The sequence below is a fragment of the Nocardioides agariphilus genome (genome assembly GCF_015352445.1).
Lineage (GTDB): Bacteria > Actinomycetota > Actinomycetes > Propionibacteriales > Nocardioidaceae > Nocardioides > Nocardioides agariphilus.
On sequence record NZ_JADKPO010000004.1, the window covers coordinates 112988 to 169094 of the forward strand.

General features: G+C 70.5%; 53 protein-coding genes and 2 tRNA genes (2 of these 55 cut by a window edge). 20 read left to right on the forward strand and 35 right to left on the reverse strand.

The window, feature by feature from the left end; all coding sequences use genetic code 11:
* The 4 genes from ISU10_RS04505 to ISU10_RS04520 form a co-directional block, all read left to right on the forward strand.
* Positions 1-334, forward strand: partial view of an AAA family ATPase gene (locus ISU10_RS04505; protein WP_194695174.1) — the end only. 2255 nt of this gene lie to the left of the window's left edge; only the last 334 of its 2589 coding nucleotides appear in the window; its start codon lies off the left edge, out of view; its stop codon occupies positions 332-334.
* A 139-nt stretch (positions 335-473) separates the two neighbouring features.
* On the forward strand, positions 474-1676 hold the full coding sequence (locus ISU10_RS04510; RefSeq protein WP_194695175.1) for an NAD(P)/FAD-dependent oxidoreductase: 1203 nt from the start codon (positions 474-476) through the stop codon (positions 1674-1676).
* 31 nt (positions 1677-1707) lie between these two features.
* Positions 1708-2286 (forward strand): OsmC family protein, encoded by a 579-nt coding sequence (locus ISU10_RS04515; RefSeq protein ID WP_194695176.1) that lies wholly within the window; start codon positions 1708-1710, stop codon positions 2284-2286.
* Complete coding sequence (locus tag ISU10_RS04520) at positions 2283-2852, forward strand: carboxymuconolactone decarboxylase family protein (protein ID WP_194695177.1); 570 nt, start codon at positions 2283-2285, stop codon at positions 2850-2852. The genes ISU10_RS04515 and ISU10_RS04520 overlap by 4 nt, the downstream gene beginning before the upstream one ends.
* Before the next feature lie 56 nt (positions 2853-2908).
* Here ISU10_RS04520 and ISU10_RS04525 read toward each other — a convergent pair whose 3' ends face one another.
* From ISU10_RS04525 to ISU10_RS04545, 5 genes are all read right to left on the reverse strand, one after another.
* The gene (locus ISU10_RS04525; protein WP_194695178.1) at positions 2909-3400 is read right to left on the reverse strand and encodes a dihydrofolate reductase; all 492 of its coding nucleotides are present in this window, start codon (positions 3398-3400) and stop codon (positions 2909-2911) included.
* On the reverse strand, positions 3390-4196 hold the full coding sequence (locus ISU10_RS04530; RefSeq protein ID WP_194695179.1) for a thymidylate synthase: 807 nt from the start codon (positions 4194-4196) through the stop codon (positions 3390-3392). Before ISU10_RS04530 ends, ISU10_RS04525 begins: the two co-directional genes overlap by 11 nt.
* Positions 4197-4205: 9 nt before the next feature.
* Positions 4206-5033, reverse strand: a complete 828-nt coding sequence (locus tag ISU10_RS04535) for a PhzF family phenazine biosynthesis protein (protein ID WP_194695180.1) — start codon at positions 5031-5033, stop codon at positions 4206-4208.
* Positions 5030-6598 carry a SigE family RNA polymerase sigma factor gene (locus ISU10_RS04540; RefSeq protein WP_194695181.1) on the reverse strand — a complete coding sequence of 523 codons (1569 nt, stop codon included), beginning with the start codon at positions 6596-6598 and terminating at the stop codon, positions 5030-5032. The genes ISU10_RS04535 and ISU10_RS04540 overlap by 4 nt, the downstream gene beginning before the upstream one ends.
* A gap of 95 nt (positions 6599-6693) precedes the next feature.
* Positions 6694-8118: a SigE family RNA polymerase sigma factor gene (locus ISU10_RS04545; RefSeq protein WP_194695182.1), complete on the reverse strand. Its 1425-nt coding sequence runs from the start codon at positions 8116-8118 to the stop codon at positions 6694-6696.
* 46 nt (positions 8119-8164) lie between these two features.
* Here ISU10_RS04545 and ISU10_RS04550 point away from each other — a divergent pair, with 46 nt between their 5' ends.
* Positions 8165-8929, forward strand: a complete 765-nt coding sequence (locus tag ISU10_RS04550; RefSeq protein ID WP_194695183.1) for a class I SAM-dependent methyltransferase — start codon at positions 8165-8167, stop codon at positions 8927-8929.
* On the opposite strand, the gene ISU10_RS04555 is transcribed toward ISU10_RS04550, so the two are convergent.
* A complete protein-coding gene (locus ISU10_RS04555; RefSeq protein ID WP_194695184.1) occupies positions 8930-9190 on the reverse strand; it encodes a hypothetical protein in 261 nt (86 codons plus the stop codon).
* Entirely contained in the window at positions 9187-10350 is a 1164-nt protein-coding gene (gene gcvT, locus ISU10_RS04560; protein ID WP_194695185.1) for a glycine cleavage system aminomethyltransferase GcvT, read from the reverse strand. The genes ISU10_RS04555 and gcvT overlap by 4 nt, the downstream gene beginning before the upstream one ends.
* A gap of 63 nt (positions 10351-10413) precedes the next feature.
* Here gcvT and ISU10_RS04565 point away from each other — a divergent pair, with 63 nt between their 5' ends.
* The gene (locus ISU10_RS04565) at positions 10414-11916 is read left to right on the forward strand and encodes a leucyl aminopeptidase (protein WP_194695186.1); all 1503 of its coding nucleotides are present in this window, start codon (positions 10414-10416) and stop codon (positions 11914-11916) included.
* 31 nt (positions 11917-11947) lie between these two features.
* On the opposite strand, the gene ISU10_RS04570 is transcribed toward ISU10_RS04565, so the two are convergent.
* Positions 11948-12316 carry a hypothetical protein gene (locus tag ISU10_RS04570; RefSeq protein ID WP_228499517.1) on the reverse strand — a complete coding sequence of 123 codons (369 nt, stop codon included), beginning with the start codon at positions 12314-12316 and terminating at the stop codon, positions 11948-11950.
* Positions 12317-12466: 150 nt separating this feature from the next.
* Here ISU10_RS04570 and lpdA point away from each other — a divergent pair, with 150 nt between their 5' ends.
* The 4 genes from lpdA to ISU10_RS04590 are packed head-to-tail and all read left to right on the forward strand — an operon-like array spanning position 12467 to position 17487.
* Positions 12467-13837, forward strand: a complete 1371-nt coding sequence (lpdA, locus tag ISU10_RS04575; RefSeq protein WP_194695187.1) for a dihydrolipoyl dehydrogenase — start codon at positions 12467-12469, stop codon at positions 13835-13837.
* A 34-nt stretch (positions 13838-13871) separates the two neighbouring features.
* Positions 13872-15737 carry a 2-oxo acid dehydrogenase subunit E2 gene (locus ISU10_RS04580; protein WP_194695188.1) on the forward strand — a complete coding sequence of 622 codons (1866 nt, stop codon included), beginning with the start codon at positions 13872-13874 and terminating at the stop codon, positions 15735-15737.
* The gene (locus tag ISU10_RS04585; RefSeq protein ID WP_194695189.1) at positions 15737-16630 is read left to right on the forward strand and encodes a TIGR01777 family oxidoreductase; all 894 of its coding nucleotides are present in this window, start codon (positions 15737-15739) and stop codon (positions 16628-16630) included. The genes ISU10_RS04580 and ISU10_RS04585 overlap by 1 nt, the downstream gene beginning before the upstream one ends.
* Positions 16627-17487, forward strand: a complete 861-nt coding sequence (locus ISU10_RS04590) for a GNAT family N-acetyltransferase (protein WP_194695190.1) — start codon at positions 16627-16629, stop codon at positions 17485-17487. The genes ISU10_RS04585 and ISU10_RS04590 overlap by 4 nt, the downstream gene beginning before the upstream one ends.
* Here the strand turns inward: ISU10_RS04590 and ISU10_RS04595 are convergent.
* Positions 17472-17981 (reverse strand): hypothetical protein, encoded by a 510-nt coding sequence (locus tag ISU10_RS04595; RefSeq protein WP_194695191.1) that lies wholly within the window; start codon positions 17979-17981, stop codon positions 17472-17474. The two genes, ISU10_RS04590 and ISU10_RS04595, sit on opposite strands and share 16 nt — an antisense overlap.
* On the opposite strand from ISU10_RS04595, the gene lipB reads away from it, so the two are divergent.
* From lipB to ISU10_RS04610, 3 genes are all read left to right on the forward strand, one after another.
* Entirely contained in the window at positions 17980-18777 is a 798-nt protein-coding gene (gene lipB / locus ISU10_RS04600; protein ID WP_194695192.1) for a lipoyl(octanoyl) transferase LipB, read from the forward strand. The genes ISU10_RS04595 and lipB overlap by 2 nt on opposite strands.
* A 77-nt stretch (positions 18778-18854) precedes the next feature.
* Positions 18855-19757, forward strand: a complete 903-nt coding sequence (gene lipA, locus ISU10_RS04605; RefSeq protein WP_194695251.1) for a lipoyl synthase — start codon at positions 18855-18857, stop codon at positions 19755-19757.
* 36 nt (positions 19758-19793) lie between these two features.
* Positions 19794-20501: a DUF4191 domain-containing protein gene (locus ISU10_RS04610; RefSeq protein WP_194695193.1), complete on the forward strand. Its 708-nt coding sequence runs from the start codon at positions 19794-19796 to the stop codon at positions 20499-20501.
* 3 nt (positions 20502-20504) lie between these two features.
* Here ISU10_RS04610 and ISU10_RS23760 read toward each other — a convergent pair whose 3' ends face one another.
* The 4 genes from ISU10_RS23760 to ISU10_RS04630 all read right to left on the reverse strand — a co-directional run bounded on the left by ISU10_RS23760 (position 20505) and on the right by ISU10_RS04630 (position 27160).
* Positions 20505-22130 (reverse strand): helix-turn-helix transcriptional regulator, encoded by a 1626-nt coding sequence (locus ISU10_RS23760; RefSeq protein ID WP_194695194.1) that lies wholly within the window; start codon positions 22128-22130, stop codon positions 20505-20507.
* 57 nt (positions 22131-22187) lie between these two features.
* Complete coding sequence (locus ISU10_RS04620; protein WP_194695195.1) at positions 22188-23282, reverse strand: flavin-containing monooxygenase; 1095 nt, start codon at positions 23280-23282, stop codon at positions 22188-22190.
* Between the two features lie 191 nt (positions 23283-23473).
* On the reverse strand, positions 23474-24775 hold the full coding sequence (locus ISU10_RS04625; RefSeq protein WP_194695196.1) for an HNH endonuclease signature motif containing protein: 1302 nt from the start codon (positions 24773-24775) through the stop codon (positions 23474-23476).
* A gap of 468 nt (positions 24776-25243) precedes the next feature.
* A complete protein-coding gene (locus tag ISU10_RS04630; protein WP_194695252.1) occupies positions 25244-27160 on the reverse strand; it encodes a TIGR03960 family B12-binding radical SAM protein in 1917 nt (638 codons plus the stop codon).
* Between the two features lie 115 nt (positions 27161-27275).
* Here ISU10_RS04630 and ISU10_RS04635 point away from each other — a divergent pair, with 115 nt between their 5' ends.
* Together ISU10_RS04635 and ISU10_RS04640 are read left to right on the forward strand one after the other, a co-directional pair.
* Positions 27276-28487, forward strand: a complete 1212-nt coding sequence (locus tag ISU10_RS04635; RefSeq protein WP_194695197.1) for an amidohydrolase family protein — start codon at positions 27276-27278, stop codon at positions 28485-28487.
* Between the two features lie 67 nt (positions 28488-28554).
* Positions 28555-29688, forward strand: coding sequence for a calcium:cation antiporter (locus ISU10_RS04640; protein WP_194695198.1), 1134 nt, complete (start codon positions 28555-28557; stop codon positions 29686-29688).
* Between the two features lie 13 nt (positions 29689-29701).
* On the opposite strand, the gene rodA is transcribed toward ISU10_RS04640, so the two are convergent.
* The 10 genes from rodA to ISU10_RS04690 all read right to left on the reverse strand — a co-directional run bounded on the left by rodA (position 29702) and on the right by ISU10_RS04690 (position 39374).
* Positions 29702-30862 (reverse strand): rod shape-determining protein RodA, encoded by a 1161-nt coding sequence (gene rodA, locus ISU10_RS04645; protein WP_194695199.1) that lies wholly within the window; start codon positions 30860-30862, stop codon positions 29702-29704.
* Positions 30862-32994: a penicillin-binding protein 2 gene (mrdA, locus tag ISU10_RS04650; protein WP_194695200.1), complete on the reverse strand. Its 2133-nt coding sequence runs from the start codon at positions 32992-32994 to the stop codon at positions 30862-30864. The genes rodA and mrdA overlap by 1 nt, the downstream gene beginning before the upstream one ends.
* Positions 32994-33545: a rod shape-determining protein MreD gene (gene mreD, locus ISU10_RS04655; RefSeq protein WP_228499520.1), complete on the reverse strand. Its 552-nt coding sequence runs from the start codon at positions 33543-33545 to the stop codon at positions 32994-32996. The genes mrdA and mreD overlap by 1 nt, the downstream gene beginning before the upstream one ends.
* Positions 33545-34441, reverse strand: coding sequence for a rod shape-determining protein MreC (mreC, locus tag ISU10_RS04660; RefSeq protein ID WP_194695201.1), 897 nt, complete (start codon positions 34439-34441; stop codon positions 33545-33547). The genes mreD and mreC overlap by 1 nt, the downstream gene beginning before the upstream one ends.
* Positions 34441-35505, reverse strand: coding sequence for a rod shape-determining protein (locus tag ISU10_RS04665; protein WP_194695202.1), 1065 nt, complete (start codon positions 35503-35505; stop codon positions 34441-34443). Before ISU10_RS04665 ends, mreC begins: the two co-directional genes overlap by 1 nt.
* Before the next feature lie 131 nt (positions 35506-35636).
* Positions 35637-36047, reverse strand: a complete 411-nt coding sequence (gene ndk, locus ISU10_RS04670; RefSeq protein WP_194695203.1) for a nucleoside-diphosphate kinase — start codon at positions 36045-36047, stop codon at positions 35637-35639.
* Between the two features lie 10 nt (positions 36048-36057).
* Positions 36058-36738, reverse strand: coding sequence for a pyridoxamine 5'-phosphate oxidase family protein (locus ISU10_RS04675; protein ID WP_194695204.1), 681 nt, complete (start codon positions 36736-36738; stop codon positions 36058-36060).
* A gap of 8 nt (positions 36739-36746) precedes the next feature.
* A complete protein-coding gene (locus ISU10_RS04680) occupies positions 36747-37115 on the reverse strand; it encodes a DUF4233 domain-containing protein (RefSeq protein WP_194695205.1) in 369 nt (122 codons plus the stop codon).
* Entirely contained in the window at positions 37112-38383 is a 1272-nt protein-coding gene (locus ISU10_RS04685; protein ID WP_194695254.1) for a bifunctional folylpolyglutamate synthase/dihydrofolate synthase, read from the reverse strand. Before ISU10_RS04685 ends, ISU10_RS04680 begins: the two co-directional genes overlap by 4 nt.
* Before the next feature lie 100 nt (positions 38384-38483).
* Positions 38484-39374: a GNAT family N-acetyltransferase gene (locus ISU10_RS04690; protein WP_194695206.1), complete on the reverse strand. Its 891-nt coding sequence runs from the start codon at positions 39372-39374 to the stop codon at positions 38484-38486.
* A 56-nt stretch (positions 39375-39430) separates the two neighbouring features.
* On the opposite strand from ISU10_RS04690, the gene valS reads away from it, so the two are divergent.
* From valS to ISU10_RS04705, 3 genes are all read left to right on the forward strand, one after another.
* A complete protein-coding gene (gene valS, locus ISU10_RS04695; RefSeq protein WP_194695207.1) occupies positions 39431-42043 on the forward strand; it encodes a valine--tRNA ligase in 2613 nt (870 codons plus the stop codon).
* A gap of 95 nt (positions 42044-42138) precedes the next feature.
* Positions 42139-42879 carry a hypothetical protein gene (locus ISU10_RS04700; RefSeq protein WP_194695208.1) on the forward strand — a complete coding sequence of 247 codons (741 nt, stop codon included), beginning with the start codon at positions 42139-42141 and terminating at the stop codon, positions 42877-42879.
* A gap of 218 nt (positions 42880-43097) precedes the next feature.
* The gene (locus ISU10_RS04705) at positions 43098-44024 is read left to right on the forward strand and encodes a putative endonuclease domain-containing protein (RefSeq protein WP_194695209.1); all 927 of its coding nucleotides are present in this window, start codon (positions 43098-43100) and stop codon (positions 44022-44024) included.
* Positions 44025-44096: 72 nt separating this feature from the next.
* Here ISU10_RS04705 and clpX read toward each other — a convergent pair whose 3' ends face one another.
* From clpX to ISU10_RS04730, 5 genes are all read right to left on the reverse strand, one after another.
* On the reverse strand, positions 44097-45380 hold the full coding sequence (gene clpX, locus ISU10_RS04710; RefSeq protein WP_194695210.1) for an ATP-dependent Clp protease ATP-binding subunit ClpX: 1284 nt from the start codon (positions 45378-45380) through the stop codon (positions 44097-44099).
* Between the two features lie 155 nt (positions 45381-45535).
* A complete protein-coding gene (locus ISU10_RS04715; RefSeq protein WP_194695211.1) occupies positions 45536-46153 on the reverse strand; it encodes an ATP-dependent Clp protease proteolytic subunit in 618 nt (205 codons plus the stop codon).
* Between the two features lie 12 nt (positions 46154-46165).
* Positions 46166-46777 (reverse strand): ATP-dependent Clp protease proteolytic subunit, encoded by a 612-nt coding sequence (locus ISU10_RS04720; RefSeq protein ID WP_194695255.1) that lies wholly within the window; start codon positions 46775-46777, stop codon positions 46166-46168.
* Between the two features lie 34 nt (positions 46778-46811).
* Positions 46812-48317: an AAA family ATPase gene (locus tag ISU10_RS04725; protein WP_194695212.1), complete on the reverse strand. Its 1506-nt coding sequence runs from the start codon at positions 48315-48317 to the stop codon at positions 46812-46814.
* Between the two features lie 62 nt (positions 48318-48379).
* On the reverse strand, positions 48380-49099 hold the full coding sequence (locus tag ISU10_RS04730; protein WP_194695213.1) for an Ig-like domain-containing domain: 720 nt from the start codon (positions 49097-49099) through the stop codon (positions 48380-48382).
* A gap of 185 nt (positions 49100-49284) precedes the next feature.
* Between ISU10_RS04730 and ISU10_RS04735 the strand changes: the two genes are divergently transcribed.
* Positions 49285-49872 carry a hypothetical protein gene (locus ISU10_RS04735; RefSeq protein WP_194695214.1) on the forward strand — a complete coding sequence of 196 codons (588 nt, stop codon included), beginning with the start codon at positions 49285-49287 and terminating at the stop codon, positions 49870-49872.
* Between the two features lie 71 nt (positions 49873-49943).
* Here ISU10_RS04735 and tig read toward each other — a convergent pair whose 3' ends face one another.
* The 7 genes from tig to ISU10_RS04770 form a co-directional block, all read right to left on the reverse strand.
* Complete coding sequence (gene tig / locus ISU10_RS04740) at positions 49944-51371, reverse strand: trigger factor (RefSeq protein ID WP_194695256.1); 1428 nt, start codon at positions 51369-51371, stop codon at positions 49944-49946.
* A 57-nt stretch (positions 51372-51428) separates the two neighbouring features.
* Positions 51429-51501, reverse strand: a tRNA-Pro gene (locus tag ISU10_RS04745).
* Positions 51502-51548: 47 nt separating this feature from the next.
* Positions 51549-51619 (reverse strand) — tRNA-Gly (locus tag ISU10_RS04750).
* Between the two features lie 87 nt (positions 51620-51706).
* Positions 51707-52834, reverse strand: coding sequence for a PP2C family protein-serine/threonine phosphatase (locus tag ISU10_RS04755; RefSeq protein ID WP_194695215.1), 1128 nt, complete (start codon positions 52832-52834; stop codon positions 51707-51709).
* 28 nt (positions 52835-52862) lie between these two features.
* Positions 52863-53720 carry an Fpg/Nei family DNA glycosylase gene (locus ISU10_RS04760; protein ID WP_194695257.1) on the reverse strand — a complete coding sequence of 286 codons (858 nt, stop codon included), beginning with the start codon at positions 53718-53720 and terminating at the stop codon, positions 52863-52865.
* Entirely contained in the window at positions 53713-54234 is a 522-nt protein-coding gene (locus ISU10_RS04765; RefSeq protein WP_194695216.1) for a ribose-5-phosphate isomerase, read from the reverse strand. Before ISU10_RS04765 ends, ISU10_RS04760 begins: the two co-directional genes overlap by 8 nt.
* 48 nt (positions 54235-54282) lie before the next feature.
* Positions 54283-55167, reverse strand: a complete 885-nt coding sequence (locus ISU10_RS04770; RefSeq protein ID WP_194695217.1) for an alpha/beta hydrolase — start codon at positions 55165-55167, stop codon at positions 54283-54285.
* Between the two features lie 30 nt (positions 55168-55197).
* On the opposite strand from ISU10_RS04770, the gene ISU10_RS04775 reads away from it, so the two are divergent.
* A protein-coding gene (locus tag ISU10_RS04775) for a hypothetical protein (RefSeq protein ID WP_194695218.1) crosses the window boundary here: on the forward strand, positions 55198-56107 show its 5' portion. It continues 386 nt past the right edge of the window; only the first 910 of its 1296 coding nucleotides appear in the window; its start codon is at positions 55198-55200; its stop codon lies off the right edge, out of view.

The window sequence follows — 56107 nt, forward strand, 5'->3', positions numbered from 1 at the left end:
TCCCGACCTGAAGGTACGTGGCATCGAGCGGCTCGACCTGCTCGGCGCCACCGCCACCGCCGACCGGCTGCGTCGCGACCTGCGCGAGCAGGGCGTCGAACAGGTGCCGCAACGCCCGCGTGCCAGCACCCGCGCCAACCCTGCCGGGCTGACCAACCGCCAGCTCGATGTCGCCCGCCTGGTCGCGCGCGGGTTCACCAACGCCGAGATCGCCGCGCGGCTGTTCATCTCCGCCAAGACTGCCGACCACCACGTCTCCGCGGTCCTCGCGAAGCTGGGGATGCCCAACCGCCGTGCGGTCGTCGTGCGAGCCGGCGAGCTGGGCCTGGCCTGACTCCTCTCGGCGGTCGAGCCTCTCCCGGCGGTCGAGCCCGTGGAGACCACACGCCCCCCTCAAACCTGGGGTGAGCCCCACCCAAAGTAGGGATCTGCTCCCGACGTGGGCCACCCCCGTTGGTTCCTAACGTCCACGCATGCACATCGAACCAGCAGCCCACACCCGCCACGACGTCGTCATCGTGGGAGCCCGCGTCGCGGGCGCCGCGACCGCGATGCTCCTGGCTCGCAGCGGGCTCGACGTCGTCGTCCTGGACCGCAGCCCGCTGCCGAGCGACACCACGTCGACCCACTCCCTCGTGCGCGGCGGCGTCGTCCAGCTCTCGCGCTGGGGCCTGCTCGAGGACGTACTCGACAGCGGTGCCCCCGCCATCCGGTCGGTCTCGTTCCGGCAGTACGGCGAGTCGGCTCCCGCCCCGGTCAGTTACCAGGTCAAGGAGCGCGCGGGCGTGGACCTGATGCTCGCGCCCCGCCGCCTGGTTCTCGACGACATCCTGACCACCTCGGCCCGCCGCGCAGGGGCAACGGTGCTCGACCGCACCACCGTCACCGACCTGGTACGCAACGCCTCGGGGCGCGTCACCGGCGTGCTCGCCCACACCGCACAGGGGCGGGAGCTGCGGCTCGACGCCACCGTGGTGATCGGAGCAGACGGACTCCGCTCGGGCCTGGCCCGGAAGGTCGGCGCACGGGTGCTCGAGCAGCATGCACCGTCCGGTGCCTGCCTCTACGCCTACGTCGGCGACGTGGCCTGGGACGGCTTCGACTTCCACATCGCCGACGGAGCCTTCGCCGGCGTCTTCCCGACACACGGCGGTGAGGCGGCGGTCTGGCTGATGCTGCCCGCTGCCTCGGCCAACGGAGTACTGCGTGCCGGCGACCGCAAGGTCGACGCCTGGCTCGCAGAGCTCGAGGTCCGGGTGCCCGTGCTGGGCACCACGGTGCGGTCCGGCGCGGTGCGGTCGCCGCTGCGCGGCACGGTCGGGCTGCCCAACCACGTGCTGCAGCCGCACGGGCCCGGGTGGGCGCTCGTCGGTGACGCGGGCTTCCACCGCGACCCCATCACCGGCCACGGCATCACCGACGCGTTCCGCGATGCCGACCTGCTCGCCACGGCCGTGGTGCGCGCGCTCGCGTCCCCGCAGGACGAGCGGGCGGCCTACGACGGCTATCGGCGCGAGCGCGACAGCGCCATCGTCGAGACCTTCCGCATCACCCGCGAGCTCGGGGCCTTTCCCCCGATCGCGCGGTTCGTCGAGCTCCAGATGGAGCTCAGCCGGGCCCTGGACGAGGAGGCCCGCCTCCTCGCCGCCCGCCCCACCTTCGTCCCGGTCGCCTGACCGGGCGCAACACCAACCAAGGAGAACCATCATGACCAGCACCACCGAGCGCGGCACCGTGAACGGCGTCGACGTCGACACCCTCTTCGCGACCATCGACGCGGTCCGCTCGCAGCCCGAGCTCGCGCAGTTCCGCTTCCGCGCTCTCAACGAGTGGGTGTCGGGCACCCACAGCCTCGGCCGCTTCCCGGGCTTCTACGGCGCCGGCCAGGAGCATCTCCACGCCGTCCCGGGTGCCGGGGCGACGGTGATCGCGGCCGACCACCCCGCCGTACTCGTCGGCAAGGACAACGGACCCACGCCCGCCGAGCTGCTGCTCAACGCGCTCGCGTCGTGCCTGATGGCCGGTCTCGGCAACATCGCGGCCGCCCGCGGCGTCGAGCTGAGCGGTGTGACCTGCCGCGTCGAGGGCGACATCGACCTGCGCGGCATCTTGGGCATCGACTCCTCGGTGCGCAACGGCTTCTCCGACATCCGGGTCGTCTTCGAGGTCGAGGGCGACGGGGACGCCGAGCAGCTGGCCGCGCTCGTCGCGCAGTCCCAGGCCCGCTCGGCGGTCTTCGACGTCCTGACCAACGGCACCGCCGTCACGGTCGAGGTCGCCCGATGACCTTCGTGGGCGAGGCACGCGCCAGTGAGGACGCCGAGCGGATGTATGCCACGGACCTCAAGGTCCAGGGGTACGTCGCCAACCAGACCCGCGTCTGGGCGCACTCTCCGGAGTCGCTGGCCGCGTTGTCATACGCGCTCACGACGTCGACGCAGACCGCCGGTCTCGACGTGCGCCAGCGGGCCCTGCTCGTGACCACGAGTGCGGCGGCGATGGGCGATGCCTACTGCTCTCTCGCGTTCGGCTACAAGCTGGCCAACGCGGTGGGCCCGCAGGCCGCAGCCCAGGCCGTTGCCGGTGACGACGCACCGCTCAGCGACCTCGACCGGGCTCTGGTCCGCTGGGCTCGCAAGGTCGTCAGGCGGCCGAACGAGACGACTGCCGAGGACGTGGAGCAGCTGCGAGCCGTCGGCCTCGACGACGACCAGATCGTCGCGCTCACGGTGTTCGTGGCGCTGCGTCAGGCGTTCTCGACGGTCAACGACGCGCTCGGCGCCCAGCCCGACTCCGAGCTCGTGGACCGGGTGCCCGCCGAGGTGCGGCAGGCGGTCACGTTCGGGCGCTGAGGGCGGTGCGTGAGCGTTGGTTGAGATGACGCAGATCAACACTCACGCACCGCCGCTCAGGCGCGTCGCTCCCACCAGACCCACTCGAGTCCCGGGCCCGGTAGCCGGACGGTCTCGACCCAGTCGCCGCGATCCCAGTCGGGGTAGCGGGTGTCGCCCTCGGGCGAGAGGTGGACCTCGGTGAGGATCTGCGCGTCAGCGATCGGCAGAGCGGCGGCGTAGACCGCGGCGCCCCCGACCACCATCACCTCGCCCGGCAGCTCGCCTGCCTGTGTCAACGCCTCCTCCAGCGAGGCCGCCACCTGCACACCCTCGGCGGACCACCCGGGGTCGCGGGTGAGCACCACGGTCGTGCGCCCGGGGAGCGGCCGGCCGATCGAGTCGTAGGTAGCCCGGCCCATCACCAGTGTGTGGCCGAGGGTGACCCTCTTGAAGTGCGCGAAGTCCTCGGGGATCCGCCAGGGGATGCCGCCCGCTGCGCCGATCACCCCGTTGGCCGCAACGGCAGCGACGAGCGTGATGCGCTCTCGACCCGCGCTAGACGGCAATGGGGGCCCTGATGCCGGGGTGGGGGTCGTAGCCCTCGACCGCGATGTGCTCGAGGTCGAAGGCCTCGAGCTCGCTCACGGACGGGTCCAGAACCAGCCGCGGCAGTGGCCGCGGCTCGCGGGTCAGTTGGAGCTGAGCCTGCTCGAGGTGGTTGAGGTAGAGGTGGGCGTCGCCGAGCGTGTGCACGAAGTCGCCGACCTCGAGACCGGTCACCTGGGCCACCATGTGGGTCAGCAGGGCATAGGACGCGATGTTGAACGGCACGCCCAAGAAGATGTCGGCCGAGCGCTGGTAGAGCTGGCACGACAGCCGGCCACCGGTCGGCGACGGCGCGACGTAGAACTGGAAGAGCGCGTGACACGGCGCCAGGGCCATCTGGGGGATGTCGGCGACGTTCCAGGCGGAGACGATGTGGCGCCTGCTGTCGGGGTTGTCGCGGATCTGGGCGACGACCTGCGCGATCTGGTCGACGTGTCGTCCGTCGGGAGTGGGCCACGAGCGCCACTGGTAGCCGTAGACGGGTCCGAGCTCGCCGTCGGCGTCGGCCCACTCGTCCCAGATGGTGACGCCGCGGTCTTGGAGCCACTTGACGTTGGTGTCGCCACGCAAGAACCACAGCAGCTCGGCGAACACCGACCGTGTGTGGATCTTCTTGGTGGTGACGAGCGGGAAGCCCTCGTTGAGGTCGAACCGCAGCTGGTGACCGAAGACCGACAGCGTGCCGGTGCCGGTGCGGTCGGACTTCTCGACTCCCTCGTCGAGCACCCGCTGGAGGAGGTCGAGGTAACCCTGCATGGGGTCAAACTACTCGCCCAGACCGACGGTCCCGGAGATCGTTGTCCGCGCGTCACCGCCCACCCAGACCGTGTCGCCGACGCGCTCGATGTGGACCCGCCCGGTCCGCCCCAGCGCGGAGCCCTGGGATGCGACGTACGACGCGGGCAACCGGTCGCCGGCCAGCCACTGGGCCAGACCGGCGTTGAGGCTGCCGGTCACGGGGTCCTCGGTCCCGTCGAGGCAGAACGCGCGCACCTCGACAGCGCAGCGGCTGCCTTCGGCATAGGGGCCCGCGACACCGATGTCCATGCCCATCAACGCCGTCAGATCGGGCGTGATCGCGAGCACCTCGTCGGCCGAGCCGAGCAGGACGCCGACCCAACCGGGTCCGTTGTCGATCCACGCGAGGTCGAGGATCTGGGACGGGTCGATCCGCAGGGCGCGCACGACGCGCTCGCGGTAGTCGTCGTCGACCGGACCGGAACGGATGAACGGCGGGCCGGCGAAGGCCAGCCGCGCCCCACGTCGCAGGCGCACCAACCCCACGCCGCACTCCTGCACGAGCTCGCCATCGCGGCGCGGCTCTCCTCCCGCCTCGAGCCAGGCGTGGGCCGACCCGATGGTCGGGTGCCCGGCGAACGGCAGCTCGACCGACGGGGTGAAGATGCGCAGCCGGTAGTCGGCGTCGTCGGAGGTCGGCGGGAGCAGGAACGTCGTCTCCGAGAGGTTGGTCCAGCGCGCGAAGCTCCGCATCTCGTCGTCGCTGATCCCCTGGGCGTCGTGGACCACAGCCACGGGGTTGCCCCGGAACGGCTCGGACGAGAAGACGTCGACCTGGCTGAACGCGCGTGTCACTGCGTGCTGACCAGGTTGATGCCGGGGACGGATCCGGCGAGCACAGGCACTGCGTCGATGTCGTAGCGCTGGGTGCACGGCTGGGACTCGGGGTCCATGGAGTTGATGTAGTCACGAGACGCCTGGCACTCGAACAGGCCGTAGCCGCCGTCGAGGGTGTCGACGACCCAGGTGACGCGTCCCTCGGTCGTGAACGCCGCGGCCACCGGCCGCCATCCTTGGTCGGAGAACCAGTCGCCGTCGGGGGTGCCGTCCCTGGCGTCGGTCATCGCCACGTGGTCACCGACGCGGGTGAGCACGAAGTTGCCGTCGTCGGACAGCTGGCCGACCGTGCCCGGCACCTGCTTCTCGACGCTGTAGAGGGGCTGGATCACGTCGAGCACACCCCGCGCGCTGCGCAGCTGGGTGCCCGAGGACACGTCGAGCAGAGCGGAGCCGAAGGCCCCCTCGGGCACCGACAGCCGGTCGGGCTCGGAGAGCGTGAGATCCCCGTTGACCGTGACCACCCAGTCGACTCCCTGACTGTGGTAATAGAGGCGCTCGCGGTCGAAGCCGATCAGCTTGGCGTCCACCGAGGCCTCGACCCGACCGATCTCGCGGTCCCTGGACGCGTCGTAGACGACCGTGTCCCCGCCGTCCGGCAGGATCCACGCCACCCAGCCGGCGCGTGGCTGGGAGACGAGGGTCGACCCAGCCCGCAGGTTGCCCAGGTCGAGGCGGATCCCGTCGTCGGAGATCGAGGTGAGCGCTCCCGCCGAGTCGGCGAAGACCACGCCGTTGCCGGTCTCGACGAGCTGGGCGATGTCGTCGACCTCGACCGAGCCGTGCGCCAGGTGGAGGGTGCCATCGAGCCACCACGGCGTGTCGACGACGTTCTCGACCGGTGACACCGCGAGCGCATCGGGCTCGTCGGGAACGGTCGGTCGCGTCACGACGAAGGCGGCACCAGCGGCGAGCGCCAACGCACCGACCGCGGCGAGGGCCACGAGCCACTGTCGACGGCGCACGGTGTTGGCGTGTCCCACCACGCGTGTCACCGAAGGCGGTGGCGCGTCGATCGCCGTCGCCGCGAGATGACAGGCGGGGTCGAGGGGACCGAGATCGAGGGCCAGGGATCCATCGGCGAGGCGCCGGGCTACGTGCGCACGCGGCTCGCCCAGCACGTCGGCGACCTGGTCGTGGTCGAGCTCGCCCAGGTGATGGAGCACGACGGTGACCCGCGTCGCCTCGTCGAGCCGGTCGAGGCCCTCGACCAGGCGCTGAAGCATGGCGAGGCGCTCTTCGAGCTCCTGCGTGAGCACCGGCACGGCGGGGACCGTGACCGCGACCCGCTGCACGGGCTGCTTGCTGCGAGCCTTGACCCAGCCGTCGAGGACCAGGCGAGCCAGCTCGACGTCGACGTCGCCCTCGCGGCGCAGCCGACTCCAGTCGGGCAGCATCCGCGCGAACGAGGTCACCGCCTGGTCCGCGGCTCGCTCGGTGGTCTCCCCCAGCACCACCAGGACCCGGACCACGGGGGTCCAGCGCGCCACGACGTAGGCCGTGAAGTCGGGGTCGGCGCGCACGCTCTCCATCCTGCCTCAGGGCGCCGACAATGCGCCCGAAAAAGCAACCGACAGGGCACCCGACAAGTCACCCGGCCATGCCCCCCGGAGGCGGCTCACCTGCGCGAGTCGTCCGCGAGGACGACCCGGTCCGGCTTGCCGAGCTCGACGCTGTCGTGACAGCTCACCGGCGACGTCGTGGTGCAGCTCGCGATCCGCGTCAGCCCCGTCTCGTCGTCCTCCACGACCCACGCGACGCCTCCGGCAGTGTCGAACACCGCGCCGCGGGGCACGTCCTGGCCGGACCACACCTCGACCTGGAGACCCGTGCGGGTGTCGACGAGGCGGGGCTGCCGACGCTGCTGCGGCCCGGTGAGGACGAACCCGCCATCAGGCGACAGCGAACCTCCGAACCCGGGCAGGTGGGTCTCCCCCTGGCGACCCGAACGTACGACGCGCAGGAACGTCCCCCACTGCTCCAGGCGGGTGCCCGCGACGGCGTCGACCAGCGCGGTGCGGTCGGCGACCGCCTCGGCGAACCCGTCACCGGTCAGCTGCGCAGGCCCACCGCGGGGGTCCCACGCCCAGTCCTTGAGTCCCTGTCCGAAGCGCAGCCAGCCACCGTCGAACGTGATCGGCCGGACGCCCGGCCGCGTCACGACCGCCGCGACCTCGCGTCCCTGGCGCAGGTCCCACACGACCAGCCGCGTCAGTCCGGGGACAGAGACGTCCACCCATGCGACGAGGCCGAGACCCGGCGACGAGACCAGGGCGGAGCCATCAGCCACCTCGCCGAGCAACGTACGGGTGCCGTCCGGCTCCGCCCCGACCAGACGTCCTCTCGAGTCGACGTACGCCGCACCGGCACCGACCGCCACCAGCCGCCGTACGTCCGAGACCTCGAGGACCGCGCTCGGCAGGTGCAGCTGCCCGTCGGCCCACCAGACGACGTTCGCGGCGTTGTCCTCGACCCGGGCCGCAGCCGGGTCCAGCGCATCGCCGGGCCCGACCAGCGGCTCGGGTCGGGCCAGCCACGACGCGAGTGCGAGGACGAGGGCGGTCGCTGCGGCCACGCCGGCACTCTGTAGCCAACGACGTCGACGGTTGCGGCCGGCCGCGGCACGCACCCTGGCATAGGGCACGGGGAACACGCCGGCCGGCTCGTCCTCCTCGTCGCCCAGAGGTACGGGCAGGGCCGAAGCGGCCCGCACCCGAGACGTCGGGAGCCCCAGCACCTCGGCGACCTGGACCTCGTCGAGGCCGGCGTGCTCACGCAGGACCCGCACCAGCTCCGTCTCGCCAGGAGCGGACTCGCCGACCCGGCGCCGGCGACGCTCGTCGCTCGCCAGCACGCCTGCCCACAAGACGACGTCGGGGTCGCCGGCCTCCGACAGCGCCCACCATTCCTGACGGATGGCCGCGAACGCCGAGGTGGCGGTGTCCTCGGCGGCTGCGAGGTCGGCGCCGATCAGGAGGAGACAGCGCAGCACCGTGGCACCGCGCGCGGCGACGTACGCCTCGAAGTCCCGCTCACCCCGCACCCCTCCATGGTGTCCCCGGAGCCCGCGCACGGCTAGCGTCCCCGAGGTGACCTTCGACGTGACGGCCGATGCCTACGCGCGGTTCATGGGCCGGTACGCCGACCCGCTTGCCGAGCTCTTCGCGGATCTGGTCCTCGACGCCGGCGACCTGGGGGCCGACGACAAGATCCTCGACGTCGGTTGCGGGCCGGGCACCGTCACCGCTGTGCTGGCCGCCCGTCTGGGCGTCGGGCGCATCGCTGCCGTCGACCCGTCACCGACCCTCGTCGCCTCGGCGCGCGACCGGTTCCCGGCAGCCGATGTGCGCGAAGCGACCGCTGAGCAACTGCCCTTCGATGACGGCGCCTTCGGTGCCGCGGTCTGCCAGCTGGTGGTGCCGTTCATGGCAGACCCGCATCGCGGCCTCGCCGAGATGAGCCGGGTGGTCCGCGACGGAGGCGTGGTAGCCGCGTGTGCCTGGGATGCCGCGGAGGGCCCGATGGCGTCGTACTGGCGGGTGGCCGACCAGCTCGACCCCGGAGCTGCGCGCGCGATGGACCTGCCGGGATCGCGCGAGGGCCAGCTCGCGGCGATGATGCCGCCCGGCATCTGCGACATCAGGTCCACCACTCTCACCGTGCACGTCGAGGTCGCGACCTTCGAGGAGTGGTGGTCACCGTTCGCGTTCGGGATCGGTCCGGCGGGCGAGTACTTCGTGGGGCTCGGCCCCGATGAGCAAGAGGCGCTGCGTGAGGGGTGTCGTGCGTCGCTGCCGACGGAGCCGATCCGCATCTCGGGGACTGCGCGAGCAGCAGTCGGCCGGCGCGGCTGATCAGCCAGCCGAGAGCGACATCGGCCCGTAGACCGCGCGGTCGCCCTCGAACAGGGTCACCCCCGTCACGCCGTGCTCAGCCAGGTCGGACCAGATCTCCCCCACCCACGACTCAGCGTCGGCCTGGGAGACGAACCTCTGTCCGTCGTACTCCTCCGAGGCCGAGACCTCGTTGCCGGCGGCGTCCTCCAGACGCCACCACCACGGGCGCTCGGCTGCCGTCGGGGGACGGAAGGTGGGCGGCTGCTCGGGGAGGTTCACGACTCACGCACCGACGGGTGGACGAACGGCAGCTTCGCCGAGCGGAACAGCTCGCGCCGGCCGCGCACGTCGACGGTCAGCTCGGCCTCGGGGTGGACGAACGCCGGCAGCAGGGCCAGGCCGATCCCCTGACGCAGGGTGGGGCTGAAGGTGCCCGACGTGATCGCGCCGAGCGCCACGTCAGCGGAGAGGAACACCATCATCCCGGGTCGCGGGATGCCTCGACCGTCGGCGACCAGCCCGCGCAGCAGCCGCTGGGGGCCGGCTGCCTTCTCGGCGAGCAACGCCTCGCGTCCCCAGAAACGCTCCTTGCTCCACCCGACCGCCCAGCCGAGCCTGGCCTGGTTGGGGGTGACGTCGAGGCTGATGTCCTGGCCATGGAGCGGGTAGCCCATCTCGGTGCGGAGGGTGTCGCGAGCACCGAGCCCGCACGCGAGCATCCCGTGGGCGGCGCCCGCCTCCATCAGGCGGTCCCACAGCGCGCCGGCGACCTCGTTGACCGCGATCAGCTCGTAGCCGCGCTCACCGGTGTAGCCGGTGCGGCAGACCACGACGCCGGCACCGGCGAACTCGGCCTCGACGAAGGTCATGTAGTCGTGACCCGCGGGCAGCCCGACGGCCGCCAGCACCTCGTCGGACCTGGTGCCCTGCACGGCCAAGACGGCGTAGGACGTGTGGTGGTCGACCACCTTGACGCCCTCTGGCGCCGCCACAGCAAGCCGTCGCACGACCTCGGCCGTGTTGGCGGCGTTGGGGACGAGCAGGACATGCTCGTCGTCTTGGTAGTAGGCGATGAGGTCATCGACGATGCCGCCGGTCTCGTCGTCGCAGCACAGCGTGTACTGCGCCTTGCCGGGGTGGATCCTGGCAAGGTCGTTGCTCAGCGTTGCATTGACGTGCGCGGCCGCTCCGGGCCCGCTGACCATCGCCTTGCCGAGGTGGCTCACGTCGAAGATCCCGACGGCCTCACGAACGGCCGTGTGCTCCTTGACGACGCCCGAGGGGTATTCCAGCGGCATGCTCCACCCGCCGAACTCGGCGAACTTCGCACCCAGCGCCACGTGGCGGTCGTGCAGCGGTGACTGCAGGAGGGCCGCCCCGCCCTTGTCGCCGCCCGTGTCCGCACCCTTGTCGCCGCCCGTGCCACTGACCGCATCCATGACCAGAACCCTACCGAGCGGCGAACCCCGGCACGGGCAGGCAGCCTGGCTAGAGTGCGGCGCGTGACGTCGTACCACCTCCGCAGCGCGAGCCCCGCCAAGACCCGCTCCGACGTCGTCGTGGTCGGCGCCGTCCAGTCCGGCAAGGACGTGCGGCTCGCTCCGGGTGCCGAGGACGTGGCCGAGGCCTATGGCCGCAAGCTGCGGCCGATGCTGTCGACCCTGGGCTTCGGCGCGAAGCCGGGTGAGGTCGCCAAGGTGCCGACCGCGGGTGTCATCTCCTCTCCGCTGCTGGTGCTCGTCGGGCTCGGGGAGGACCCCGGGCCGGTCGCCGTGCGCCGCGCCGCCGGCAGCGCGGCCCGAGCGATCAGCAACGCGTCGTCGGTCGCGCTGGCGTTGCCGGCAGACTCCCCCGAGCTGGTGCGCGCCGTGATCGAGGGCTACGAGCTGGGGTCCTACACGTTCACGACGTACAAGCGCAAGCGCGCCGCCGAGTCCCAGGGTGCCAACACGGTGTCGCTGCTGACCCCGATCGCCCGGCAGCAGGCTGCCGTGTCCGCCTCGGAGGAAGCACTGCTGGTCGCCGATGCCGTGAGGGAGGCCCGCGACTGGGTCAACCTGCCTCCGGCCGACCTGCGGCCCCCCGACTTCGCCGAGGCCGTCGCCGCAGCCGCCAAGAAGCTCGGCCGTGGCGCTAAGGTGAAGGTGACCGTCCTCGACGAGAAGCGGCTGGCCGACCTCGGCTGCGGCGGGATCCTTGCCGTCGGCGAAGGCTCCTCGGCCCCGCCTCGACTCGTCGAGTTGGTCTACGACCCCGCCGACGCGGTCGGCCACGTGGCGTTGGTCGGCAAGGGCATCACCTACGACTCCGGCGGTCTCTCGATCAAGCCCGCCAGCGGCATGACGACCATGAAGTCCGACATGGCCGGCGCAGCCGCCGTCGTGCAGGCCACGTTCGCGATCGCCAGGCTCGGCCTGCCCCTCAAGATCTCGGCCTTCGCCCCGATGGCCGAGAACATGGTCTCCGGCAGCGCGATGCGCCCCGGTGACGTGGTCACGCACTACGGCGGCACGACCAGCGAGGTCCTCAACACCGACGCCGAGGGACGACTGATCCTCGCCGACGCCCTGGTGCGAGCCACGGAGCTCGTGCCCGACGCGATCCTCGACGTCGCGACCCTGACCGGTCACATGGTCATCGCCCTCGGTGACAAGGTCGCGGGCGTGCTCGGATCCGACGAGGTTGTCGGCGGCGTGCTGGCGGCCGGCGAGGCCGCGGGCGAGGGGCTGTGGCCGATGCCGATTCCGGAGGCCATGGTCGAGCGCATCAAGAGCAGCAAGATCGCCGACCTCCTCCAACACGACGGCAACCGATGGGGCGGCGGCCTGTTCGCAGCGGCCTACCTACGGGAGTTCACCGCCGGCCTGCCCTGGGCCCACCTCGACATCGCGGGCACTGCCTTCAACTCCGGCGGGCCCTACGGCCACATCACCTCGGGGGGTACGGGCTTCGGTGTCGCCACCTTGGTCGACTACGCCAGGTCGCTGGTGGTCAACGCAGGTTGAGGTGCCGCGGTCTTCATGACCCGCGCCCTCCTCACCCGCCCGGGTTCTGCTTGCGCCGCCTGTTGTAGTCGCGCATCCGTTGGGGGACGCCGACCACTGCGGCGTCGTAGGACGGGACCTGGTGGCGGTTGCAGAACTTGTGTGCCCAGTCGACCGACGGAACCCGACGACGGGTCCACTCGCCGTCGTGGGCCACGAGCAGGAGCGTGACGTCGCTGACGGCTGTGCGCGGCTCCACGAAGCCCTCGACGCCGCGCCTGGTGGTGACGAACTCGAACAGATGTCCCTCATCGGCAGCGTCGGAGGCGCGGACGCGGGTGGAGCCCGTGCGGGCCGAGTCACGTGCTGGCGGACGAAGTCGCACGCGTGGGCCGCGGCGGAACCGGTCGAACAACCCCATGCGCCTAGTGTGCCCCAGACGTTGAACGCGGGTGGGCCACCAGGGCTCGGGGCGCCGGAGACCGGTGTGGACACGTCAGACGAAAGTGCAAGGATGGGCGGGCATGGACGTGGGGCATGACGACTGACTTGTGAGAGCGGAAGGACCAGCGTGAAGGCCGAGTTCGACGTACTCATTCTCGGGGCGGGGTCGGGTGGCTACGCCTGCGCCCTGCGAGCCGCGCAGCTGGGCCTGAGCGTCGGCCTGGTCGAGAAGGGCAATCTCGGTGGCACGTGTCTCCACGTGGGCTGCATCCCGACCAAGGCGCTGCTCCACGCGGCCGAGATCGCTGACGGCGCGCGCGACTCCGCGCAGTTCGGGGTGCGCGCCACTCTCGACGGCATCGACATGGAGGGCGTCAACAGCTACAAGGACGGCGTCGTGTCACGGCTGTTCAAGGGACTGTCGGGTCTGATCAAGGGCCGCGGCATCACCGTCATCGAGGGTGTGGGGCGGCTGACCGGTCCCCGCGAGGTGACGGTGGGCGGCTCGGCCTACTCCGGCCGTCACGTGGTGCTCGCCTCGGGCTCCTACGCCAGGTCCCTGCCCGGTCTCGACATCGACGGCGACCGGGTGATCACCAGCGAGCACGCGCTTCGCCTCGACGCCGTGCCGGCGTCGGTGGTGGTGCTGGGTGGCGGCGTGATCGGCTGTGAGTTCGCGAGCGTATGGCGGTCCTTCGGCGCCGAGGTGACCATCGTCGAGGCTCTGCCCCGGCTGGTTCCTGCCGAGGACGAAGCCAGCTCGAAGGCGCTGGAGCGCGCGTTCCGCAAGCGCGGGATCGTGATGCGCACCGGCACGCCGTTCCAGTCCGTCAAGGTCACCGACGACGGTGTCGCCGTGACGGTCGAGGGCGGCGAGGTGATCGAGGCCGAGCTGATGCTGGTGGCGGTGGGGCGTGGACCGTCGACCGACGGACTCGGCTACGCCGAGCAGGGCGTGGCGATGGAGCGCGGCTTCGTGCTCGCCGACGACCGATGCCGCACCAACCTCGAGGGCGTCTATGCCGTCGGCGACATCGTGCCGGGCCTGCAGCTGGCCCACCGCGGCTTCCAGCAAGGCATCTTCGTCGCCGAGGACATCGCCGGCCTTGCCCCCGCGACGATCGACGAGGCCGGGATCCCGCGCGTCACCTACTCCCACCCCGAGGTCGCCTCCGTCGGCCTCACCGAGGCCCAGGCCACCGAGCGCTACGGCGAGGTCGAGTCGCTGACCTACGACCTAGGCGGCAACGGCAAGAGCCAGATCCTCAAGACCCAGGGCTTCGTCAAGCTCGTCCGCCGCAAGGAGGGACCCGTCGTCGGCATCCACCTGGTCGGGGACCGCGTCGGCGAGCTGGTGGGCGAGGCACAGCTCATCTACGGCTGGGAAGCCCACGCCGAGGACGTCGCCCCGCTCGTCCACGCCCATCCCACCCAGAACGAAGCGCTCGGCGAGGCCCACCTGGCCCTGGCCGGCAAGCCCCTGCACGCCCATTCCTGACACTCATCCCACCCCCGCTCACCAAAGGAGCCCCATGGCCACCGAAGTCACCCTCCCGGCGCTCGGCGAGTCCGTCACGGAGGGCACCGTCACCCGCTGGCTCAAGCAGGTCGGTGACTCGGTGTCGATCGACGAGGCGTTGCTCGAGGTGTCCACCGACAAGGTCGACACCGAGATCCCCTCGCCCGTCGCCGGCACGCTGCTGGAGATCAAGGCCGCCGAGGACGAGACCGTGGAGGTCGGCGCCGTCTTGGCACTGATCGGCAATGAGGGTGAGTCGACGGGCGGGCAGGAGGAGGCTCCCGCCGAAGAGCCCGCCGCCGAGGAGGCTCCCGCCGAGCAACCCGCCGCCGAGGAGGCTCCCGCCGAGCAGCCCGCCGCCGAGCAGCCCGCCGCCGAGCAGCCCGCCGCCGAGCAGCCCACCGCCGCGGAAGCTCCCGCCGAGGAGGCTCCCGCCGAGCAGCCCGCCGCCGAGGCTCCGTCGACCGGAGGCGGCGCGACGACCTCGGTGACGCTGCCTGCGCTGGGCGAGTCGGTGACCGAAGGCACCGTCACGCGCTGGCTCAAGCAGGTCGGTGACCAGGTAGCCGTCGACGAGGCGTTGCTCGAGGTCTCGACCGACAAGGTCGACACCGAGATCCCCTCCCCCGCTGCCGGCACGCTGCTCGAGATCAAGGTCAACGAGGACGAGACCGTCGAGGTCGGCGCCGAGCTCGCGATCATCGGCGAGCAGGGGGCCAGCACGCCGGCTGCGAGTCCCGCCGAGCCGGCGCCCGCCGCCGAGGCCGAGCAGCCGGCCCAGGCCGAGCAGCCCGCCGAGGTCGAGCAGCCCGCCCAGCCTCAGCAGCCCGCAGCCGCTGCTCCGGCTCCCGCGTCGGGGGGCGACGGCGACGAGCCCTCGGGCTACGTCACCCCACTGGTGCGCAAGATGGCGGCCCAGCACAACGTCGACCTGGCCAGCGTGAGCGGCACGGGCGTCGGCGGCCGGATCCGCAAGCAGGACGTCCTCGACGCCGCCGCCAAGCAGGGCACCACCGCCCCCGCTCCGACAGCGGCTGCCCAGGCCGCCGCGCAGCCGGCTCCCGCCGCGGCCGCAGCCCCTGCGGCACCGGCGACACCAGCCGCTCCTGCCACGCCGGCGGCCCCCGCGGCTCCGGCTGCTGCGAGCACCTCGACGGTACCTGCCACCCTGCGTGGCACGACCGAGAAGATGTCGCGGCTGCGCAAGGTGATCGCCACGCGGATGCTCGAGTCGCTGCAGACCAGCGCCCAGCTGACCACGGTCGTCGAGGTCGACATCACGGCGGTCTCGCGGCTGCGCGACCAGGTGAAGGCCGACTTCGCCAAGCGCGAGGGCGTGAAGCTGTCCTTCATGCCGTTCTTCGCCAAGGCGGTCATCGACACGCTCAAGGAGCACCCCAAGCTCAATGCCGCGATCGACACCGAGGCAGGCGAGGTCACCTACTACGACCGCGAGAACATCGCGATCGCGGTCGACACCGAGAAGGGCCTCCTGACACCGGTCATCAAGGATGCCGGCGACCTGTCGATCGCCGGGTTGGCTCGCAAGATCGCCGATGTCGCCGAGCGCACGCGCAACAACAAGATCACCCCCGACGAGCTGTCGGGAGGCACCTTCACGCTGACCAACACCGGCAGCCGCGGCGCGCTCTTCGACACCCCGATCATCAACCAGCCGCAGGTGGCGGTCCTCGGCACCGGCGCGGTGGTCAAGCGTCCGGTGGTCATCGACGACGCCAACCTGGGCGAGACCATCGCCGTACGCCAGATGGTCTACCTGGCCCTCACCTACGACCACCGTCTCGTAGACGGCGCCGACGCCGCCCGGTTCCTCAGCGACGTGAAGGCCCGGCTCGAGACCGGCACGTTCGAGGTCTGATGCGACTTCTCGTCGCCGGGTCGACCGGCTTCCTCGGCTCGCACCTCGTCGAGGGACTCCGGGCGGCAGGCGACGACGTAGTCAGGTTGGTGCGCCGGCCGCCGACCGCCCCCGACGAGGTGCCGTGGGACCCTGCCGCCGGCGTGCTCGACCTCTCGGCACTCGACGGGATCGACGTCGTGGTCAACGTGGCCGGCTCCCCCACCATCGGCAACCCTCACTCGAAGAAGTGGGCGCGCAACCTGCGCGAGAGCCGGCTCTCCACGACCCGCACGCTCGCGGAGGCCATTGCCGCCCACGACGCCCACCCGGTCTACGTCGCCCAGAACGCCCTCGGCTGGTACGGCGACCACGGCTGCGAGGTCGTCACCGAGTCGTCCGACAGCCGCGGTGCGTCGTTCATGACGCTGGTCTGCCGCGAGTGGCAGCAAGCCACCGACCCGGCAGCCGAGGCCGGTGCGCGCGTCGCGCTCCTGCGGACCGTCCCCGTGATGGACCGCACGGCTCCACCGCTCAAGCAGCTGGCGCTGGCTTTCCGGCTCGGTCTCGGGGCCCAGCTCTCCGACGGTCGACAGTTCTTCCCCGTCATCTCGTTGCGCGACTGGACGGCGGCCGCCGTGCACGTCTGCCACGACGCGGCCATCTCCGGCCCGGTCAACCTGTGCGCACCTCGTACTCCCACCAACGCCGAGTTCACCCACGCACTTGCCAGGGCGCTGCACCGCAAGGCCCTGGTGCGAGTGCCGGCGTTCGCCATCAAGGTGGGCGCCGGCCGGATGGCCGGCGAGGTGCTCGGCTCGGTCAACGTACGTCCCGAGGTGCTCGACCGGGCGGGCTTCGAGTTCTCCGACCACGACGTCGACGACGTGCTCGCCGTCGGCCTGGCTCGATGATCGAGCGGCGGGCCCACGACCGCGAGACCGTCAGCGAGCTGCTCGCCGCGATGGACTCGTGGCCCCATCCCGACCGGGTGGCGGCCGGCCTCCACCAAGGCGACCTCGGCTGGCACCTGCGTCTGGACGACGAGGCGATCGTTGAGGCGTTCGTGGGCTGGTGGGACGGCAACGACCTGCTCGCGGTGGGGCTGCTCGAGGGTGGGTTCGGACGCTTCGCCATCCAACGTGGCTGGGAGCGGGACGCGAGGCTCGGGGAGCAGGTGGCCCGGGCCTGTCGGGACCTGCCCGGCGAGGAGGCCTTCGCCGACCTGCGCCCCGAGACCGCCACCCGCCGGATCCTTGCTGGCGAGGGCTGGACGCTCGACCCCGATCCGTGGGTCGCGTTGCACCTCGACCTCGCCCAGTGGCAGCCCGCCGCGCGCTCGAGCGGCGCGACGGTCGTCGAGGCAGCCGATGCAGTGGGCGAGCGCGTGTCGGTGCAACGGGCCGGGTTCGACCGATCCACGTTCACCGAGGAGGCCTGGCAGCGGATGGCTGCGGGGCCCGGCTACCGACGTGACCTCGACCTCGTCGTGCTGGGAGGCGGGACGCCGACGTCGATCGCGACTGCCTGGTGGGCTGGCCGCGATGCGACCGCCATCCTCGAACCGGTCGCCACGCACCGCGACCACCGCGGCGAGGGCTGGGGACTCCGAGTGGTGACCGAGGTCATGGCACGGCTGGCGGACCTCGGCGCTTCCGGCGTCACGGTGTGCACCCCGGCCGACAACGCCGGCGCCGTCGCGACCTACCGGGCAGCGGGCCTGCACGAGGTCGAGCGCTTCACCGCCCTGGTGCGTCAGTCCGCCGGATAGGTCTCGGCGACGAGCCACCGGTCACCGGGTCGCACCAGCACGACCTGACGCGTCGAGGGCTGGTCGTGCGGCAGCGCCCACGGTTTGCCCCGCCGGTCGACGACAGCGGCTTGGAGCAACACCTCGGTGACCCGCAGCACGATGCGCCGGGGCAGGTCCGTCAGGACCACCACCGACAAGACCTGCGTGGTCATGCCTCTCACCCGAAGCCCCCGGCGCGTGTAGCCGTGCAGCACCGCGCGGTCCGCCGCCCCTGTGCGAGAGCGGTCGGTGTAGAGCTCCGAGAGGGCAGCACCGTCGCCGCGTGCGTAGGCGCGAGCTCGCTGGGCGTCCCAGGTGTGCAGCACCCGCAGTGCCCGCGACTCGACGCCCGGCTCGCCGACGGGTCTCGTCCGCGACCGACCCTCGCTGGACCCAGCACCGTCGACGATGACGAGTACGACGGCCAGCAGAGCCCCGAGAACCAGCACGAGCAGCAGCGAGAGTCGAGCCATGGACAACAAGCCTGCGCGATCGCGGGCGGCGGCGTCGGCGCTCATCCACAGGCGTACGGTTGGCATCGTGCAGCTGGACTTCCGGATCGCCGGCCTCGGACCCGACGCCGTCGACTATCTTGAGGCCTGGGAGCTGCAGCGTCAGGTGCACGCAGCCGTGGTGGCGGGCGATCAGCCGCCGACGGTCCTTCTCCTGGAGCACCCACCGGTCTTCACCGCCGGCAAGCGCACCGATGCCCACGAGCGGCCCGCCGACCCCGGCGGCGCGCCCGTCATCGACGTCGACCGGGGCGGCAAGATCACCTTCCACGGTCCCGGCCAGCTCGTTGGCTACCCGATCGTGTCGCTGCCTGACCACGTCAAGGTCGTCGACTACGTGCGTCGGGTCGAGGAGGCGCTGATCGGCGTCTGTCGCGACCTCGGCGTCACGACCGCGCGGGTGCCAGGGCGCAGCGGCGTCTGGCTCCAGGCCGACCCCAGCCGCGGCCTGCCGGAGCGGAAGGTCGCGGCCATCGGCATCCGCGTGAGCCGGGGCGTCGCGATGCACGGGTTCGCCCTCAACTGCGACGTGGACCTGGCCTGGTACGACCGGTTCGTGCCGTGTGGCATCGCCGACGCCGGAGTCACCTCGCTCTCAGCCGAGCTGGGCCGCGACGTGACCGTCACGGAGGTGCTGCCGATCGTCGAGCGGCACCTGCGCGCCCTGCTCGCCTGGGCGCCGTACGTCGCGACGCCCGACTACGAGCCGCGACCAGAGCCCGGGCGTCTGCCCCGGATCGAGCTCCTCACTCCTTAGTCGTGTAGGGATGCGGAGGCGATTGGGCTCGCGGCGTAGTGTTGGGCGACGTGACGATCGCTCCCGACGGCAGGAAGATGCTGCGCCTCGAGGTTCGCAACGCGGAGACCCCGATCGAGCGCAAGCCGGAGTGGATCAAGACCCGCGCGCGGATGGGTCCGGAGTACACCGCGCTGCAGAGCCTGGTGAAGTCCGAAGGCCTGCACACGGTCTGCCAGGAGGCCGCTTGTCCCAACATCTTCGAGTGCTGGGAGGACCGCGAGGCGACGTTCCTCATCGGCGGCGACCAGTGCACACGGCGTTGCGACTTCTGCCAGATCGACACCGGCAAGCCCCAGCCCCTCGACCGTGACGAGCCGCGCCGGGTCGCCGAGTCGGTCCGCACGATGGGCCTGCGCTACGCGACCATCACCGGTGTCGCCCGCGACGACCTGCCCGATGGTGGCGCGTGGCTCTACGCCGAGACCGTGCGTGCCATTCACGAGCTCAACCCCGGCACGGGCGTGGAGAACCTGATCCCCGACTTCAACGGCCAGCCCGACCTGCTGACCGAGGTCTTCGAGTCGCGGCCCGAGGTGCTGGCCCACAACGTCGAGACCGTGCCGCGGATCTTCAAGCGGATCCGCCCGGCGTTCCGATACGACCGCTCGCTCGCAGTGCTGACCCAGGCCCGCGACTTCGGCCTGGTCACCAAGTCCAACCTGATCCTGGGTCTGGGCGAGACCCGCGAGGAGGTCAGCCAGGCGCTCCGCGACCTCCACGACGCCGGCACCGAGCTGGTCACGATCACCCAGTACCTGCGGCCCTCCGCCCGCCACCACCCCGTGGAGCGATGGGTCAAGCCCGAGGAGTTCGTCGAGCTGGCCGCCGAGGCCGAGGAGATCGGCTTCAGCGGCGTGCTCAGCGGACCGCTCGTGCGTTCGTCCTACCGCGCCGGTCGCCTGTACCGTCAGGCGATGGACGCGCGAACCCTCGCCTGACCGAGCATCACGGATCCCCGGACACGAAAGACTGGCATGGCCAAGACTCCCGAGCAGCCGACGATGAAGCGGCGCGAGCAGTTCGTCGAGACCTTCAAGATGGCTCGTCGCGGCGACCCGCGGCTCGTGTGGTGGCTGCTCGGCGCGTTCGTCATCGGTGCCGCGGTCGGGTTCGGGATCTTCTGGCTGCTCCCCGGCTCGGGGACCTTCCACCTGGTGGCAGGCATCATCGGCGCCGTCATGGTGGGCCTGGTCACCACGTTGGCGATCTTCTCCCGACGCGCCCAAGCCGCCGCCTATGCCCAGCTCGACGGTCGTCCCGGAGCTGCCGCCTCCGCCCTGACCACCTTGCGGCGCGGCTGGAAGTCAGAGCCGGCCGTCGGCTTCAACAAACAGCAGGATGTCGTCCACCGGGTGGTGGGTCCGCCCGGCATCGTGCTCGTCGGCGAGGGCAACGCCTCGCGTCTGAAGGCCCTGCTGGCCAACGAGCGCCGGCGCCACGAGCGGGTCGCGGCCGACACCCCGATCCACGAGTTCATCGTCGGCACCGACGAGGGTCAGGTGCCACTGCCCAAGCTCGTGCGCACGATCAGCAAGCTCAAGCGACAGGTCACGCCAGCCGAGATGACCGACGTCCTCAGCCGCCTCAAGGCCATCGACGCCGCACGACCCAACATTCCGCTGCCCAAGGGCCCGGTGCCGACGAGCATGAAGGGCCTGCGCGGCCAGATGCGCGGTCGCTGAGCCTCACGTCAGGCCGTTGTCGAAGGCGAACGCCGCCGCGGCGGTGCGCGAGCCGACGTCGAGCTTGGTGAAGATGTTGGACAGGTGCCGGGCAACGGTCTTCTCGCTCAGCACCAGGGTGGCGGCGATCTCCGGGTTGCTGCTCCCCCGGGCTACCAGTCGGAGCACCTCCAGCTCGCGGTCGGTCAGCCCACCGGGGCGATCGGCCCCGAGAAGTCTGGCCGCCTCGCGCTCCGCCGGCAACGCGCCCAGGCGGGCAAAGGTGGCGCGGGCGGCGGCGATCTCGCCGGTGGCGGTCTCCTCGTCGCCGAGCTCACGCAGCGCGCGGCCCAGCTGCAGGCGGGCGCGCGCGGCCTCGTACGGCGCGTCGAGCGACCGCCACCACCCCAGCGCACGGCGCAGCTCCGGCACCGCGGAGTCGGCCCGGCCGCTCGCAAGCTCGACGTGCCCGGTGGCGTAGGCCGCCATCGCTCGCAACGCGTCACAGCCGAAGGACTCGGCCACACCCGTGAGCTCGTTCGCGAGCAGCTGGGCCGTCTCGGTCTCCCCCACTGCGAGCATGACCTCGACCGCACCCGGCAGGAGCTGTGACCGGTGGACAGGGTCCATCTGTTCTGCGAGCAAGCGGTTGACCGCGGCCTGGGCCGCAATCGCCCTCCCCCGGTCCAGCCACAACAGCGACCGTCCGGGCTGGGCCTCGTAGCCGAACCCCACTGCGTCGTCGTACGCCATCTCGGACGCCTGCAGGTCTCCCAGGATCCGCAACACCTCACCGCACTCGGCCATCGCCAGGCCGGCGGGCGCTGGCGTCTCGGCCGCGGCGTACCTCACAGCCGCGTTCCGGAACTCCTCGACGGCCTCGACGAAGGCCCCTCCGACCCGCATCAGCTGTCCCCGGTGCACGGCGCACTGTCCGGTGAACTGGACCAGCCCGGGTTGAGTGTCGATCCACGAGGTGAGGGCGCTGGTCCACTGAGCCGCACGGCGGAAGTCCGAGACCTCCTGGCACGCCTCGATCAGCGAGCAGTAGATCTCCCCGGCGAAGATCGGCGACACCTCGCCGGTCGCGATACCCACCATCGCCTCGTCGAGGAGCGCCAGACCGTCGGGCACCCGGCCGGCGTACAGCAGCATCCGCCCTTGGGCGTTCAGGCCGTTGGCGACCAGGTCGGGGTCGCCGTACCGGCGGCCGTAGTCGACGATCCGGGTCGCCAGGCCTCCGGCTTCATCGAACCGGCCGCTGAAGATGTAGCGCATCATCAGGTGGATCAGCACGTACCCGCGCTCAACGACGTCACCCTCGACGTCCTCGAGCAGCCGTTGGCAGCGGGCGACCCAGCCACTCCCGACGGCGGTCTCGCCCTTGACGAGGAGGACGTGTGCCAGCAGGTCCGCGCTTCGCACGGCGGCGAGGGTCTCGCCCCGCCCCAAGTGGATCTGGTAGGCGCGTTGCAAGGCCTGGATGCTGTCGTTGTCGCGGCCCACGAGGTGGGCCGCGACCGCGAGCCGGAAGAAGTCGTCGCCGTCGAGATCAGCATGGTCGGTGTCGGACAGCGTGTCGTAGGCCGTGATCCACTCACGTCGCTGGTAGGCCTCGCGGGCCCGCGCCAAGTCGTTGATCACGCCCATCGCACACCACCCTTGCTCGGAGGATAGCCAGAGTGCTGCCTGGCCGTCTCCTGTCGGTCAGGCCGCGAGGGCTGCCTTCTGCCGATCGGCGATCCGGCGCGCGACGAACTCGGCGTCGCGACCGACCCCGGGCAGCACCATCGAGCTGAACGCGAACTGGAAGGACAGTCCGCAGAAGAACAGGCCAGGTACGGCGTCGACCACGCCGCGGTACTCGACCGGGTAGCCGTCGTCACCGAAGACCGGGGCGTCGATCCAGTCGAACGCCTGCCGGAAGCCCGTGCACCAGACGACGGTGCTGGCGTCGACGACGGTCCCGTCGTCGAGGACGGGCAGGCCATCGCGAACACCGACGACCCGACCGGTGTTGCGGACGACGCCCCGTTGTTCGAGATGCTCCCTCTTCACGCGCAGCATGGGCCCGCCGTGGTGCCTGACCTCGTTCATCTCCTTGCGGCCGATCGGCGTGCGGCGGGTGACGACGTGGCGCCACATGAAGATGATCAGCGGGAAGAACAACCGGATGGCCCGGGAGTTCCAGTCCATCGGGATCTGCCCGCGGTCAGGCCCGACGAGTGTGGTGGGCAGGTGCTCGGCGAGCTCGTAGGCGATGTCGCACCCGGAGTGCGAGGCACCCACGACCAGCACGGGTCCGTCCCCGATCTGGTCGGGGCGGCGGTACTCGCTGGAGTGGAGCTGCCGGATGTTCGGCGCCAGGTCGCTCGCGAAGGGCGGCAGCGTCGGCGTCCGCCCGAAGCTCCCGGTGGCGACCACCACGTTGTCGCAGGTGATCTCCCCGTCACCGAGGACTGCCGTGAACCCACCATCCGGGCGCACCGACAGTCGCTGCACCGACGTCGACATCCGCACCGGCAGGTCCCCGTGGATCGCGTACTTCTCCAGGTAGTCCGCCACGTCGTCCTTGCCCGGGTAGGACCACGGCTCGGCTGGGAAGGCCAGCCCTGGCAGGCCGTCGTACTTGGCCGGGCTGTAGAGCTTCAGCGTGTCCCACTGCGCCCGCCAGTTGTCGCCGACGCGTTCGTTGCGGTCGACGACCAGGCACTCGCGCCCGAGGCGTTGGAGGTGGTGCGCCGTCGCGAGGCCGGCCTGGCCGGCGCCGATGATCAGGGTCTCGATGTGCTGAGTTGTCATGGTCGTCACGCTAGGAACGCGAGCCGTGACGTCGCGTCGGTCGATCTGCCCATCTCTACGGCGAAGGGATGGGTACTCCGCCCGGCTCAGGGGCCTTGACGATCTGCGCGAGGTGTGACCACGAAGTCGAGCTCCCCCACCTTCCCGTTTGCCGATCGGCCCCGGCCCGAAGGAAGTCGACCGCGGACCAGTCAGCGGCGTGGGGGTGGGGTGTCGATGACCCGTCCGGTCGGACTGGTCCATTGGTAGCCGCCGTCGGGTAGGCGGTGGTAGGTCCAGCGGGCGTGGGTCTTGACCCGGTGGTGCCGGCGGCACAGCGGGGCGAGGTTGTCGGGGTGGGTCTGGCCCGGTGGGCCCCCCTCAACTATCGGGAGGTAGGCCTCGATGTGGTCCAGATCGCAGTCTCGGGAGGTCCGGGTGCAGCCGGGGAAGACGCAGACCGGGTCACGCAACCGGACGTACCAGGCCATCGCCTCGGGCGGGTCATGCCCATCCACGGCTCGGACGGTGGTCGGGTCGGTCAGGTCCAGGACCGGCCGCACGACGATCCTGGTGTCGACTCCGAGCCAGTCGGTGACCCAGGCCTTGACCAGGTCGCTGGTCGCAGTCCCGTATCGGCCCGCATCGACCGGGCCGATCACCCCACGGGTGGCCAGGTCGGCCAGGGTGGCCAGGTCCAGGCTCAGCACCAGATCCGCCCTCCCGGCACGGCCGGTCGACTCACCTGTCGTGCCCCTGTCGCTGTTCAACAGGGCCAGGGCGGTCTCGGGGTCGGCCAGGATCCCGACCGCCCGAGCCCGGCGCACCTCGAACCCCTCACCGTCACCCAGCTCCCCCAGCACGGTGGCGACCCGGGACAGGGCCTGGTCGAACGCGACCCCATCGGCCACATCCAGGTCACCGACCAGTTCGAGGGTGGCCGGGGTGCGTCCGGGCCGGACCTCCACCCGACGCGAGGCCAACGCGTTCTGTTCGTCGGCGGCGGCGCGGTCGGGGTCCTCATAGAGCCGGACCTCGTCGACCACCCGCCGGATGAACGGCCTGGTCAGCTTCCCGCCACCGCGCAGCATCTTGTCCACCCGACGCGCCCCGTCCATGGACAGGTCACGGGTCTGCTCAGCCAGATACCGCCCCAACGACACCGACAGCCGCAGTTCTTGGATGTCGCGGTAGATGTGTGGCAACCGGGCGGCCAGCTCGAGGGCATCGCCCATCAGCTCCGCGACCGTCTCGGTCTTCCAGCCCAGCACCGCGGCCAGCTCGGCGGGGGCGAACTCCGCCACCCACGGGGCCCCCTGACCAGCGAGCGGGATCAGGTCTTCTCCGAAGCACCAGCCCGCCGCGTCCTCGGCCTCGGCCTCGGTCACCGGATGCATGAGCGCCCAGTCCGCAGCGGTCGCGAGCAGGTCCGCATCCGCGCGCATCCGCCGGGCCACCGCGTCCTTCGCCGCCTCCAACACCCGCACCCGCGGGGAAAGCGGCGTCATCGTCATACCGATAACCCAACCAGGGACCACCGACAGCCCAGGCCCTCAGAACCCCTTATTCCACTGGGGTTTCTCCACGTTTCGGTAACAGCTGCTTGTTGCCTCACCTGGTTTCGAGACGGGCGCTAGCGCGCCCTCCTCAACCAACGACGGAGACCGGCCAGCGCGCCCTCCTCAACCAACGACGGGGACCGGCCAGCGCGACCCCCTCAACCAACGACGGGGACCGGCCAGCGCGCCCTCCTCAACCAGCAGCGGGGACCGGCCAGCGCGCCCTCCTCAACCAGCGCGAGAGGGAGGAATCCGATGCGCACCCTGGCTCGACGCGTTCGAGATGATCGCGTTCCTGAGGACCGCCGAGGTACGCACGCACTTGGGCGCGGTCACGCGCCTGTGTCTCGCGAACGACCAGCCGCTCGCCCCGGATCGGCGCTGGTGGCCAACCCGCGACCGGCCCGAGGGCGACCATCGGCCTCAGACCACGCTGAGCGGCAACAGCCTCTTGCCCGTGGGCCCGATCTGGATCTCGGTGTCCATCTCGGGGCAGACGCCGCAGTCGTAGCAAGGGGTCCAGCGGCAGTCGTCCACCTCGGCAGTCGACGGGTCGAGCGCGTCCTCCCAGTCGGCCCACAACCAGTCCTTGTCGAGGCCGGAGTCGAGGTGGTCCCAGGGCAGGACCTCGTCGTAGTCGCGCTCGCGGACGGTGTACCAGTCGAGGTCGACGCCCGTGCCGCCCAGCGCCTTGTCGCACGCGGCGGCCCAACGGTCGTAGGAGAAGTGCTCGCTCCAGCCGTCGAAACGGCCACCGTCGCGCCACACCTCCTCGATGACCCGGCCGACCCGGCGGTCACCACGCGAGAGCAGTCCCTCGATAGTGCCCGGCTTGCCGTCGTGGTAGCGGAATCCGATGGCCCGCGCGTACTTGCGGTCGGCGCGCACCTTCTCGCGAAGCAGGCGCAGCCGCTCGTCGGTGGTCTCGTGGTCGAGCTGGGCCGCCCACTGGAACGGCGTGTGAGCCTTCGGCACGAAGCCACCGATCGACACGGTGCAACGGATGTCGTTGCGTCCCGTGACCTCGCGACCCTTGGCGATCACCTTGGTCGCCAGGTCGGCGATCTCGAGCACGTCCTCGTCGGTCTCGGTCGGCAGGCCGCACATGAAGTAGAGCTTCACCTGCCGCCAGCCGTGGTCGAACGCCGTGGCGACGGTGCGGATCAGGTCTTCCTCCGTGACAGCCTTGTTGATCACCTTGCGCAGCCGCTCGCTGCCGCCCTCGGGGGCGAAGGTCAGGCCCGAACGCCGGCCGTTGCGGGAGAACTCATTGGCCAAGGTGATGTTGAAGGCGTCCACCCGCGTCGAGGGCAAGGACAGCGAGATGTTCTGGCCCTCGTAGCGGTCGGCGAGGTCCTTGGCCACCTCACCGATCTCGCTATGGTCGGCACTCGACAACGAGAGCAGCCCGACCTCCTCGAAGCCGGACTTGCGGATGCCGTTCTCGACCATCGCGCCGATGGTCTCGATCGACCGCTCGCGCACGGGACGGGTGATCATGCCGGCCTGGCAGAACCGGCAGCCGCGCGTGCAGCCGCGGAAGATCTCGACCGAGAAGCGCTCGTGCACGGTCTCGGCGAGCGGCACCAGCGGCTTGGCTGGGTAGGGCCACTGGTCGAGGTCCATCAGCGTGTGCTTGCGGACCCGGAACGGGATGCCCGGCTTGTTGGGGACGACGGCCTCGATGGACCCGTCGGCGCCGTAGGTGACGTCGTAGAACCGCGGCACGTAGACGTTCTGGCTCGCGGCCAGCCGCCGCAGCAGCTCGACCCGACCACCTGGCCGGTCCTCGGCCTTCCACTCGCGCACGACCTCGGAGATGGCGAGCACGATCTCCTCGCCGTCACCGAGCACGGCCGCGTCGACGAAGTCGGCGATCGGCTCGGGGTTGAACGCGGCGTGTCCGCCGGCGATCACGACGGGGTCGTCGTCGCCGCGATCGACCGCGTGGAGCGGGATGCCGGCGAGATCGAGCGCGTTGAGCAGGTTGGTGTAGCCGAGCTCGGTCGAGAAGGAGACGCCGAAGAGGTCGAAGTCGCCGACCGGTCGGTGCCCGTCGACCGTGAACTGCGGGATGCGGTGCTCGCGCAGCACCTGCTCCATGTCCGGCCACACCGAGTAGGTGCGCTCGGCCAGGATCCAGTCGCGCTCGTTGAGCACTTCGTAGAGGATCGCCACGCCCTGGTTGGGCAGCCCGACCTCGTAGGCGTCGGGGTACATCAGCGCCCAGCGGACGCTCGGCCCCCGGGTGGCGCAGTCCCACTCCTTGACCGTGGAGTTGAGCTCACCACCGACGTACTGGATCGGCTTCTGCACCGTCGGCAGCAGCGGCTCGAGCATCGGGAAGACGCTCTGGCCTCGGGTGTGCGTCGTGGCTGACACGGGTCGGGACCTCACAGAAGCTAGGCGAACGACCCAGGGTACGACGATCGCGAAACTCGGGCAGAATCCAGGCATGCAGGCGATCCGGGCCCCGGCGGCGTTCGACGGGGAGAGGTTCCTCGAGGGTGGAGCGACGGTCCTGGTCGACGGCGAGCGGATCGTGGGCGTCGAGCCTTTCGGGTTCGACGTACCTCACGGCACCGAGGAGACGTCGTACGACGGGACCTTGCTGCCCGGCCTCATCGACACGCACGTGCACCTGGTGGCCGACGGAACTCCTGGCGGCCTCGAAGCAGCCGGGGCCCTGGGCGATGACGAGGTCACGACCGTCGTCCGCCGCACGCTCGCACAGCAGGCCGCGTCAGGGACGACGACAGTGCGGGACCTGGGCGATGCCAGGTACCTGACGCTGGGCTTCCGCGACGCCGCGAGCCCCGGTGTCCCCCGGATCGTGGCCTCGGGACCGCCGTTCACGATCCGCGACGGACACTGCCACTATCTGGGCGGCGTGGCCGAGGGACCCGCTGACATCCGGGACGCGATGGCCGAGCACGTCGAGCGCGGCGTCGACGTCGTCAAGGTGATGGCCTCGGGAGGCATGCTCACGCCCGGCAGCGACCAGCTCGGCGTGCAGTTCACGGCCGAGGACCTCAGGCTGATCGTCGACCTCGCCCACGAGGCCGGGCTGCCCGTGCACGCTCACGCCCACTCGTTGCGCGGCGCCTGGCACGCACTGGCAGCGCAGGTCGACGGCATCGAGCACTTCAGCTGTCTCACCGACACCGGCATGCAGACTCCCCCGGAGCTGCTCGCCGCTGTCGCGGCGGCAGGCACCGTGGTCTGCCCGACCATCGGGTGGGACCGGTCGATGATCGACCCGGACCGCATGCCGCCGGCGCTGCGACTGCTCACCGAGCGGATGGGGCTGGACCCCGACTCGATGGTGTCTGCTCGCGCCGAGCAGGCGCGCCAGCTGCGCGCGCATGGCGTCACGATCGTCTCCGGCCTGGACGCCGGTGTCAGTCCGCCCAAGGCCCACGGCAACCTGTGGCGCTCTGTCCTGGAGCTCGTGCACGCGGGCTTCCCGGTCGAGGAGGCGTTGGCCACCGCCACGTCGGTCGCGGCTGACGTGTGCCGACTGAGCGAGGTCACCGGTCGGCTGCGAGCCGGCCTCGCCGCGGACCTCCTGGTCGTGTCCGGCGACCTCCGGTCCGAGCCCACCTTGCTCGCAGAGCCCGTCCACGTGGTGATCAGAGGCGTGCCCTGTAGCCCGCCGGTGCCGTAGGGACGGGCAGACAAGGAGGCCGACGAGCCCGCGAAGGTCCCAGGCGCCGCCCCCTAGGGTTGCCCGCATGGCGGCTCAGGACCAGGACTCACGAGCCGGCTTGCTGACCTGGACGAGCCTGACGCCGATCGCCGCACTCGTCCTCCTCGCCCTGACGTGGGGACGCGACCCCAACGCACTGGTCGCGAGCATCGTCTTCGTCGTCCTCGTCGGCGCCGTCCTCGCGGCCGTCCACCACGCGGAGGTCGTCGCGCACCGAGTCGGCGAGCCGTACGGCTCACTGGTGCTCGCGGTGGCCGTCACCGTGATCGAGGTGGCGCTGATCGTGACGCTGATGGTCAGCGGCTCGAAGGACACCTCCGAGCTCGCCAGGGACACCGTGTTCGCGGCCGTCATGATCAGCGTCAACGGGATCGTCGGACTCTCACTGGTCGTCGGCGCCCTGAAGAGGTCTGGCACATCCGGGCTGGCGGTCTTCCACGCCGAGGGCACCGGCTCCTCGCTCGCCACCGTCATCACCCTGGCGACGCTGACCCTCGTGCTGCCCCGCTTCACCACCACCGAGCCCGGACCGGAGTTCTCGGGTGGGCAGCTCGCCTTCGCGGCGGTGGCCTCGCTGCTGGTCTACCTGATGTTCGTGTTCACCCAGACGGTCCAGCACCGCGACTTCTTCTTGCCGGTCGAGGCCCACCACGACCGCGGCCTGCCCGACCAGGACGCCGACGGACATGCCGACCCGCCCTCCAACCGCACCGCCCTGTTCAGCCTGGGCCTCCTGCTCGCGGCGCTCGTCGCCGTGGTCGGCCTGGCCAAGGTCGTCTCGCCCGTGATCGAGGACGCCGTGGCTGCGGTCGGCTTCCCCCACGCGTTCGTCGGTGTGGTGATCGCGGCCCTCGTCTTGCTGCCCGAGTCGATCTCGGCGGTCCGCGCCGCGGCCAGGGAGCGCGTCCAGATCAGCCTCAACCTGGCCTACGGCTCGGCGATGGCCAGCATCGGCCTGACCATCCCGACCATCGCCGTCGCCTCCATCTGGCTCGAGGGCCCGCTCACGTTGGGCCTGGGCGAGACCCAGATCGTGCTGCTGATGCTGTCGGTGCTGGTCGGCGTGCTCACGGTGGTGCCGGGCCGGGCCAAACCCCTCAACGGCGGCCTGCACCTGGCGATCCTGGCGGCCTACGTGTTCTTGAGCATCCAGCCCTGACCCGTCGCCGGGACTAGACGCCGGCCGCCATCCGCACGGCGATCGCCCTCGACCCGCGGGACTGCTCGAACGACCGCGAGGCGATGTTCTGGAGCAGTCCCACGGCGAGCATGCCGGCGAACAGCGAGGACCCGCCGTACGACACGAACGGCAGTGGCACTCCGGTCACGGGCATGATGCCCAGGCACATGCCGATGTTCTGGAAGGCCTGGAACCCGAACCAGCAGGCGATGCCGGCCGCAGCCACGCGGCCGAAGACGTCGGGGGTCGTCGAGGCGATCGCGAGCGCGCGCCAGATGACGACACACAGCAAGGCGATGACGACTCCCGCGCCCAGCAGTCCGAGCTCCTCGCCGGCCACCGTGAACACGAAGTCGGTGTGCTGCTCCGGCACGAACCCCGACTGGGTCTGCGACCCGTGGAACAGCCCCTGCCCGAACAGGCCCCCGTTGCCCACCGCGATGCGGGCCTGCTCGGTGTTGTAGCCGGCCCCTCGCGGATCGAGGTCGGGATTGGTGAAGGCGAGGAACCGGTCGAGCTGGTACTGCTTCAAGAACCCCTCGGCCACCATCGCGACGGCCGCGGTCACGCCGCCGGCCGCCAGAAGTGCCAGCCAGCGACGGGGGGTGCCGGCCACCGCCAGCACGCCGAAGACGGTCGCCGTCAGCACGAGCATGGTGCCCAGGTCGGGCTGCAGCAGGATCAGCACCGCGGGCACGCCGGCGACCACGAGCATGCCGAGGACGGTGCCGGCGCCGAGAGGACGGCGCCGCCCCTCGGTGCGCTCGGCCACGAGCAGGGCCATGCCGATGACCACGGCCAGCTTGGCGAACTCCGAGGGCTGGACCGAGAGCCCGCCCAGCTGGATCCACGAACGCGACCCGTTGATCGTCGTACCACTGGTGAGCACCAGGGCCAGCCCGCCGATCGAGGCGAGGTAGACCACCGGCGCCAGGATCCGGACCCAGCGGTGGTCGGTGGCCGTCACCACCGCCATCAGCACCAGGCCGATGCAGATGTTGACGACCTGCTTCTTCAGGTAGGCAGTCGGGTCGCCCATCGTCAGGTCGTCCCGGTGCGAGGTCGCCGACCACACCAGGAGGCTGCCGATCGCGACCAGCCCGAGGACGGCGAGCATCAGGACCCAGTCGAGCCGTGGGGTGCGCGGTCCCATCAGTGCCGCTTCCTCGCGGGCGGCAGGATCGAGCCGTCGCCCAGGAAGGTCGGCAGGTCCCCGGGCGGAGTGGTCCCGGGAATCAGCGCACGTGAAGGATCGACGGTCGAGCCGGTGATGCCGTAGAGCGACTCCCAGATGGCGCGTACGGCGGGCCCCGAGGTGCCCGAGCCGGTGCCGGCCTGGCTGACCATCATCACGACCACGTAGTTCTCGTCGTAGGACGCCACCCAGGATGTCGACTGCTTGCCGTGCACCTCGGCCGAGCCGGTCTTGGACCGGATGTGCACGCGGTCGAGGGGGAAGTCGATCATCCGCCAGGCCATCGTGCCGACCTTGGCGGTGCCCAGCAGCGCCTGGTCGACGTACCTCATCGCCGCGGGCGTCGCCTTCACGTGGCCCTGCACCCGCGGCTTGATCCGCCGCAGCACCGTGCCGTCGGAGCTGACGATGGCCTTGCCGAGGCGGGGTTCGTAGAGCGTGCCGCCGTTGGACAACGCGGCATAGGCGCGGGCCAGCTGCAGCGGCGTGACGAGGGTGTCGCCCTGCCCGATGGCGTAGTTCACCGCGTCGCCGGCGCGGTAGTAGTCGCCCTCCAGGCAGAACTCGTGGGCGAACACCGAGAGGAAGTCGCGCTTGCCTGTGGTGTTGTGGCGGTCGAGCTTGCAGTAGTAGCCCTTCATCGACTTCCAGTAGGCGCGCTTCCAGTGACGGTCGGCGATCCGGCCGCTGGCCTCACCCGGCAGGTCGATGCCGGTCTCCTTGCCGAAGCCGAAGCCCTTGGCGCCTTCGACCAGGGGGTCCTTGGCGTTGACGTTCTGGGGGTCGGAGCCGTATCGGTTCCAGTAGGAGAGGCCGACGCGGTAGAAGAACGTGTCGCAGGAGTACTGCAGCGCCTTGGCGAAGTCGATGTAGCCGTAGGACGCCGACTCGTAGTTCTTGAACCACCGGTTGCCCACCTGGAGCCCGGAGGAACAGTCGAGGCGGCTGTCGGGTGTGAAGCCGTTGCTCAGGGCGCTCGCCGCGTTGAACGGCTTCCAGGTCGAGCCCGGAGCGAACTGCCCCTGCGTGGCCCGGCCGAGCAACGGGTAGCCGGCCGAGGTCGAGTAGAGGCGGCTCAGCTGCTTCTTGGTGATGCCTCCGACCCAGACCGAGGGGTCGTACGTCGGCTGGCTGGCCATCGCGACCACGCGCCCGGTCTTGGCCTCGAGCACCACCACGGCGCCCGAGTCGGCGACGTAGTTGCGGCCCGTCACCTCGTCGAAGGTGGCCCGCGCGGTCTTGATCGTGTCGGCGAGCTGGCGCTCGACCACGCCCTGCACCTTGGCGTCGATCGACGTCACGAGCGTGTCGCCCGGCTGGCCTGCCACCTCGCTGTCGTCGCCCAGGACCCTGCCCATCGAGTCGACGGCGACGGTCCGGTAGCCAGGGATGCCACGCAGCCAGCGGTCGTACTGCTGCTCCACGCCCGCGCGACCCACGACCGAGGCGCCGTTGAGCGAGCTGTCGTCGGCCTTCTGCGCGGCGTCGTACTCGTCGGCCGTGATCGGGCTGAGGTAGCCGAGCACGTGGGCCAGGTTGACTCCGAAGGGCCGGGGGTAGCTGCGCACGCTCTGCTGCTCGGCGAGCACGGACGGGTAGTCCTCGGGCTGCTCGAGGATCCGCAGCGCCACGGACTTCGACACATCGACGCCGACCGGGACCGGTTGGTAGGGCGAGCCGTTCCAGCAGACGCCGACAACTGCGTCGTCGGTGCCGCAGCTGACGAGCTTGGCGCGGATGCGCGCGGGCTTCATGTCCAGCACCCTGGCCAGGCGCCTGACCACCACCTCGGTGCCGTGCTCGCCCAACCGGCCGAGCAGCGTGCGGTCGACGCTGACCACCCACGAGGTGCGGTTGGCGACCAGCGGACGGCCCTGGGAGTCGACGATCAGACCGCGCTCCGGCTGCACGACGATCTCACGCATCGACTGGGACGCCGCGCGTGCGTGATAGGTCTCACCGCTGACCACCTGGAGGTAGTAGAGCCGCGCGAACAGCGTGGCGAACAGCGAGAACACCAACGCCTGGATGACCAGCACCCGGAGCCGGCCCCGCTGGCCCCTCTCGCTGGTCGAGCTTGTCGAGACCACTACGTCCTCACCCTGACCGGCTCGAGTGCCTCGAACAGCCTCATCAGGCCCGGCAGCAGCAACGGCGCGAGCAGCACGTCCCAACCGACGGCAAGCAAGACGACCGGCAGCAGGTCAGCCACCGACACGACGGGGTCCTGGAGCAGCAGCCCGGTGATCGCATAGATCGAGGTGCCCACGAACGACGACGTCGCGACCGTGGCCAGCACTCCCGTCACGCTCGGGCGCGCGGCCGCATCGGACCGCACCCGCCCGGCGACGTAGCCGACCACGACCAGGGACAGCGCCCACCGGCCGGCGACGTGGTCGGCCGGTGGCGCCAGGTCGAGCAGCAGACCGGCGGCGAACCCGAGGACGGCGGCCTGCTCGGGTCCTCGGACCAGGGCGGCCGCGACCACGACGAGCAGGCACAGGTTGGGTACGACCCCGTGGACGGCGAGGTGCGGGAAGAACGTCACCTGGAGGACGAGTGCCACGACCAGCAGCACGCCCATCACGGGCCAGCGGATCGACGCCAAGCCCGACATCAGCCTGGAGGTCAGTCGGGACATCAGCGCAGCCTCCCGTCGGCCTCGACGACCGCACGGTCCGACTTCGTGCCCGACGGCACCACGACCCCGACCAGGTCCAGCGCCCCGAAGTCGACGAAGGGCTCGATGACGGCACGCTGGGAGGTCTGTCGCAGGCTGCTGAAGACCTGGGTCACCCGACCGACCGGCACACCGGAGACGTAGGGACCGCCACCCTGGCTCCCCCACGTGACCACGACATCGCCCTTGTCGGGCACCGCCGAGTCGTCGACCAGCTCGAGGTCGAGCCGGCCGCTGCGGCCCAGGTCACCGCGACCGTGGAGGAAGCCCAGCTGCATGCTCTCGCCGATCCGGCCGCCGACCACCGACTCCGCGTCGATGACCAGGAGCACCGTGGCGGTCGTCCGGGTGACCCGGAGCACCCGACCGACCAGACCGTCGGCGCTGACGACCGTCTGGTCGGGGTGCACGCCGGATCGTGAGCCGGCGTCGATCGTCACCGTCCGGGAGAAGCTCTGGGTGGCGCCCACCCCGACGACGTGGGCCGGGACCAGCGCCTGCCCGAGCGTGCTCGCGGCGGCCGTGAGCCCGTCGTACTCGGCGAGCCGGTTGCGGTCGACGCCCGAGGTGGCCACCTGCTGGCGCAGGTCGGAGTTCTCGGCGGACAAGGTGGCGATCTCACGACGCAGGTCGGAGCGGCTGCGGAACCAGTCGGGCACGGCGCCGAGCGGACGTACGGCGGCGTCGGCCGCCGACTCGACCGGTCCGAACACCTCGCCCATGGCCTGGCGAGCGGGTTCGAGCGGCGAGCCGGTGCCGCCGTGGTAGTCGAGGGTGATCAGCGTGGCACAGGCCAGCAGCAACGCCACCAGCACCGAGTGGCGCGGGCGGGGCTCACCAGGACGGTGAGGGCGCATCAGGCACCCAACCGCTCGGGGTGCCGCGCGTAGCTGCGTGACGGGCGGCCGGCAGGCACGAAGAGCCGACGCAGCGCCTCGAACTCCTCGACGCACTTGGCCGCGCCCATCGCCACACTGCTGAGCGGATCCTCGGCGACGTGGACGGGCATCCCGGTCTCGTGGCGCAGCCGCTCGTCGAGCCCGCTCAGCAACGCTCCACCCCCGGTGAGCACGATGCCGCGATCCATGATGTCGCCCGCGAGCTCGGGCGGGGTCTGGTCGAGGGTGCTGCGGACCGCGTCGACGATGGTGTGCAGCGGCTCCTCGATCGCCTGGCGCACCTCGCCGCTGGTCACCACGACGGTGCGCGGCAGACCGGAGACCAGGTCACGTCCACGGATCTCGGCCTCGGTCTCGTCGAGCAGCGGGAAGGCCGACCCGACGGTCATCTTGACCTCCTCGGCGGTCCGCTCGCCGAGCATCAGCCCGTGCTCCTTCTTCATCCACGCGACGATCGCGGCGTCCAGCTCGTCGCCGGCGGTGCGCACGGACAGGCTGGTCACGATCCCGCCCAGGGAGATGACCGCGACCTCGGTCGTGCCGCCGCCGACGTCGACGACCATGTTGCCGGTGGCCTGGTGGATGGGCAGCCCGGCACCGATCGCGGCCGCCATCGGCTCCTCGATGATGAAGACCTCGCGCGCTCCGGCCTGGTAGCCCGCCTCCTTGACGGCCCGCTGCTCGACGGCGGTGATGCCGCTCGGCACGCAGATCACCATCCGGGGCTTGGCGAAGTAGCGGCGGCGGTGCACCGAGGTGATGAACCACCGCAGCATCTGCTCGGTCGCCTCGAAGTCGGCGATCACGCCGTCCTTGAGCGGGCGGATCGTCTCGATGCCGTCGGGCGTGCGGCCGATCATCCGCTTGGCCTCGTGGCCGACCGCGATGATGTCACCGGACGCCGAACTGAGGGCGACCACGCTGGGCTCGTCGAGCAGCACGCCCTTGCCACGCACGTAGACCAACGTGTTGGCCGTGCCGAGATCCACGGCCATGTCACGGCCGATCAAGCTGCCTGCCATGCGTGCTGCCTCGTCTGTCGACGTACCGGGGAAGGTGGGCCGGTCAGTACAGACGGCGAAACAAGCGGCCGGCCCACGTCGAGGCTAAGCGGGCAGGTCAGGCCAACTCGGCCAACACGCCGGGGTCGGGCCTACGGGAACCAGATCCCGATCTCGCGGGCGCCCGACTCGGGCGAGTCGGACCCGTGCACGATGTTCTGCTGCACCGCGAGCCCCCAGTCACGACCGAGGTCGCCGCGGATGGTGCCGGGTGCGGCCTTGGTGGGGTCGGTGGCGCCGGCCAGGGAGCGGAAGCCCTCGACCACCCGCTCCCCTTCGACGACCATCGCGACCACCGGACCCGACAGCATGAACTCGACGAGAGGCTCGTAGAACGGCTTGCCCTGGTGCTCGGCGTAGTGCTCGGCCAGCAGCTCATTGGTCGCCTCGCGCAGCTCGAGCCGGACCAGGGTGTAGCCCTTGGCCTCGATCCGGCGGATGACTTCACCGGTGAGACCGCGACGGACGCCGTCGGGCTTGACCAGGACCAAGGTTCTCTCCATGAGGAGGACCCTAGCGAGCCCCGAGCTGCTCGGCCCGGCGTCGTACGTCGTCGGGCACCGGTCCGCGCGAGCCCTCGTCGCCGACTGGCGCACCAGCCACGCGGTACAGCGGGATGTGACCACCCCACGGGTTGTCGGCTATGTCGTCGTCCTCGTCGTCGGGCCCGCCCTGGCGGACCTTGAGCGAGGCCTCCCACAACGGCAACGCCAGCACCTGCGTGGCGGCGACCTCCTTGCGGCTCGGCCGGCGGATCGTCGCGGCGCGGCCGGGGACCATGTGGTCGACCATCAGGTCGAGGGCGTGCAGCCGCTCCTCGGCCTCCTCGACCACCCGTGCTTCGCCGAGGATGACGGCGGCCCGGTAGTTCATCGAGCTCTCGAAGCCCGACCGGGCGGCGACCAGACCGTCGACCTCGGTGATCGTGACGCAGACCATCGCCCCGCGCGACCGGTTGATCCAGCGCGCCGCGGTCGATCCGTGGAAGTAGAGCGTGCCACCTCGGTCGGGTCCGTCGAGGTCGACGGCGAACGCCGTCGGGAGCACCAACGGGTAGCCGCCGGCGTCGAGCCCGACGTGGGCGACGAGGGCGGTGTCGAGCAGCTTGTGAAGCTCCTCGCGCTCGGTGCGGCCCTTCTCGGCGAGCCGGCCCAACCTCGTGCGCTCCGTCGGCGACAGCGGCTCGTCAGTCATGGGGCGGGTCATCGGGTGGCCCTCTCACGCTCGATCTTGCGGCCCAGGAAGTACGCCGTCCCCCACAGCAGCGCGAACACGGCGCCGAGCACGAACATCAGCGGGATCACGAACCCGAGCGCGATCGCCACGCCCTGCAAGACCCAACCCAGGGCGTAGGCCCACTCCCCGCGGAGCAGGCCGGCGAGCACGAAGCACGCGGCCGTCAGTCCGAGTCCCACCCACAGCGCCGTGCTCGTGTCGACGCCCGAGACCGAGATCAGCACCGGGGTCGTCAACCCCAGGGTCACGCCCTGGAGGCTGAGGATGGCCGCGCACATGCCCCGACGCGGCGAGCGTTCCTGTGCGGGTGGAAACCCGGCCACCGGATCGCTCATCGGGAGCCCTTGAGCAGGTGTCGGGCCTCGCCGACCGTCACCACCGAGCCAGTGACCAGGACCGCTCCCGAGCCCATGGAGGAGCCGGTGCTGCCGGACTCGGCGATCGCGAGCGCCTGGTCGATCGCGTCGGGCAGGAAGGGTGCGACGCTGACGCGGTCCTCGCCGAACACCTCGCGCGCGGCGACTGCCAGCTCCTCGGCCCGCATCGCCCGCGGCGTCGAGTTCTGGGTGCACACGACGTGGGCCAGGTGCGGCTCGAACGCCCCGAGCACGCCCTCGTAGTCCTTGTCGGCCATCACGCCGATCACCCCCACCAACGGGTCGAACTGGAAGGAGTCCTCGAGGGCCGCCGCCGTTGCGGCCGCGCCATGGGGGTTGTGCGCCGCGTCGAGCACGATCGTCGGGCTGCGGCGCACGATCTCCAGCCGGCCCGGCGAGGTGAACTCGCCGAACGCGGCGTGCACCAGCTCGGCGTCGAGCGGATCGGTGCCGAGGAATGCCTCCACAGCCGTCAGTGCGAGGACGGCGTTCTGCGCCTGGTGGGCGCCGTACAACGGGAGGAACAGCTCGTCGTACCTCGCCCGAGGCGTCTGCAGCGACACCAGCTGACCCCCGACCGCAGGGTTGCGGGCCACGACGCCGAGGTCCACGCCCTCGCGCAGCACCCGCGCACCCACGTCGTGGGCGCGCTCGTTGATCACCTCAGCGACATCGGGGAGCTGCTCGGCGACCACCGCGATCGAGCCCTGCTTGATGATCCCGGCCTTCTCGCGCGCGATCGCGACGGGGTCGTCGCCGAGCAGGTGCGCGTGGTCGACGGCGACGGCGAGCAGCACGGCGACAGCCGCGTCGGCCACGTTGGTGGCGTCCCACGTGCCCCCGAGCCCGACCTCGACGACGGCGACGTCGACGGGGGCGTCGGCGAAGGCGGCGTAGGCCATGCCGACGACCGTCTCGAAGAACGACAAGGGGTAGGGCTGGCTGTCGTCGACCAAGTGGACCAAGGGCGCGACGTCGTTGAAGGCGCGCACGAACTGCTCGTCGGTCATCGGCTCGCCGTCGAGGCTGATCCGCTCGGTCATCCGCTCGACGTGCGGGCTGGTGAAGCGTCCGGTGCGCAGCTCGAGCGCCCGCAGGATCGTGTCGATCATCCGCGAGGTCGAGGTCTTGCCGTTGGTGCCCGTGAGGTGGATGACCGGGTAGCTCCGCTGAGGGTCGCCCAGCAGCTCGGTGAAGACGCGGATGCGGTCCAGCGAGGGTTCCATCCGGGTCTCGGGCCATCGCGACAGCAGGGCGTCCTCGACCTCCTCGAAGGTCTCGGCGAGGCGAGGGGTCTGGTCGCCGGCTGGAGTCACGACCGCAACTCTAGGAGGCGACTATCCGCAGGTTCACCTGGTCCACGACCGGGCGGTACCCGATCGCCTGGTAGACGCCGTTGGACGTCGGGTTCGCCTGGTCGGTGTAGAGGCAGACCCGCACCCCTCGGTCCAGGAAGATCTGCGAGACCTGGGCGACCGCGGCACCGGCGTACCCCTTGCGTCGCTGTTCCGGAGGTGTGTAGACCGGACCGATCCGCGCCACGCCGTACGACGGCGGGTTGGCGCCGGTCAGGTGGACCCGCTCGCCGCTCTCGTCGAGCCAGAACCAGTAGCACTCCTGCTCGATGCGGCGGCGCAGGTCGTCGGGCTCGATGTCGACGCGACCGTGACCGGTGCCGGGCTCGCGGCCGGCCTGCTCGTCGGCGTCGGCCATGAAGCGACGCACCCAGTCGAGGGCCAGGTCGAAGTCGTCGAGGGTCGCCTGTCGCAGCGAACCGGGCACGCCGACGGGAGCCACGAGCTGGTCCAGCTCGAAGAGACGGGTGTGCACGGCCACCTCCACCGTGTCGCCCTGGAGCCGCGCCAGCTCGCCGGCCATCACCTCGGCGGCCGGCAGCGACCCATTGAGCCCGCCGACCGTCTCGCCGCGCTCGTGGATCGCCCGGGCGAGCGCCAGTGCGGCCCGGTCAGCCATCGGCAGCACGAACATCGGGAACGGCGGCTGCGGGGCGGTGCGCATCGCGATCCCGGCGATCTGTCCCTCCTCGTCGCGGACGACGGCCCACCACCGCGGCCGGTCGGCCGGAAGCGGTTGGCCCAACATCCGGCTGGTCACGGTCGCCATCACGGTGCCGACGACCGGGTCCGCGGCCAGGGCGTCCTCGGCCTCGGCCAGGAACGCGGCGGGATCGGTCGTGAAGGCCACCCGGTGCGTCATACCGGCCGACGCTATCGATGTGAGCCGGGACCGTTCACCCCCATATCCTGGCCCGCATGACTGAGACCCAGAGCACTGACCGGACGACACCGAGCGCCGAGCGGCGTCCGGTCGTCGTACCGGACAAGCCTGCTCTGGAGGGTCTCGAGGAGAAGTGGTCGCAGCGGTGGAAGGCCGATGAGACCTACACGTTCGACCGCACCCGCTCGCGTGACGAGGTCTACTCGATCGACACGCCCCCGCCGACGGTCTCGGGCTCCCTGCACGTGGGCCACGTCTACTCCTACACCCACACCGACCTGATCGCCCGCTTCCAGCGGATGCGCGGCAAGGCCGTGTTCTACCCGATGGGCTGGGATGACAACGGCCTGCCGACGGAGAAGCGCGTCCAGAACCACTACGGCGTGCGCTGCGACCCGTCGCTGCCCCACGACCCGTCGTTCACCCCGCCCGAGAAGCCGGACCCCAAGCGTCAGGTGCCGATCGACCGTCCCAACTTCATCGCACTGTGCGAGCAGCTGGTCCCTGAGGACGAGAAGCAGTTCGAGCAGCTGTGGCGCAAGCTCGGCCTGTCGGTCGACTGGAGCCAGCACTACACCACGATCGGCCCGAAGGCCCAGCGCATCAGCCAGACCGCGTTCTTGCGCAACTTCGCCCGCGGAGAGGCCTACCTGGCCGACGCACCGACCATGTGGGACGTGACGTTCCAGACCGCCGTGGCGCAGGCCGAGCTCGAGGCTCGCGAGTACGCCGGCCACTATCACCGGGTCGCCTACCACCAGGCGGATGGCACTCCCGTCTACGTCGAGACGACGCGACCCGAGCTCATCGCCAGCGCGGTGGCGCTGATCGCCCACCCCGACGACGAGCGCTACCAGTCGCTGTTCGGGACCACCGTGACCTCACCGGTGTTCGGCGTGCAGATCCCGGTGCTCGCCCACCACCTCGCCGAGAAGGACAAGGGCGCCGGCATCGCGATGTGCTGCACGTTCGGTGACCTGACCGACGTCACGTGGTGGCGCGAGCTCCAGCTGCCGGTGCGCACCGTGATCGGCCGTGACGGGCGGCTGAGCCGGGAGACCCCGAGCTGGTTCGACGGCGCCGGCGCGACGGCGTACGACGAGCACCTCGCCGGCAAGACGGTGTTCAGTGCCCGCGAGGCGATGGTCTCGCTGCTGCGCGAGTCCGGCGACCTCGACGGCGAGCCGCGGCCGACCACGCGCATGACGAACTTCTACGAGCGGGGCGAGAAGCCACTCGAGATCGTCGCCACCCGCCAGTGGTACATCCGCAACGGCGGGCGTGACGAGGCGCTGCGTGAGGAGCTGCGTGGGCTCGGCACTGACATCGACTGGGTGCCGGACTTCATGCGGCACCGCTACGACAACTGGGTCGGGGGCGTCAACGGCGACTGGCTGATCAGCCGCCAGCGCTTCTTCGGGATCCCCTTCCCGGTCTGGTACCCGCTCGACGGCGACGGCGAGCCCGACTACGCCCACCCGCTGCTCCCGAGCGAGGCCGAGCTGCCCGTCGACCCGTCGACGCAGGCGCCGCGAGGCTACGACGAGGACCAGCGCGGCAAGGCCGACGGGTTCATCGGCGACCCCGATGTGATGGACACCTGGGCCACGTCGTCGCTGTCCCCGCAGATCGCCGGAGGCTGGCTGACCGACGAGGACCTGTTCGCCCGGGTCTTCCCGATGGACCTGTGCACGCACGCCCACGACATCATCCGCACCTGGCTCTTCAGTCGGGTGGTGCGCGCCCACTTCGAGCAAGGCGTCGTCCCCTGGCGGCACGCGATGATCTCCGGCTTCATCGTCGACCCCAAGCGCCAGAAGTTCTCCAAGTCCAAGGGCAACGCCACCTTCGGTCCCAACGACCTCCTCGACCAGTACGGCGCCGACGCCGTCCGCTGGCGAGCCGCCATCGGTCGCCCGGGCGCCGACTCGCCGTTCGACGAGTCGCAGATGAAGGTCGGGCGCCGGCTCGCGATGAAGGTGCTCAACGCCTCGAAGTTCGTGCTGGGCTCGGTCCGCGCGACCGACCCCGACCCGGCCCTGGTCACCGAGCCCGTCGACCGTGCCCTGCTCGCGCGGCTGCTGACCACGTGCCGGCTCGCCACCGAGGCGTTCGAGGCCTACGACTACACCACCGCCCTGGAGGTCACCGAGAAGTTCTTCTGGGAGTTCTGCGACGACTACCTCGAGCTGGTCAAGGAGCGGGCCTACGACGAGTCCGACGCGGCCCGCGAGTCGGCGAAGGCCGCACTGGCGTGCGCGCTGCACTCCGTGCTGCGGCTGCTCGCGCCCTTCTTGCCCTACGTCACCGAGGAGGTGTGGTCGTGGTGGCAGGACGGCTCGATCCACCTGAGCTCCTGGCCCGCGCCGCACGACGGCCTCGAGGTGGACGCCGACCCCGCACTCCTCGACGCGGTCGCCGCTGCCCTGATGGGCATCCGCAGCGCCAAGTCGCAGGCCAAGGTCTCGATGAGGGCAGCGCTGGCCCGCGTCGAGGTGAGCGGCCCGCAGGCTCTGGTCGACGCAGCCGCGTCGGCCGCCGAGGACCTCCGGCGAGCCGGTCACGTGCAGGGCGACCTGGTGTTCACCGCGACCGACGGCACGGAGATCGCGGTCTCCGCCGAGCTCGCCGAGGTCGCCGGAGCCTGACCCCCAGGGTGGAGTGGCCCATCTGGGCCATTGCGCAGCAGTCACCGCGCCCAGAGTCTCGTCGGACCAACCATCGCGCCCTCTGGAGGCCACCCGTGAAGCAGTTCCCCCGCCCGTCAGCCGCTCTGATCGTCGCCAGCTTGGCCCTCGCGGTCTCGTGTACGGGAGTAGCAGCCGCAGCTACGGGCAACCTGGTGCTCGGTGCCGGGAACCAGACCAACAAGACCACCACCTTGAAGACCACCTCCGCCGTCACCGGCCCGACCCTGAAGCTGCGCAACACCGGCGGCGGGCCGGCGGCGCAGTTCATCACCAAGGCCGGCAAGGCACCGTTCAAGGTCAGCGGGAACACCAAGGTCAGCGGCCTCAACGCCGACCTGCTCGACGGGATCAGCTCGGAGTCCTTCGTCCGCAACGACACGACGCCCCTGACAGCGATCATGGCCAGGGACGGGTCCACGCTCGAGACCGCCGCGACGGCGACGGGCAAGATCTTGACCTTCAACGTCGAGCTCTACGACCCCTCCAACATGAACCAGGCCACGTCGGACCGCCTGATCGCCCCGGTGGCCGGCACCTACGTCGTCTCGACCACCGTCGACTGGAGTCCCAACGCCACCGGCTACCGGGTCATCGCGGTAGAGGACTCTCAGGGCACGGACTTCGGCGGTGCCATCGGCCCCGCCACCAACGCGGTGGCCTTCACCCGCCAGAACGCGACCGGCATCATCCACCTCGAGGCCGGCGACTTCGTCCGGGTCCAGGCCCTCCAGGGCAGCGGAGGTGACCTGGACGTCCGGATCGTGCGCTTCCAGATGACCTACGTCGGCGCCTGAGCGAACGCCTTCCCGATTCGTCAGCGGTTGCGCGGGTCTCGGCCTCGGCATAACCGCTGACGAATCGGCGGCTTGGCCTCACCTGTGGAGAGGCCACCACCCTCCCGTCGTACGGCGGTCATGATCGGCGCGTGACTGACCGCCCTCCCCTCGGTTCGTCAGCGTCGGGAGCGCTGACTCCACCCGCACGACCGCTGACAAATCGCGCGGACCGGCTCATGCGTGTCCAGGCGCTGGCCGCCCGGCAGCAACTGGTGCTGACTCGCAGGCAGCTGCGCGAAGCCACCTGGACACGACACCAGGTCGAGCACGAGATCGAGGTCGGACGTTGGTGGTCGCCCGCGCCCTCGGTCGTGGTGCTTCACACGGGGGAGCTCAACACCGAGCAACGCCTGTGGCTCGGCGTCCTGCATGCCGGCGAGGGCGCGGTCCTCTCGCACCTCACTGCCGCTGTGAGGGCAGGCCTGCGCTGGAGCGCGGGCGATGTCATCGACGTGATGACCCCGCGAGGCGATGGGGTCGCCCCGCTCGAGGGCTACTTCTTCCACCAGACCAGGCGCACCTACGACCGCTGGGTGCGCCCGGTCGCCAGCGGCCCGCCGCGGTTGCCGATCGAGTACGCCGCGTTGCTCGCCGCCGAGCGCGACCACAACATCCGCCGAGCGCTGGGACTGCTCGTGGCCGTCGTCCAACAACAGCTGAGCACCGCCGAGAGGTTCGCGCTGGCGATCCCGGAGATCCGCAAGCTCGGCCATGGGAAGACCTTCAAGGCCGTGTTGGGCGATATCGCCGGTGGCGCGCAGTCGTTCGCGGAGATCGAGGTCGGCCGCCTGTGCCATGCCTATGGGCTGTTGCCTCCCACCCGGCAGGTCGTGCGTCTGGACAAGCAGGGCCGTCGTCGCTACCTCGACTGCGCGTGGGTGCTCCCCGATGGCCGCATCGTGGTGCTGGAAGTCGACGGGTCGTTCCACGCCGAGGTGATCGCCTGGTGGAGCGACATGAAGCGCGAGAGGGCAGTGGTGATCCAGGGCGACACGGTACTTCGCTGCTCGTCGATCGAGCTCAGGCTCGAGCCCGAGGACGTGATGGCCGACCTCGTCCGGATCGGCGTACCGACCCTGCGACGTCGTTCGCAGGCGTCATGAGCCGATTCGTCATGAGGCGCCGCGCGCGCGGAACCCGAAGGACTGCTGACGAATGCCGGTCGGGGCAGGCAGTCAGGCGGACTTCTTCTTCTTGGCCTCGGACTCGCGCGGGAGGAGCTCGGGGGCGACCTCGTCGGTGACGACCTCGCGGCTGACGATCACCTTGCCGACGTCGACGCGCGAGGGGACGTCGTACATCACGTGGAGGAGCACCTCCTCCAGGATCGCGCGAGCGCCGCGGGCGCCGGTGCCACGCTCGAGCGCCCGCGCCGCCACGGCAGCGACGGCGTCGGGGGTGAACTCCAGCTCGACGTTGTCGAGCTCGAAGAGCTTCTGGTACTGCTTGACGAACGCGTTGCGCGGCTCGGTGAGGATGCGCACCAGCGCATCCACGTCGAGCTTGCGGACCGTCGCGATCATCGGGAGGCGGCCGATGAACTCGGGGATCAGCCCGAACTTGGTCAGGTCTTCGGGGCGGACCTCGGCCAGCAGGTCCTCGCCGTCGCGCTCGGCCTGGCCGCGCACCTCGGCGGTGAAGCCGAGCGACTTCTTGCCGACGCGCTGCTCGATGATCTGCTCCAGCCCGGCGAAGGCACCACCCACGATGAACAAGATGTTGGTGGTGTCGATCTGGATGAACTCCTGGTGGGGGTGCTTGCGGCCCCCTTGCGGTGGCACGGAGGCAGTGGTGCCCTCGATGATCTTGAGCAACGCCTGCTGGACGCCCTCGCCCGAGACGTCGCGGGTGATCGAAGGGTTCTCCGCCTTGCGGGCCACCTTGTCGATCTCGTCGATGTAGATGATGCCGGTCTCGGCCTTCTTGACGTCGTAGTCGGCGGCCTGGATCAGCTTGAGCAGGATGTTCTCGACGTCCTCGCCGACGTAGCCGGCCTCCGTCAGCGCGGTGGCGTCGGCGATCGCGAACGGCACATTGAGCATCCGGGCAAGGGTCTGGGCCAGGTAGGTCTTGCCGCAGCCCGTGGGGCCGATGAGCAGGATGTTGCTCTTGGCGACCTCGACGATCTCTTCCTTGGAGTGCTTCCCGGCCACCGGCTGAAGACCGGCTTGCACGCGCTTGTAGTGGTTGTAGACCGCGACGGCCAGGGTCTTCTTGGCCTGCTCCTGCCCGATCACGTAGGAGTCGAGGAACTCCGAGATCTCCCGCGGCTTGGGCAGCTCGTCGAGGGTGACCTCGGCGCCTTCGCTGAGCTCCTCCTCGATGATCTCGTTGCACAGGTCGATGCACTCGTCGCAGATGTAGACGCCGGGGCCGGCGATGAGCTTCTTGACCTGCTTTTGGCTCTTCCCGCAAAACGAGCACTTCAGCAGGTCGCCTCCGTCACCAATGCGTGCCACGGGCGGTCATCCTCCGGTTCGGCCGAAGCAGGGGCACTTCGGCGGGTACGACGGGTGGTGCGGGTGCCAGGTTCTTGTGCCAGCTAGTCGACGTTACCCCGAGCCGCCCCCCGACGGGGTGACGGACACGGAACTTCGGCACAGGTCCGGACCGGTCAGCGGCCGGTGGCCAGGACCGGCGTGCGTTTGCGGGACTCGAGCACGGCATCGATCAGACCGTAGTCGACGGCCTGCTCGGCGGTGAGGATCTTGTCGCGCTCGATGTCGCGGCTGACCTCCTCGATCGACTTGCCGGAGTGGTCGCTGATCATCTTCTCCAACAACTCGCGCATCCGCAGGATCTCGTTGGCCTGGATCTCGATGTCGGAGGTCTGGCCGAACGTGCCCTCGGTGTAGGGCTGGTGGATCAGGATCCGGCTGTTGGGCAGCGCCAACCGCTTGCCCGGCGTGCCGGCCGCGAGCAGGATCGCTGCCGCCGAGGCCGCCTGGCCCAGGCACACGGTCTGGACGTCGGGCTGGATGAACCGCATCGTGTCGTAGATCGCCGTCAGCGCCGTGAAGGAGCCACCCGGTGAGTTGATGTAGATCTGCACGTCCTGGTCGGGGTTCATCGACTCCAGGCACAGCAGCTGTGCCATGACCGCGTTGGCGACGTCATCGGAGATCGGCGTGCCGAGGAAGATGATGCGGTCCTCGAAGAGCTTGGCGTAGGGATCGATGCGGCGGAAGCCGTAGGACGTCCGCTCCTCCCACTGGGGGATGTAGTAGTTCATGGGGGGTTCCCTTCAGTCCTTGCGGGCCGGTCGGCCCTCGTCGGCAGCCTGCAGAGCGCTGCTGATGACTTGGTCGACCAGGCCGTAGTCGCGCGCCTGCTCTGCGGTGAACCAGCGGTCGCGGTCGGCGTCGGCGATCACTTGGTCGATCGGCTGGCCGGTGTGCTCGGAGATCAGCTCGAGCAGGATCTTCTTGATGTGCAACGACTGCTGCGCCTGGATCTTGATGTCGGACGCCGAGCCGCCCATGCCCGAGGACGGCTGGTGCATCATGATGCGCGCGTGCGGCAGCGCGTAGCGCTTGCCCTTGGCGCCGGCGCACAGGAGGAACTGCCCCATCGATGCGGCCAGGCCCATGCCCACGGTCGCGACGTCGTTGGGGATGTAGTTCATCGTGTCGTAGATCGCCATCCCGGCATCGACCGAGCCGCCGGGCGAGTTGATGTGGAGGAAGATGTCGGCGTCGGGATCCTCGGCCGAAAGCAGCAGCAGCTGGGCGCAGATCGCGTTGGCGTTGGAGTCGCGCACCTCGGAGCCGAGGAAGACGATGCGCTCCTTGAGCAACCGCTGGTAGATGTGGTCGTCGAGCCCGTAGCCCGACCCGCCGTTCATCTCGGGCGCCATCTGATGTGTCAGGTCTGGGTTCACATCAGCGACCTTAGCCGTCGCCACCCCCCTCACCCGGGCGAATCCGTCGCTGTTCGCCAACAGCGGACGGATGGGGTGTCGGGTCCAGGCCGAGCGCGCGGCGGGTCATCTGGTTGCGGGTGTCGAGCAGGTCCTCTAGTGCTGCGTCGAGGTCCTCGGCCGAGACCTGCACCGGGGCGAGTACGGCGTCCCCGCCGGCCGCCGGGGGTTCCCGGTCGGCGGCGATGACGGCCGCCCGGCGCAACAGCTCCTTGAGGAACGATGCGGTCACGCCGTCGGTCCGCTCGATCACCGCATCGAGACGTGACTCGTCCAGCACCAGTGACCGTCGGTAGAGCCCCACCAGCCGCCGTCGCGCGTCGCGGTCGGGCAGGTCGATGCGCACCGCCTGGTCGACCCGTCCGGGGCGCGAGGCCAGGGCGTCCTCGAGCAGGTCGGCGCGGTTGGTCGTGAGCAGGAAGACCACGTCGGCGTCCTCGTCGAGGCCGTCCATCTCGTTGAGCAGCATGAACAGCAGGGGCGCTCCGGCTTCGTACATGTCTCGCTGCTGGGCGATCAGGTCGACGTCCTCGACCACGATCATCGCGGGCTGGAGCATCCGCGCGATCGAGCAGGCCTGCTTGATAGCGGCCAAGGCGTCACCGCTGAGCTGGACGATGGTGGTATCGGTGAGCTCGCCGACCAGGTAGCGCACCGTGTGGGTCTTGCCGACGCCCGGTGGGCCGTAGAGCAACAGCCCTCGCTTGAGGTGCTGACCGCCCGCACGCAGCCGTTCGCGGTGCTGGGCCACGCCGACGACCTGTCGCCTCACGTCCTCGAAGGTCCCGGCGGGCAGGATGAGCTCGTCGGGGTCCAGTGGCTCGCGGTGGTGGAACTGCAGGATCGTGCCCTGGTGGTAGCCGAACATCTGGCGACCGAACGACACCACGTGCCCGCGGTAGACGTTGTGCTCGATGGCCAGGTCGCGCAGCCGTGCGGCGATCTCTGCTCCTGCCCCCTCGCGCGAGGAGATCACCTCGATCGTCATCGAATCGCGGCCCTGCTCGGGATCGGGGCACCGGAAGAGCAGGACGCTGCGCTCGCCGGTCGCGTCCGTCACGAACACCAGCGCGACCCTGAGGCACTCCAGGGTCTCGCCGTCGGGACCGGTCGGCAACGCAGTGCGGAGCACGTTGCCCGGCCTGGCGCCGTACTTGCCCTCCTCCGGCGTCATGCCGAGCAGATCGATGAGCCCCACGGGCCCGTGGTGGCGCAGCCCGGCCACACCGACGATCCGGTGCTCGCGGCCCGGCTCCGCCAGCCACGCGTCGAGAGCCGCCTGCACGTTGACGTGCTCGTAGGAGGGCCATTGCTGCTCGGCCACCGGCAACCCGTCAGCGGGAATGCCCAGGTGCTCGGTCAGCATCGTGGCGAACCTCGGACGCTGCGCCTCGCGAGCCTTGTCCACGAAAGCCGACACGAGCCGTCTGCCGTAGCGGCCGAGGTCGGCCAGCTCGGCACCCTGCTGATCACTCATGGGGCGACCTTACGAGCGACCTCCCCCGGGCTCATCCGCATCAGGTGCGGCCGCGTGTGCCATCAGCGGGTCGCGAAGAAGAACTTCAAGGACTGCGCACCGGCTTTGCGCGGGTCCTCGTCCCACTGATAGCCCTTCAGGTCCTTCACGCCCTTGACGCGCACGATGAACGTGAGCGGTGCGGGCAGGGTCCTGTTGGGGTTGATGGTGATCGTCCGGGTCCCGGCGTTGTAGGTGATCCGCGAGCGGATCCGCGTCCCGTTGCCCACGAGCCAGACCGTGGTGGCGTTGACCGTCGCCGCCTTCACGCGCTCACTGGCCTTGATGGTGACGTTGGTGAGCGGTGAGATCCCGGTCATCCCCCGCGGGGGCGAGACGAACGCGGCCCGGGGGCCGATCGCGAGCTTGATGGTGTCGCTGACGACCTCGGACTCGTTGCCGGCGCCGTCCTTGAACTGGGCGTAGACCCTCTTGGTGCCCTCGCCTCCGGAGATGCGCCAGGCCGCCGTGGCGGCGTACGGCTGGTAGGCGGAGAAGGTCACGCCGTCGTTGCTGAACCGCATGTCGGTGACACCCGATCCCGGATCTGGGTCGAGCGCCGTGAGCGTGAGCGTGACGGCCCTGATCGAGACCCTGCCTGCGCCCGCGTTGATCACGACGGTCCCGGCCGGGCTCACCGTGTCGGGCACGAGGGAGTGAGCAGCTGAGGGACCCAGCAGCGACGCAGCCGTGAGTACGGCGAGTGCGGATGCCGCCAGGTGTGCACGACGAGGGATGTCCATGTGCGGACGGTAGAGCAGGAACCAGCCTCGCGGCACGCGAACGCGATCAGAGCCTCAGGTCGCCGTCGCCCCCGGCGAGCCTTAGCCCGATCGGACCATCGACACGCGGCCCGGCTTCTAGCAGGCTCCGTGCCAAGGTCTGTCCACTCATGAGGGGAACACACGTGAACAACGCAGCTCCGGCCATGACGCGCCGCGCACGCCTCGGGCGCCACCTGAGCAGGAACATCATCGGTTACCTCGCCCTGCTGATCGCCGTCTCCTTGACCCCGCTTCCCGCCTGGGCGGCTGCAGCCATCGGCACGGCACAGATCAAGAACGGCGCGGTGACCACACCGAAGCTCCACGGGGGTGCCGTGACCAGTCCCAAGATCAAGGCCAACGCGGTCAACGGCGCCAAGGTCAAGGACGGCACGATCGGGAAGGCGGATCTTGCCGCCGCAGCCCAGGGCTTCACGACCATCGTGACCAAGACCTCGAGCACGGCCAACGTGGCCGCCGGTGCCTCGCATCAGGCGACCGTGGTCTGCGGCGCCGACCAGGTCGCCATCGGCGGGGGCGGGTACGCCACCCCGGACGGCATCGTCCTGCTCGGCACGACGGCCGGCGAGGTGACCAAGAGCCACCCGACCAGCCCGATCACCATCGGCAACTTCACCTTCACCTCCGCGTCCGGCGACGGCGTGGCGCCCACCGGCTGGCGGACCACCGTCAAGAACACCGAGGCGACCGCGCAGACCGTCGTCCACTACGCCATCTGCGCAGGCAAGTAGACCCAGCCGGTCGTGCATCGCAGGACCTGCCCGGCGGCCAGAGGTCGCCGGGCGGGTCCGCTCGAGCGGGCTCAGAGACGAGCGGCGGCCGTCGTGGGCTCGCTGTCCCCGGCTGCGGGCTCGGCAGAGTTCTCGGGGGCCTCGGGGTCGGCCGACTCGTCGACCGGCTCGCCGATGGTGCCGTCGGGCCGGAGGTTCTTGAGGTCCAACACGTTGCCCGAGGCGTCGGTGACGGTGGCGCTCTCCACGAGCTGGGCCAGCGCCTTGCCCCGGCGGATCTCCTGGACCATCTCGGGGATGTGGTTGTGCTCGAGCATGTGGTTGATGAACGCCTGCGGGTCCTCGCCGGACTGCTGGGCGCGACGGAGCAGGTGCTCCTGCAGCTCGTCTTGGCTGACGCCAAGCTCCTCCTTGGTCGCGACCTCGTCGAGGAGCAGCTGCGCGACGACCGCGTCTCGTACCCGACGCTCGAGGTCGGCCTCGAACTCCTCCTCGGTCTGGCCCTCGTCCTCGAGGTACTTCTCCAACGGGATGCCGGCGTAGGCGAGCTGCTGCTCGATGTTGCTGCGGCGTGAGTTGAGCTCGTCGGTCACGACGGTCTCGGGCAGGGGCACGTCGACGCGCTCGAGGAAGGCCTCCAGCACGGCGTCGCGGGCAGCAGCCGCCTGCTCCAGGCGCTTGCCGCGTCCCAGACGCTCGCGTACGTCGGCGGTCAGCTCCTCGACGGTGTCGAACTCCGAGGCCAGCTGGGCGAACTCGTCGTCGAGCTCGGGCAGCTCCTGCTCCTGGACCTTGCTGACCTTGACCCGCACCTCGACGTCCTGGCCGACCAGGTCTCCGCCGACGAGCTGCGAGCTGAAGGTCTTCTCCTCCTCGGCCGTCATGCCGGCCAGCGCCTCGTCGAGCCCGTCGAGCATCCCGCCGCGGCCGACCTTGTAGGACATCCCGGTCAGCTCCGCACCGTCGACGGTTGCGCCATCTTGCTGGGCCACCAGGTCGATGACCACGAAGTCGCCGTCGGCAGCGGCCCGGTCGACGTCGACCAGGGTCGCGAACCGCTCACGCAGCGCCTGCACCTGCTCCTCGACCTCGTCGTCGCTGACCGTGACGTCCTCGACCTCGGCGGTCAGGTCGTCGTAGGCCGGCAACTCGATCTCGGGCTTCACGTCGACCTCGGCGGTGAACTCGAGGGACTGGTTGTCCTCGATCCGGGTGACCTCGATCTCCGGCTGCGCCAGCGGCTGGAGGTCGTTGTCCTGCAGCGCCTGGATGTAGAGCTGCGGCAACGCGTCGTTGATCGCCTGGTCGAGGATGGCACCGCGGCCCACCTGACGGTCGATGACCATAGGGGGCACCTTGCCGCGCCGGAAGCCCGGCACGTTGATCTGCTGGGCGATGGTCTTGTACGCCTTGTCGAGGCTCGGCTTGAGCTCCTCGAAGGGCACCTCGACGGTGAGCTTGGCCCGGGTCGGGCTCAAGGTCTCGACGGCGCTCTTCACAGGGTGTCTCCTCATGTTCTGGTGGCTGCTGGTGGTTCGGCCGTTGCTGGCAACTCGTCGGGGCGACAGGACTCGAACCTGCGATCTCCTGCTCCCAAAGCAGGCGCGCTAGCCACTACGCTACGCCCCGCCAGGCTGGCTGCATCCCACGGTCATGCTGTGGTCACAGCGCCTGAGAGCGGATGACGGGAATCGAACCCGCGTAGCCAGTTTGGAAGACTGGGGCTCTACCATTGAGCTACATCCGCGCAGCCCGCATCGTGCCACAGGAGCAGCGCGCGACCCCAACCAGCGGCCGCCTCGAAACGGTGGGATCCAGGCCTCGGTCCAGCTCCTCAGGCCATCCGGTGGACCAGCAGCAACGCGCGGTCGTCGTCGCGAGAACCCAGGCGGTCCACGAGCCTGTCGACGCGGTCGGCCTGGGTGGCCGGGGCGCCGTGCAGGGCCTTCTCGGCCTCGCCGATCAGCCGGTCGATGCCGAGCTCGATCTCCCGCTTGGCGGTCTCGACGAGCCCGTCGGTGTAGAGCAAGAGGGCATCGCCGGGTCGCATCACGCCGCGCACGCTCTCGAACTCGGCGCCCTCGATGAGACCGAGGACCGGACCGTCGCTCTGCAGGGCGGTCCAGCGGCCGCTGCCGGCGGCGAAGTGCATGCACGGCGGATGACCAGCGGTCCAGACCTCGAAGTGGCCGCTGGCCAGGTCGAGGGAGAGCTGCACGCCCGTGGCGAACCCCTCGTCCCACCGGTGGCCGAGCAGGTAGTGATTGGCAGCGGTCAGGAACTCATGGGGTGGTACGGCGGTGATCAGGCCGCCGAACGCGCCCGAGAGCAGCAGGGCCCGGGTCGCCGCCGCGTCGCCCTTGCCGGACACGTCGACCACCGCGACGTCGAGGCGACCCTTGGTGGCCGAGGCGACGATGAAGTCGCCGGCGAACAGCGTCCCCCCGGCAGAGCGCAGTGCCGACTGCGCCACCCATTGGTGCGGGAGCTCGGGCAGTCGACCGTAGCGCTGGATGCGGTCGCGCAGGTCGACGAGCATCGACTCCCCCTGGGCGCCGGCCACGCCCAGGCGCGCGCGCCGGTTGGAGGTCACCAGCACCAGCACGCACAGCGCGAGGATGATCACCACGGCGACCCAGGTGCGCTGCGTCGGAACCACGAGCCGCGGTATCGACGCGACCGTGACCGCCGCGAGGAAGGCCAAGAAGCCCGGCACGTAGCGGGGGCTCAGGAACAGGCTCGACAGGATCAGCGGGATCACCAGGACGTTGAGCGGCACGTAGTCGGGAAAGCCGATGGTGCCGACGGCCAACAGCAGGGTGAAGACGAGCAGGCCGAAGAGTGGGCCCTTGGGCGGCGCGGCCGGGTCATCGAGGGACTTCCAGGCTGCTGCGAGTCGGCCGGCGAGCTGGGCGGGAACGCGTGCGGGGGCGACCGATCGCGACTTCGGCGCTCCACTCATGGTCGTGATCCCGTCCGGTCGTTGGCGATCACTGTACGGCGCGCGACCGGAACCGCGGCTGACAATGCCCACACCAGAACAGATTCCTCCCGGCCAGCACCTGGGTGCGCACGCGTCGGCCGCAGACGTGGCACGACTGGCCCGCACGCCGGTAGACATAGACCTCGCCGCCGTGGTCGTCGTCTCGCGCGGCACGGCCCATCGCATCCGGCGTGTGCTCGGGGCGCACCGTGTCGATGGTGCCGGTCTTGACCCCCTCGTGCATGAGCAGCACGAGGTCGTCCCAGACCGCCAGCCACTGCCGGGCGCGCAACGTGCGACCCGGTCGCAGCGGATCGAGCCGGTGCCGAAACAGCACCTCGGCGCGGTAGACGTTGCCGACACCGGCCACGACCTCCTGGTCCATCAGCAGGTCGCCGATCGGGCGCGAGCTGCGGCTGATGCGCGACCAGGCGCGCCCGGGGTCGGCGTCGTCGCGCAACGGGTCGGGGCCGAGCCGGCCGATGACGTCCTCGCGGCGAGCCGTGGTCACCAGGTCGCAGACGATGGCACCGCGCAGGTCGGCGTAGGACGCGGGCAGCCCGCGCGTGGTCAGGCGCAGGCGGACCTGTCCGACCGGCAGCGGGATCTCGTCGACGTCGGCGTGCACGTCGAGCTGGCCGATCAGCCCGAGGTGGATGTGGATCACGCGCTCCCCGTCGAAGGGAGCGTCGAACTCGATGAACAGGTGCTTGCCCGCTGCCTCGGCGCCGACGATCGTGGCACCGTCGACCAGCGCCGCTGACCCCGCGAACCGGCCTTGCGGACTGGTGACCGAGACCTGCCGACCGGTGAACGCCGCACCGATCTCGTGGGCCAGCCGGTGCAGCGTGTGACCCTCAGGCATCAGCGGGGTCAGCGGGGTCATCGGCCCCAGGACCAGCCTGGGCCGAAGAGGGCAAGGGCGGCAGGTCGTGGGTGCGCTCGTAGTCGGCCATCATCGCGATCCGGCGCGCGTGGCGCTCCTCACCGCTGAAGGGCGTGGCCAAGAAGACCTCGACGAAGCGCGTCATCTCGTCGAGGGAGTGCATGCGTCCGCCGACCGCGATGACCTGGGCGTCGTTGTGCTCGCGCGCGAGCGTCGCCGTCTCCTCGGACCACACCAGCGCGCTGCGGATGCCGGCCACCTTGTTGGCCGCCATCTGCTCGCCGTTGCCCGAGCCGCCGATCACCACCCCCAGGCTGCCCGGCTCGGCCGCGACGGCCTCGGCGGCGCGGATGCAGAACACGGGGTAGTCGTCGAGGGCGTCGTAGACGAACGGCCCGTGGTCGACCGGCTCGTAGCCGTGCTCGGTCAGCCAGGCCACCAGGTGGGCCTTGAGGTCGAGACCGGCATGGTCGCAGCCGAGGTGCACGCGCATGCGCGGAGTCTAGGGAACCGCAGCCCAGCACTGGCCACGCTTCTCAGGTCACCCGCTCCGGGCGGCGTTCGCGAGGTACGCCGCCACCGCCAGCACGGTGGTCTGCGCAGCGTCGAAACGGTCGTGGCGGTAGTAGCCGTGGATCTGCCCCAGGCAACGAAAGCCCGTCACCCTCACGCCGTCCTCGGCCAGTCGGCGTACGAGCTCCTCCCCCTCGTCGCGGAGGGGATCGTGCTCGGCCGTGACGACCAGGGTCGGCGGCAGGCCACCCAGCCGGTCGGAGAGCAGGGGGGCGAGGTCGGGACTCTCGAGGTCGGCCTTGTCGGCGGCGTACTGCTGCCAGTACCAGGCCGCCTCGCGGGGGTCGAAGCCCTCGGCATGGGTCCGGTAGGAGGCGAACGCCGCCGTGGGGTCGAGGAACGGGTAGACCAGCGCGAGGGCGGTGACCATGCGCGGATGGCGCAGCGCTGCCACGAGAGCGAGGTTCGCGCCGGCCGAGTCGCCGTGCAGCAACAGCGGTCCGGCGAGCTCCTCACGCGTGGGGACCCACGCGAGCGCGGCGTCCAGGTCCTCCACGGCCGCCGGGAACCGGTGCTCGGGGGCCAGGCGGTAGTCGATGCTCAGCACCCGGATCCCTGCCCGGTTGGCCAGCCACCGGGCGAGGGCGTCGTGGACCTCCACGTCGTTGAACACGAACCCGCCGCCGTGGGCGTGCACCACCACTCCTGGCCCGGCGCCGTCGGGGGTGTACAGGCGCGCCGGCACGCCGCCCGCGTCGACGTCCTCGACCGCTGCCACGTGCTCGCGAGGCTCGGCAGCCGCCAGGGCCCTGGCGGCTGCTCGCTCAGCGGGGACGTCGAAGCTCTCGGCCCAGATCGGGGTCGTGCCAGCGTGTGCCTCGATCTCTGCCAGGGCTTGGGGATGTAGCGCCATGGAACCGGATTGTGACGTAGCCTCCGGCGCGTGGCCGGGGACGCTCGAGCGCTGATCGCGATCGCCGCGCTCATCGAGCTGCTGGCCGGATGCAGCAACGAAGCCAGTGTCCCCCGCTCTGCCACCACGAGTCCGGGGTCCGCGTCCTCGTCCCCGACGGGCAACGGGAAGTTCCAGCCGACCGACGAGGACCGGGCCGCCATCCGCAAGCTCCTCGATCGGCGTGCGCAGGCTCTGGAGAAGGGCGACCGGAAGGCCTTCATGGCCACCGTCGACCCGGGCAACAAGGTGCTCATGCACCAGCAGGGGCTGGTCTTCGACAACCTCCAGAAGCTGCCGGTGGAGCAGGTCGGCTACGACGTCGACGACGCCTCCGGATGGGTGCCAGCCAAGGTCAAGGGCAACGACCCCGTGTTCCGTCCGCGAGTGCTCGAGCAGGTCCGGCTCGACATCGACACCCGCTCCGTCACCAACGTCGTCGAGAACACCTTCGTGCGTCGTGATGGCACGTGGTTGCTCGGCGCCGAGAGCGTGCCGGGCAAGTACGCCGACGACGACGCCCAGTGGCGCCCGTGGGGAGGTGCCGTGCCGATCGCGGTCGCCCGCACCGGTCGCCTCATCGTCGTCGTGGACGAGAAGCGCGCCGACACGGCTGGCGACCTCGCGGCCGAGATGACCGACTACATCGGCTTCGTGGCCGACGCGCTCGATGTCGAGCCGCAGTACGACGTCCTGGTCGACGCCACCAGCGTCGGCGATGCCCTGTCCATGAGCACGTTGAAGGACGAGCAGGCCGCAGCCGTCTCCAGGACGGTCTTCAGCTTCGGCATCGAGGAGGGACACGGCATCGCCGGAGCACGGATCGTCGTGAACCCCGAGATGACCGATCGCATCGTCACGGACCCCGAGATCATGCGGCACGAGCTGACGCACTACCTGA

Excerpts from the sequence above, each read along its gene's own strand:
- ISU10_RS04690 (WP_194695206.1), bottom strand. The coding sequence starts at position 39,374 with ATGACGCACCGGGTGGCCTTCACGACCGATCCCGCCGCGTTCCTGGCC.
- ISU10_RS04720 (WP_194695255.1), bottom strand. The coding sequence starts at position 46,777 with ATGGCGCCCGAGATGAACGGCGGGTCGGGCTACGGGCTCGACGACCAC.
- ISU10_RS04580 (WP_194695188.1), top strand. The coding sequence starts at position 13,872 with ATGGCCACCGAAGTCACCCTCCCGGCGCTCGGCGAGTCCGTCACGGAG.
- ISU10_RS04595 (WP_194695191.1), bottom strand. The coding sequence starts at position 17,981 with ATGGCTCGACTCTCGCTGCTGCTCGTGCTGGTTCTCGGGGCTCTGCTG.
- ISU10_RS04665 (WP_194695202.1), bottom strand. The coding sequence starts at position 35,505 with ATGGCAGGCAGCTTGATCGGCCGTGACATGGCCGTGGATCTCGGCACG.
- ISU10_RS04570 (WP_228499517.1), bottom strand. The coding sequence starts at position 12,316 with ATGGGGTTGTTCGACCGGTTCCGCCGCGGCCCACGCGTGCGACTTCGT.
- ISU10_RS04610 (WP_194695193.1), top strand. The coding sequence starts at position 19,794 with ATGGCCAAGACTCCCGAGCAGCCGACGATGAAGCGGCGCGAGCAGTTC.
- ISU10_RS04765 (WP_194695216.1), bottom strand. The coding sequence starts at position 54,234 with ATGCGCGTGCACCTCGGCTGCGACCATGCCGGTCTCGACCTCAAGGCC.
- lipA (WP_194695251.1), top strand. The coding sequence starts at position 18,855 with ATGCTGCGCCTCGAGGTTCGCAACGCGGAGACCCCGATCGAGCGCAAG.
- ISU10_RS04680 (WP_194695205.1), bottom strand. The coding sequence starts at position 37,115 with ATGAGCGATCCGGTGGCCGGGTTTCCACCCGCACAGGAACGCTCGCCG.
- gcvT (WP_194695185.1), bottom strand. The coding sequence starts at position 10,350 with ATGGATGCGGTCAGTGGCACGGGCGGCGACAAGGGTGCGGACACGGGC.
- ISU10_RS04620 (WP_194695195.1), bottom strand. The coding sequence starts at position 23,282 with ATGACAACTCAGCACATCGAGACCCTGATCATCGGCGCCGGCCAGGCC.
- ISU10_RS04735 (WP_194695214.1), top strand. The coding sequence starts at position 49,285 with ATGACGCGCCGCGCACGCCTCGGGCGCCACCTGAGCAGGAACATCATC.
- ISU10_RS04585 (WP_194695189.1), top strand. The coding sequence starts at position 15,737 with ATGCGACTTCTCGTCGCCGGGTCGACCGGCTTCCTCGGCTCGCACCTC.
- ISU10_RS04755 (WP_194695215.1), bottom strand. The coding sequence starts at position 52,834 with ATGAGTGGAGCGCCGAAGTCGCGATCGGTCGCCCCCGCACGCGTTCCC.
- ISU10_RS04715 (WP_194695211.1), bottom strand. The coding sequence starts at position 46,153 with ATGAACTACTACATCCCCCAGTGGGAGGAGCGGACGTCCTACGGCTTC.
- ISU10_RS04625 (WP_194695196.1), bottom strand. The coding sequence starts at position 24,775 with ATGACGATGACGCCGCTTTCCCCGCGGGTGCGGGTGTTGGAGGCGGCG.
- ISU10_RS04520 (WP_194695177.1), top strand. The coding sequence starts at position 2,283 with ATGACCTTCGTGGGCGAGGCACGCGCCAGTGAGGACGCCGAGCGGATG.
- ISU10_RS04770 (WP_194695217.1), bottom strand. The coding sequence starts at position 55,167 with ATGGCGCTACATCCCCAAGCCCTGGCAGAGATCGAGGCACACGCTGGC.
- lipB (WP_194695192.1), top strand. The coding sequence starts at position 17,980 with ATGGACAACAAGCCTGCGCGATCGCGGGCGGCGGCGTCGGCGCTCATC.
- ISU10_RS04590 (WP_194695190.1), top strand. The coding sequence starts at position 16,627 with ATGATCGAGCGGCGGGCCCACGACCGCGAGACCGTCAGCGAGCTGCTC.
- ISU10_RS04685 (WP_194695254.1), bottom strand. The coding sequence starts at position 38,383 with ATGGAACCCTCGCTGGACCGCATCCGCGTCTTCACCGAGCTGCTGGGC.
- ISU10_RS04515 (WP_194695176.1), top strand. The coding sequence starts at position 1,708 with ATGACCAGCACCACCGAGCGCGGCACCGTGAACGGCGTCGACGTCGAC.
- ISU10_RS04730 (WP_194695213.1), bottom strand. The coding sequence starts at position 49,099 with ATGGACATCCCTCGTCGTGCACACCTGGCGGCATCCGCACTCGCCGTA.
- ISU10_RS04760 (WP_194695257.1), bottom strand. The coding sequence starts at position 53,720 with ATGCCTGAGGGTCACACGCTGCACCGGCTGGCCCACGAGATCGGTGCG.
- valS (WP_194695207.1), top strand. The coding sequence starts at position 39,431 with ATGACTGAGACCCAGAGCACTGACCGGACGACACCGAGCGCCGAGCGG.
- ISU10_RS04640 (WP_194695198.1), top strand. The coding sequence starts at position 28,555 with ATGGCGGCTCAGGACCAGGACTCACGAGCCGGCTTGCTGACCTGGACG.
- mreC (WP_194695201.1), bottom strand. The coding sequence starts at position 34,441 with ATGCGCCCTCACCGTCCTGGTGAGCCCCGCCCGCGCCACTCGGTGCTG.
- ISU10_RS04630 (WP_194695252.1), bottom strand. The coding sequence starts at position 27,160 with ATGCTCGAGCCGCTGCTGCCGACGGTGCAGAAGCCGATCCAGTACGTC.
- ISU10_RS04705 (WP_194695209.1), top strand. The coding sequence starts at position 43,098 with ATGCGTGTCCAGGCGCTGGCCGCCCGGCAGCAACTGGTGCTGACTCGC.
- ISU10_RS04510 (WP_194695175.1), top strand. The coding sequence starts at position 474 with ATGCACATCGAACCAGCAGCCCACACCCGCCACGACGTCGTCATCGTG.
- ISU10_RS04530 (WP_194695179.1), bottom strand. The coding sequence starts at position 4,196 with ATGCAGGGTTACCTCGACCTCCTCCAGCGGGTGCTCGACGAGGGAGTC.
- ISU10_RS04725 (WP_194695212.1), bottom strand. The coding sequence starts at position 48,317 with ATGAGTGATCAGCAGGGTGCCGAGCTGGCCGACCTCGGCCGCTACGGC.
- mreD (WP_228499520.1), bottom strand. The coding sequence starts at position 33,545 with ATGTCCCGACTGACCTCCAGGCTGATGTCGGGCTTGGCGTCGATCCGC.
- rodA (WP_194695199.1), bottom strand. The coding sequence starts at position 30,862 with ATGGGACCGCGCACCCCACGGCTCGACTGGGTCCTGATGCTCGCCGTC.
- ISU10_RS23760 (WP_194695194.1), bottom strand. The coding sequence starts at position 22,130 with ATGGGCGTGATCAACGACTTGGCGCGGGCCCGCGAGGCCTACCAGCGA.
- ndk (WP_194695203.1), bottom strand. The coding sequence starts at position 36,047 with ATGGAGAGAACCTTGGTCCTGGTCAAGCCCGACGGCGTCCGTCGCGGT.
- ISU10_RS04675 (WP_194695204.1), bottom strand. The coding sequence starts at position 36,738 with ATGACTGACGAGCCGCTGTCGCCGACGGAGCGCACGAGGTTGGGCCGG.
- ISU10_RS04635 (WP_194695197.1), top strand. The coding sequence starts at position 27,276 with ATGCAGGCGATCCGGGCCCCGGCGGCGTTCGACGGGGAGAGGTTCCTC.